Here is a 57671-nt window from a genome sequence, read left to right on the forward strand (position 1 = left end):
CCCCGGCGCGCCGACCTGACCCCACCACACGACCCCCCCCGGCCCTTGCGGGGGCGGCGGGGGTAGCAGCCAGCTGGGGTCCGCCTCCTGCCGGGCCCGGCAGTCGGCTCGCCTGTTTGACCCGCCTTTCGCCCAGAATTCGAAATCAGGAAGACAAAAGTGCCGTCAATTGAACTCAGCCCGGCAAGGAAGAACGCAGTTGGCGTCAGGATCCCGCATACGCTGACGGAGAGACTGCTCATCCTGCTGTCGCGCTATCGCGAAGCCAGCATCGCCGTCGTCGCCATCATTCTGGTGATCTATTTCCAGGTCGGCAGCGACGGCGGATTCCTGTCGCCGCAATTCATGAGCGTGGTGCTGCGCGACACCGGCCGCCTCGGCCTGATCGCCGCCGCCGAAGTGATGCTGATGATCACCGGCGAGATCGACCTGTCGCTGAGCGCCATCTTTTCGATCGCGCCCTATGTCATGGCGCTGTTGTCGGTCACATGGGGCGTGCCGCTTGCCGTCGGTGCGCTCATTGGCGTTTTGATCGGCGTGCTGGTTGGCGCCATCAACGGCATCATCACCGTACGCTTCAAGGTGCCGTCGCTGATCACCACGGTTGGCATGCTGTTCTTCCTGCAAGGCATCGTCGTTTCGATCTACAACAGCCAGCCGATCGTGGCGCCGGTCGAACAGCCGTTCAACGCGATCTTCGGCCAGAGCCTCTACCAGCCTTCGGATGGTCTGTTGTCGTTGCACGGCGTGACCGCCTTCACGCCGTTCCTGTGGACGGTGCTGATCGTGCTGGTGCTGGCGCTGGTGCTCAACCGGACCACCTTCGGTTTGCACACGATCGCCACCGGCAGCAACATCATCGGCGCCCGCGAGATCGGCGTGCGCACCGACCGGATGAAGATCTACAATTTCATGATCGCCGGCGGCTGCGCGGCCTTTGCCGGCATCATCAACACCGCCCAATTCACCTCCGCCGACCCGCAAGCCGGCAGCCCGTTTCTCACCTTGCAGGCCATCGCGGCGGCGGTCATCGGCGGAACGTCGCTGATGGGTGGCTCCGGCACCGTCATCGGCGCCTTGATCGGCGCCTTCGTGGTCGCCTCGCTCAACAACGGCCTGGTGATGATCGGCGCCCAGGCCACCGTTTCCGACATCTATCTGGGTGCCGCAATCATAGCCGCCATGGTGCTCAGCATCCAGGTCGACCGGCTGCGCACGAGGAGGCGCCTATGAACGCGCAGGCCATTCCGCCGCTGGTGCCCGACGCGCCGGTCATCCTCGAAATGTCGCACATTTCGAAAAGCTTCGGCGCCGTCACCGCGCTGGTCGACGTCTCGATCAAATTGCGCCAGGGCGAGGTTCTGGCGCTGGTCGGCGACAATGGCGCCGGCAAGTCGACGCTGATCAAGATCCTGTCCGGCTTCCATCAGCCGGATACCGGAACGATCGTCTCGCAAGGCAAGGAAGTGCGTTTCGCGTCGCCGCGCGACGCGCGCGCCCAAGGCATCGAAACCGTCTACCAGGACCTGGCGCTGGTCGGCGATCTCAGCGTCTTCCACAACATGTTCCTGGGCCGCGAATACCACAAGCGCATCCTTGGGCTGAACCTGCTCGACAACAAGAAGATGCGCGAACAGGCGCAGCTCTACCTCGACACGCTCGGCATCTCGATCCTCAGCGTCAACAGCACCGTCGACCTTCTGTCGGGCGGACAGCGCCAATGCATCGCCGTTGCCCGCTCGATCTATTCGTCGCCGAAGATCCTGGTCCTGGACGAACCGCTTGCAGCACTCGGCGTGCGCGAGAGCGCGCATGTTCTGGGGCTGATCCAGAACCTGCGCCAGCAGCGCCAGGTCTCGGTCATCCTGATCGTTCACAACTACAACCAGATTTTTGAAGTCTGCGACCGCATCAACTTCCTGCATTCGGGCGAGGTCGCGCTGGACGCCTCGACATCCGAGACGAGCGAGGAAGAACTGATCCGCATCGTCAAGTCGGGACTGGGCAGCAAGGCGATCGACGCCGCGGCAGCCGAAATCCGGCCAGGCATCCTATGACGGCCGCAAAAACCTTGCCGGCCCGACCCTCCAACCCAATTTGCCGGCCCCATACACGGAGTATTCGTTTTGACATTCTCACCTACTGAACTGACCAGATCCCTCGGCCGCGGGTTGCTGTCCTTTCCCCTCACCTTTTTTGACGATGCCGGCGCCTTCAACGAAGCGGGCTATCGCGCCCATGTCGCAAAACAAGGTGCGGCAGGTGCGGCCGGACTGTTCGCGGCCGGCGGCACCGGCGAATTTTTCTCGCTGACGCTCGATGACTACAAGCGCGTCGTGCGGGCGGCATCGGACGAAGTTCCCGACCATCTGCCGCTGCTCGCCGGTGTCGGCTACGGCACCCATATGGCGGTCGAGTTTGCCAGGGCAGCCGAGGCCAATGGTGCCGATGGGCTGCTGGTGCTGCCACCCTATCTGGTCAAGTCCGAGCAGGATGGCCTGCGCCGCCACCTGAAGGCGATCTGCCGTTCGGTCGGCATCGGCGTGATCGCCTACAACAGGGACAACGCGATCCTGACGCCTGAGACCCTCGACCAGCTCGCCGACGAGTGCCCGAACCTGATCGGACTTAAGGACGGCGTCGGCGACATCGAGCTTTTGACCGCATTGCGCTACCGCATGGCCGACCGCCTGATCTTCATCGGCGGCATGCCGACGGCCGAGGTCCATGCCAGTGCCGCCGCCGCCATCGGCATGACCACCTATTCGTCGGCGATCTACAATTTCGCGCCCGAGATGGCGCTGCGCTTCTTCGACGCCTTGCGTGCTGGGCGCATGTCTGAAGTCGGCGATCTCATCCGCAGCTTCTTCCTGCCCTACCTCGCCATCCGCAACCGTCGCGCCGGCTATGCCGTCTCGATCGTCAAGGCGGGCGCGCGCATTGCCGGGATCGACTGTGGCCCGGTCAGGTCGCCGCTTCTCGACCTGACCGCGGATGAGGAGCGGCAGCTTTCGGCGCTCATGCAGTCCTGCCGACTGCCGGTCGGAGAGCTGGTGTGACATTGGGATCGATCGGCGATCGGGTTTGAGGCCGTGCTACGATCTGGCGTCGACCATGCGGCGATAACGCTCCCGGCCGGCCTCGAGATGTTCGCGCAAGGTAAAGCGGGCGGCCTCGACGTTTTGCCGCTCGATGGCCTGGTAGATGCGCCGGTGCTCCATCTGCACTTGCTCGAGATAAAGCCGCCGCTGCTCCGGCGTTTCCGATCGCGGACGGATCGACTGCCGCGGGATGACGACGGGTCCGAGAAAATGCATGAACCGCTCGAAATAGGGATTGCCGGTCGCCGATGCGATCGCCCGGTGAAAGGCAAAGTCCGGCTCGATCGCGCTGTCGCCCGCCGCGATCGATTGATCGATGGCGTCAAGGCAATCGCGCATGCGGGCAAGGTCGTCGTCGCTGCGCTTCTCGGCGGCGATGCCCGCCGCTTCCAGTTCCACGGCGAGCCGCAGCTGCAGCACGTTCTGGACTTCCGTCAGCGAGTGAAGCTCGTCGGACACAATGCGGAACGTGGTGTTGGCCTGTTGGTCGGCGACGAACACACCAGACCCCTGACGGCTGACCACCAGCCCTTCAGAGCGCAGCGAGGCCATCGCTTCGCGTATGACCGTGCGGCTGACCCCGAACTGCGAAATCAGTTCCTGCTCGGTCGGCAGTTTCTCGCCGCTGATCAGATGGCCGGCGTGTATCTCGCGGGCAAACCAATCCGCGACTTGCGCCGTGCGGCTGATCTGAGGGGGAAGGCCAAAGGAACGTTTCATCACCACCAAGCAATAAACGAACCGCCGTTCTTCGCAACCGCTTATTTATAGGGTGATATGATGAAATTCACGACGCTGATTGCCAGCGATTGCCATGGCCCGGCTGGAACGGAGCATGGCTCACGATGATCTCTTGAGCGCGAAAGGACAAGGATTGGCTCTTTCCGACAGACCGGTGCTGTTGACCGGAGCATCAGGTACGATCGGGCGCCTGCTGGCAAGCAGGCTCGCCGCTCTCGGCTGGACGCTGCGCCTGACCGATGTCGTGCCCTTGCCGATCGCGCTTCCGCAAGACGCGACATTCGATGTCGTCGATCTTGAGAACCAAGGCGCGGTGAATGAACTCGCCAAGGGATGCGGCTTGATCCTGCATTTCGGTGGCGTCTCCACCGAACAATCCTTCGAGACGGTGCTCGGTCCCAATCTGCGCGGTAGCTTTCACATTTACGAAGCCGCGCGCAAAGAGAAAGCGCGGGTCGCATTTCCTTCCTCCGTGCATGCGGTTGGCCTCTACGAGCGGACGGAGATCCTCGACCAGGATTGCCTGCTGCGTCCGGACGGCTATTACGGTCTGTCGAAGGCCTATGGCGAGATGCTGGCGCGGCTCTACTTCGACAAGCACGCGGTGGAAAGCGTGCTGATCCGCATCGGCTCGGTGCTGCCTGAGGTGCCGGACGAACGGATCCTGTCGACCTGGATATCGCACGACGATTTCGTGCGCCTGATCGAGCGTTGTGCCGCGGCAGAGCATGTCGATTGCTCCGTCATCTGGGGTCAGTCCGACAACAGCCGCGGCTTCTGGCGAAACGATGCCCGCAAGAAGCTCGGCTGGGCGCCGCTCGACAGTTCCGACAGTCAGGCCGAGCGCGTCCGTGGCAAGGTGACGGACAACCCGGTGGTGGAGCGTTACCAGGGCGGCAAGTTCATCGTTGTCGACTACAGCCGCTCCGACTTTCCGCCGCGCTCCATGTTCCCCGAGGAGTGATCGACTTACGCCGGCAGCTTCCGCCCGGCGATCAGGTCGGCAGCCTTCTCGGCGATCATGATGACGGCGGCATTGGTGTTCGACGACACGATGCTTGGCATTACCGAACTGTCGCAAACGCGCAGACCCTGCAAGCCGTGCACGCGAAGTTCGGGGTCGACGACGCTGTCCATACCGCCGCCCATCCGGCAGGTGCCGACCGGGTGGTAGGCGCTGCGACCGTGCTCGCGCGCGAAGGCTTCCAGTCCTGCGCGCCCCTTCGTTGCTGCACCCGGAAGATGCTCGCGGCTGATGTATTTGGCGAAGGCCGGTTGCGACAGGATCTCGCGGCTGATCTCGATGCCGTCGATGGCGCGGTCGAGGTCGTAGCGCTCGGCGAAGGGGTTCGGATCGATGACCGGCGGCTCGCGCAGATCAGCCGACCGCAGCGTGACGCTGCCGCGCGAACGAGGCCGCACATGATAGGAATTCAGCGTGCAACCATTGCCGCCTGGGACCGAGCCGATGCCTTCCTCGACGCCGGCGCCGGGCAGGAAATGAAACTGGATGTCGGGGGTTTTCTCGGTGCGGTCGCCCCACCAGAAGGCGCCGGCTTCGACAATGTTCGAAGCCACCGGCCCCTTGCCGAACAGCGCATATTCGAGGCCGGCCACGGCCTGCCAGCGCTTCTTCTTGTAGCGGTCGATGCCGTGCGGTCCGTTCAGTTCGGCGACGACGTCGACATCCATGTGATCGTGCAGATTCTCACCGACGCCGCCCAAATCGTGGACCACCTTGATGCCGTGCTCCCCGAGATGGGCAGCGGGGCCGATGCCGGACAGCATCAGCAGTTTGGGCGAGCCAATGGCGCCAGCGGTGACGATCACCTCGCGCTCCGCGCGCAGCAGTTCGGGGCGGCCGTTGACGATGATCTCGACACCGATGGCGCGGCCGTTCTCGACGACGATACGGCTGACCGTGACGTTGGTGCGCAGCGTCAGGTTTTCGCGACCCATCGCGGGCTTGAGATAGGCGACCGCGGTGCTGCTACGGCGGCCGTTGCGCGTCGTCGTCTGATAGAAGCCGGCGCCTTCCTGCTCGCCGGCGTTGAAATCGGCTCTGAATGGAAGACCGGCCTGTTGCGCGGCCTTGACGAAGACACGCGTCAGCGGATGCGGCGCGCCGCTGGAAACGCCGAGCGGCCCTTCCGTGCCATGCTGCGATCCGGCGAAAGTGTCATTGCCTTCGGAGCGCCGGAAATACGGCAGCACGTCGGCATAGCTCCACCCCGTACAGCCATCGTCAGCCGCCCAGCCGTCGTAGTCCTCAGGGCAGCCGCGAGTGAACACCTGCGCATTGATCGAGGAACCGCCGCCGAGCACGCGCGCCTGCGGATAGACCATGGTGCGGCCGTCGATCGCCTTGCCGGGCGCCGTGTCGTAGCCCCAGATCAGCGGCCCGGATGTCATCTTGAAGAAGCCGACCGGCATGTGGATGTAGCGATCGGTGTCAGGCGGCCCGGCCTCGAGCAGGGCGACAGACAGGTCGGGATCCTCGCTCAGCCTGGCGGCGAGAATGCAGCCCGCAGAGCCGCCACCGACAATGATGTAATCCGGCATTCCGCCTCCCTTGCCATGGCCGAAAATCAGCACCCGGCTTTCATGTGCGCGACGATCTCAAGTCGCTTGTGTCGCGTCAAGAGAAAGGGTATGGTTATCGTGTTGAAGGGTTGTCGTACAAGTGGAGGAACTTGACGACCCTTCTATCGGAGGCTCGGCCGCGCTGCCCGCGCATGCCGCCGGGCGGGAAACAGAATTCAACTGGGAGGTTTGGTAATGAAGGACAGGAAGAGTTTGACGCTTTCCGGCACAGTCAGCCGCCGGACACTGATGCTGGGCGCGACGGCCGGAGTGGCGGCACTTGCCATGCCAAGGGTGCTGCGCGCGCAGGAAAAGCCGACGCTGGTGACATCGATCCGCTCGCTATCCAACCCCTACCATGCGGTGTGGAAGACCGGCGCCGAGGCCTATGCCAAATGGGCCGGGCTCGAGCACGTCACGCTGGTTTCGGAAGGCAACAGCGAGAAGGGCATCGCCGACATCAAGGCCATGCTCGCCAAGACCGGCGGCAACATGGTGCTCAATTCCGATCCCAACGATACGCCGGACGCGCGCCCGATCGTCGAAGCCTGCGCCAAGGCCGGCGCCTATGTCGTGACGCAGTGGAACAAGCCGCCGGACCTGCACCCGAAGGACTTCAACCCGAACTACGTCTCCCACATCGAGTTCGACGGCATCTCAAGCGGCAAGACCATCGCCGAGATCCTGTTCAAGACGATCGGCGGCAAGGGCGGCATCGTCGCGCTTGGCGGGCTGATCTCGACCACGGCGGCGATCGAGCGCAAGAAGGGCCTCGACGCGGCGCTCGCCGCCAATCCCGACATCAAGCTGCTCGACTTCCAGGTCGCCAATTGGAAATCGACCGAGGCCTTCGACCTGATGGGCAATCTGCTCACCCGCTTCGGCGACGACATCAAGGGCATCTGGGCCGCCAATGACGACATGGGCTCCGGTGCACTCGAAGCGCTGCGCGCCGAGAACCTTGCCGGCAAGGTGCCGATCGTCGGTGTCGACGGCATCAAGACGGCGGTCGATGCGGTGCGCACCGGCGAGTTCGCCTGCACCGTCACCTCGGATCCGTTCTGGCAGGGCGGCATGGGACTGGCCATCGGCTACAATGCCAAGATCGGCAAGTTCGATCCGACCAAAGAACCGCCGGAGCACCGCGAATTCTACGGCAAGGCGGTGCTGATTTCGCACGACAATGTCGAGGAGTATTACAAGACCAATGTCGACGCGAAGCCTGAGATCGACTGGAACGATCTGTGGGGTCGGGTGACCGGGGCCATCCGTACCTGACCACCCGAGCGGGCCTGCTAACTCCCTGGCGGCCCGCTCCCCTTTGCAGGCGTCGTGCATTGCATCCGCATCGGCGACTGTCATGACGCAGACGGGAAGCGGTTTCTTGACAATCAATACAGAACCCCTGAAGTCCGTTTCGGACATTGAGCGGACGACGCTTATGACACTGATCCCCGCCCGCATCGCCGGCCTGTTCGGCGGCAGGCGCTGGCGCAGCCTGGCGCCGCTCGCGGTGCTGATCGTGCTGTGCGTGCTGATCGCCATTGCCAATCCCAATTTCATCGAATTGCGCAATCTGGTGCGCCTCGCCAACTCCGCCGCCGTGCCGCTGACGCTGGCGATGGGCCTGACCTTCATCATTCTGATGGGCAGCATCGACCTTTCCGTCGAGGGCACGCTGTCGGTGGCAGCGATGGTGGTCGTGCTGCTCGCCGCCAATGACAGCAATGGCAACGACTATGGCTGGTGGGGGGTGCTGGCCGCGGTGATCGCCGGTACCGCCATGGGTTTTGTCAGCGGCCTCGTCCAGACCATGCTGCGCATCCCTTCCTTCATGGCCACGCTGGGCATGTGGTTCATCGGCCTTGGCCTGTCGGTCTATATGCTCGGCGGCTCGGCGATCCGGCTCAACGACGCCACGATCCGCGACCTGGCATTGACCCGCTTCCTTGGCCTGCCGCTGGCGGTGTGGGTCGCCACCGGGGCGTTCCTGCTCGCCACGGTGATCCAGTATCACACCAGGCTCGGGCGCCACATCCTGGCCATCGGCGGCGACGAGGATGTCGCCAAGCTCTCCGGCGTCAATGTGGTGCGTGTGCGCATCACCGCTTTCGCACTGGCCGGTTTCTTCTTCGGCATCGCTGGCGTCCTTGCCGCGGCCCAGCTCGGCCAGTCGCATGCCGTCATCGGCGACGGCAGGTTGTTTGCCGCGGTCACCGCGGTCGTCGTCGGCGGCACGGCGCTGACCGGTGGCGAAGGCGGCGTCGTCAACACGCTGATCGGCGTGCTCATCGTCACCGTGCTTGCCAACGGCATGATCCTGCTCGGCATCTCGCCCTATATCCAGCAGACGGTGCAGGGCCTGATGATTATCGCCGCGGTGGCGCTGTCGCTCGACCGCGTTCGCCTCAGAATAGTGAAGTGAGCGCCATGCTGTGCGCTGCCGGCATCACCAAGACATTTCCCGGCGTGCATGCCTTGCGCGATGTCAGCATCGAGGTCAGGCCGAACGAGGTGGTCGGGCTGATCGGCGAGAACGGCGCCGGCAAGTCGACGCTGATGCGGGTGCTGGCCGGCAGCTACCGGCCGGACGGCGGCAGCCTGACCCTCGACGGCGAGCAGCTTCGCATGCGCAATCCGCGCGACGCGGCACGGCATGGCATCGGCATGGTGTTCCAGGAACAGTCGCTGGTGCTCAATTTGACGGTCGCCGAAAACATCTATCTCGGTCAGGAAGACCGTTTTACGCGCTTCGGCATCGTCAACTGGCGCGGCTTGAATGCAGCGGCACGCCGCCAGCTCGGCAAGATCGGCATCGACATCGATGTCACCGCACGCACCTCCGAACTCACTTTCGCCGCGCGCCAGATGGTCGAACTGGCCAAGGCGCTGACGCTGGAGGAAATGGTCGAGCGGCCGCTGCTGATCCTGCTTGACGAACCGACTTCGGTGCTCAATGCCGCCGACATCGAGGTGCTGTTCGCGCGCGTCCGTTCGCTCAAATCCCGCGCCAGCTTCGTTTTCGTCTCGCACCGTCTCGACGAGGTGCTGGCGATCTCCGACCGCGTCTACACCATGAAAGACGGCGCGGTGGTCGCCGAACACCGCACGGCCGATGTCACCGCGCCGCAGCTGCACGAGATCATGGTCGGGCGGGGGCTGCAGGCCGAATACTATCGCGAGGCCCGCCAGCAGGCGCCGCGCAAAGAGACGATGGTCGAAACCAGGGGGCTCGGCGTCGCCGGCGCCTACCATGGCGTGGACCTCAGGATCAGGGCCGGCGAGATCGTCGGCATCGCCGGTGTCGTCGGTTCTGGCCGCGAGGAAGTCACCCGCACGGTCGGCGGGTTCCTTCAGCACAGCGCAGGCGAAATGAAGATCGCCGGTGACGCGGTGCATTTCGGCTCACCGGAGCCGGCCGTGCGCAAGGGCATAGGCTATGTGCCGCGCGAGCGGCGGCTCGAAGGTCTCGTCATGTTCCTGTCGATCGCCGAGAACATCTCGCTGGCCGACCTGTCGAGCGTCATGCGCCATGGCGCGATCGACTATGGCAAAGAGCGCCGGCTCGCCGCCGACTGGATCAAGCGGCTGCGCATCAAGGCGCCCGGCCCGGACGCCGCCTGCCGCAAGCTCAGCGGCGGCAACCAGCAGAAGGTGGTGCTGGCGCGCTGGATGACGGCGGGCTCGCGCATCCTCGTGCTCGACCATCCGACAAGGGGGCTTGATGTCGGCGCCAAGGAAGAGGTCTATGAACTGGTTCGTGATCTCTGCGAGCGGGGCGTGGCGATCCTTTTGATCTCCGACACTCTGGAGGAGACGATCGGCCTGTCGCATCAGGTGCTGGTGATGCGCGACGGCGAGATCACCGCGCGCTTTGATGCCAGCCCGGGAAACAAGCCGAACCAGGTCGATCTTTTGCGAGCCATGGTGTGAGCCGATGAATGAAGCTTTTTCGCTGAGGCGCATCTTCGAAGGCAAGTGGACGCAAGGCGCCATTCCGCTGGTCCTGCTTGTCGCGCTGCTTTTGATCATCGAGATCGCCGCGCCCGGCTTTCTCACCGGCGAAACCGTGGCGCTTTTGTTCGCCAACACGGCCGTGCTGTTCATCCTGGCGACCGGCGTCACCTTCGCCATCCTGCTCGGTGGCATCGACCTGTCGATCCAGGCGGTCGCTTCGCTGGCAAGCGTGATCCTGGCGCAGTCGCTGCCGTCGCTCGGGCTGGCCGCGTTTCCGGTGGCGATCCTGTCCGGTCTCGCCTTCGGGATGTTGAGCGGCATCGTCCATGTCAAGCTGCGCGTGCCGTCTTTCGTGGCGACGCTGGCCACGGGCGGCGTTGTTACCGGCATTGCGCTTTGGGTTTCCGACGGCCGCGCCATCACCATCGAGGAAGCGGGGCGCGAAAACACCGCCTGGATCAATGCGACAGTCGCCGGGGTTCCGGTGGTGGTGCTGATCTCCGCGGTGATCGGCATCGCCGGCTTTCTCGCGCTGCGCTACACGCGCTCCGGCCGCCAGGCGATCGCCGTCGGCGCCGGCGAGCCGGCCGCCTGGGCCGCCGGCATCAATGTCGACCGCACCAAGATCATCGCCTTCGCGGCGTCCGGAATGCTGGCCGCCATCGCCGGCGTGGTGCTGGCAGCTAGACTGTCGAGCGGTTCGCCGGTTCTCGCTAATCAGCTGCTGCTGCCGGCGATTGCCGCCGTCATCGTCGGCGGCACGGCCATCACCGGCGGGCTGGGAGGGGTTGCCCGCACGGCGGTCGGCGCGCTGATCATCTCGATCGTGCGCATCGGCATGACTTTCGTCGGCGTCAACATCTTCCTTGAAAACATGGTGTTCGGCGCGGTGCTCATCGCCGCCGTCGCCATCACCATCGACCGCAGCAAGATCGCGGTCATCAAGTGACAGAGCTTTCCGCACCGCCTCCCAAGCAAGCGCGGACCGGACGGGGTCGCATCAAAAGCTCGATGCGGCCCCGCCTGATCAGGTCACTGCATCGTGTCGAGGCCGATCAGCTCGATCTTGTAGCCGTCCGGGTCCTCGACGAAAGCGATATGGGTCGTGCCGTGCTGCATCGGTCCGGGCTTGCGCGGGATCTTGGCGCCCCGGTTCTCCAGTTCGGCGCAGACGGCGTAGATGTCGTTGACCCCAAGTGCGAGATGGCCGAAGCCGGTGCCGATCTCATAGGGCTCCTCGCGCCCCCAGTTCAGCGTCAGTTCGACAACGGCCTCCTTGTCCTCCGGCCCATAGCCGACAAAGGCATTGGTGAACTTGCCGCCAGAATAGTCGTCCCGGCGCAGCAATGTCATGCCGAGAACCTCGGTGTAGAAGGCAATCGACTTGTCCAGGTCGAGAACCCTGATCATGGTGTGCATATAGCGGAAGCGGCCTGCGGCGTCGCTCATGGGGAAAGTCCTCCGAATACAGCGATTTGTGTGTCTGATTATCCGCATCAAACGGTTGGCGGTCATACAACCTCGCTTGATGTTCTTAATCAGGGTTGTATGATAACACGACAAGTACGATGGTTGTCCAGTCGTTTTCCGAGGGATCGCTGAGCCAGATCATGAATGCCGTGCAGCCCACCTCCGCATCGCTGATCGCCACGCTGGCCGGCGTGCTGCCGAATGGCGGGCTGCTGACCGCCGAGGACGATCTGGCGCGCTATAGCCGCGACTGGTCGGGCGACCATTTCGGCCGCCCGCTGGCGGTAGCGCGTCCAGCTTCGGTCGAGGAGATGTCGGCGCTGATGCGGCGCTGCCACGAGGAGCGTATTCCGGTGGTGCCGCAGGGCGGTTTGACCGGCCTCGTCGGCGCGGCGGTGGCCGCAGAAAGCGGTGAAGTGGTGATCTCGCTGGAGCGCCTGAACAAGATCCGCTCCGTCAGCCCGATCGATTTCGCCATGGTGGTCGAGGCCGGCTGCATTCTCGAGGACGCCAAGCGCGCCGCCGACGAGAACGACTGCCTGCTCCCGATCACCTTCGGGGCGCAGGGAAGCTGCCGCATCGGCGGCAACGTCGCCACCAATGCCGGCGGTTTCAACGTGCTGCGCTACGGCATGACCCGCGACCTCGTGCTTGGGCTGGAGGTGGTTCTGGCCGACGGCCGCGTGTGGAACGGGCTGAAGGTGCTGCGCAAGGACAATCGCGGCTATGATTTGAAGCAGGTCTTCATCGGCTCAGAGGGCACGCTCGGCATCGTCACCGCGGCGGCGCTGAAGCTGTTTCCCAAGCCGACGCAAATCGAGACGGCGTTGGTCGGGCTGCGCTCTGTCGAGGACGCCATGGCGCTCTATGCGCGGGCGCGGCGCGACTGCAGCGACCTGCTCACCGCCTTCGAATTGATCCTGCGCCGCGGCATCGAGATCACCATGCGCGAGCGCGCGGATTTTCCCGATCCGCTGACCAAGGCATACCCGGTCTATGTGCTGATCGAGGTTTCCGCCGGCGGGCTGATCGACCTTTCCTCCATGCTTTTGGGTTTTCTCGGCGGCGTCGAGAATCTGGTCGAGGACGGCGTCGTGGCATCGACGAGGGCCCAGGCTGAACGACTTTGGCTCTACCGAGAGATCATGGTCGAGCGCCAGGGACGCGGCGGCCGCTATCTGCGCACCGACGTCTCGGTGCCGATTTCCAGGCTCGCTGATTTCGTCGCTGACGCGCTGGCGGCGCTGGAGCGGACCCGCCCGGACGCGCTCGCCGTCACCTACGGCCATGTCGGCGACGGCAATATCCATCTCAACGTGGTGCCGCCGGAAGGCATGGCACCGGAAGCGATCGAGCACCTGTTCGAAGAGACGGAAGCGCAGATCTTTGCCATTGTCGACCGCTATGGCGGGTCGATCAGCGCCGAGCACGGCATCGGCCGGGTCAAGCAGAAGGCGTTCCTCGAACGCATCGATCCCGTGGCGCTCGACCTTGCGGCAGGCATCAAGGACGCGTTCGACCAACGCCGCATCTTGAGCAACGGGCGCATCCTGGCGTCCAAATCCTCCCTCGACTATAGGTGAGCGATGGCGCTGAAGCTCGACAAGGTCAATCGTGGTCCGCATCTCTCGACTCTGGTCGCGAGCTCGATCTCGCGCGAGATCGCGCAGGGACGCCTGAAGCCCGGCGACCAGCTGCCGACCGAGCAGGCCCTCGCGACCACATTCGGGGTCAGCCGCAACGTGGTGCGCGAGGCGATCGCACGGCTGCGCTCGGAAGGCCGCATCTGGTCGCAGCAGGGACGCGGCGCCTTCGTGGTGGAGAGCAACAACCCGACGGTGCTGACCATCGACTACGAGGCGCTGCAGCGGGCCGATTCCTTCCGCAGCCTGTTCGAACTGCGCGGCATCCTCGAAGTGCAGGCCGCGGCACTCGCCGCCAGGCGGCGTACCGATGCGGATCTCGCGGCGATGGGCGAAGCACTGGCCGGAATGCGTGCGGCACCTTACGGCAGCGTTGCCTGGCTGCGCAGTGACCTCGAGTTCCACCGCACTGTCGCCGAGGCGACGCGCAACAGCTACATGGGCCAGTTCCTGGTTTTCGTCTCCGAACGCGTGCGCGAAAGCATCCTGGCCGCCGGCAACCAGCAGAAGTCCGACGACATGGCCCGCATTACGCTCGGCGAGCACGAGCGCATCTTCGCCGCCATCCGCGCCGGCGATGTGGAGGCGGCGCAAACGGCCATGCGCGACCACCTGGCGGGTGCTGCCCTGCGCGTCGGGCTGCACGACGGTGACCCCGTTGCAGAGGCAGCCCCAGCGCTGCGGCACACAAGACTGAGGAAGGCTATCCGCAAGCAAGCCGCTGGATAACAGTGGCGCCCGGCCCTATCGGCCCGGCCCCCGTCACGTCGTTGGCCGCTCAACAAGCGAGACGCCGTTGAGGCCCGCAACAATATCGGACAGCGCCGGCACGAATTTCTCGCCATGGCCGGTGGCGACAGCGATGGCGAAGCCGTTGCGCACCGCCGCGCCGATCGGGTTGGCGACGCCGGCGGCTTGCGCGAATGAAGCGAGATAGGTCATGTCCTTCAGCGCATTGACGATGGCAAACCGCTGAGCATTCTCGTTGCGGTTCAGGACGAAGTCGAAGAAGGCCTGGTAGAAGCCGCAATCCATGCGGCTGCCCGAGATGACGCTGTTGAAGACCTGCGGCTTCAGCCCGGCTTTCGCGCCGAGCGTCAGCGCTTCCGAATAGATCGCTGAATAGCCCATCGAGACAAAATTGTTAAGCAGTTTCATGGTGTGGCCGCTGCCGGTCGGCCCGGTATGCACGATGCGCGCGGCGAAGGCTTCGAGCACCGGCCGCGCCCGGGCGACGGCCTCGGCCGGACCGCCAACCATGACGTCAAGCTTACCTTCGGTGGCTTCCTTGGGGGTACGCGCCAGCGGCGCATCGATCAGCGTCAGGCCCTGAGTGGCGAGTTCGGCCGCCAGTGCCGTCGTCGATGACGGGTTGGAGGTCGAGCAATCGATGATCAGCAGCTGTTTGCCAGCGGCAGCTTGTTCGTCCGCAGCGGCGGCCAACCCATCGGGCCCCTTGATCAGCATTTCGACCTCACGCGAGCCGGTAACGCAAAGGATGATGATGTCGGAGGCGGCGGCGAGCTTGCATGGGCTCGCCGCCTCGATGCCACCGGCGGCCAGCAGCCGGTCGGCGGCATCGCGGCTGCGATGCACCCAGACCGTCAGCGGCCAGCCCTTTTCGAGCAGATTGGCGGCCATGCCGGCGCCCATGCTGCCCAACCCGATGAAACCTACGCGTTCCTTCATGCAGTCCTCCAACCAAGGTCCTGCGCCTGCAGGTCCGCATTTCGTCACCTTGCAGTGAGCATCCGTCGATGCAATCCTTTGCCAGCGAATCGGATCGGGGGCTGCCTGCCGCAATGGCGGAAAATGAGACCATGCTTTTCGACGCCATACCGCAAGCGCCCAATCTGCGGACCGGGCTCGTCAACACGCTGATCGCGCAGATCGAATCCGGCGACCTGGCGCCGGGCCAAAGGCTGCCGACCGAGCAGGAGATCGTCGCTGCCACCGGCGTCAGCCGCACCGTGGTGCGCGAGGCGCTGGCGGCACTGCGCGCCCGCGGGCTGATCACCACGCGCCAGGGCCTCGGCGCTTTCGTCGCCAAGGATCCGCTGCCCAGGACCTTTTCGATCCTGCCGGACGATCTCGAATCGATCGACGAGGTGCTGCGCGTGCTGGAACTGCGCATGGGCATCGAGGTGGAAGCGACCGGCCTCGCCGCCGAACGGCGCAGCGACACGGCGCTCGAGCAGATGAGCGCGCGGCTGGATGCGCTGGAGGCGGCGGTGCGTGCCGGCGGATCGGGTTCGGAAGAGGATTTCGGCTTCCATCGTGCCATCCTCGCGGCGACGCGCAACGCCAATTTCACCCGGCTGTTCGACACATTCGGCAGCGCCATGATCCCGCGCCAATGGACCAGGCTCGATCGCATGACGGTTCCCGAACGGGAAAAATACCTGGCCCGCATGCAGCGCGAGCATCGGGCCATTCTCGCGGCAATAGAGGCCAGGGATGTCAACGCGGCGCGGCGCGCCATGCGCAGCCACCTGACCAAAAGCTATGCCCGCTTCGAGGAGTTGCGCGACAGGGCAAGCCACGACTGAGAGCTTGCTCATGCTGTGGCTCCCGCCACACCGCCGAGGTAGAGTTCCCGCATCAGCGACATGTCGCGTAATTCGGCGATTGCGCCTGAGACGACGATGCGGCCGTTCTGCATGAGATAGCCGCGCGAGGCGACCGACAGCGCGAGACCGGCATTCTGCTCGACCAGCAGCACCGAGGCACCGAAGCGCTCGCCGATGCCGAGAATGATGGCCTTGATCTCCTTGACCAGCAGTGGCGACAGGCCGAGCGACGGTTCGTCGAGCAAAAGCACGCGCGGTCGCGCCATCAGGCCGCGCGCGATCGCCAGCATCTGCTGCTGGCCGCCGCTCAGCGAGCCGCCCTTGTCGCACCGCTTGGTGGCGAGGATCGGGAAGAATGCCAGCATGGTCGCGAAATCGGCCTCGACGGCGTCATCGTCGCGGCGCGAGTAGGCGCCGAGACGAAGATTTTCCTCGACCGTCATGTCGACGAAGATTTTTCTCCCCTCCGGCACCAGCACGACGCCACGCCTGGCCATGATATCGGCGGAAAGCCCGGTCACGTCCGCGCCATCGAAAATGACGCTTCCGGCACGCGGCCGGACCAGCCCGGCGATCGCCTTGAGTAGCGTCGACTTGCCGGCGCCGTTGGGGCCGAGGATGGTGACGATCTCGCCTTTGGCCAGGGTCAGCGAGACGTTTCGGTTGACGATCGTCGGGCCATAGCCGGTGACGATCTCTGAAACGGCGAGCAGGCTCACAGGTCGCCTCCCAGATAAACTTCCAGGACCTTGGGATCGGCGAGCACCGCACCAGTCGGCCCGTCGGCGATCTTGGAGCCAAAGTCGAGCACGGCGAGGCGCCGGCACAGCATCTGCATCAGCTTCATGTCGTGGTCGATGACGCACACGGTGATGCCATGGCTGGGAAGCTGGCGGACCAGCCCGACAAGGGCGGCTGTTTCCCGACCGTTGAGACCGGCGGCGGGCTCGTCGAGCAGCAGCAGCGCCGGCTGGGTCGCCAGTGCTAGCGCAAGGCCGAGCAGGCGCAGGCTGCCGAACGGCAGCACGCCGGCCTTCTCGCCCGCGAGCGCCGTCAGGCCGACGAAATCGAGCAGCGCCTGCGGCGTCGGCCAAGGGGTGTTGGCGTTTGCTCCGGCTCGCACATGCTCGCCGGCGATCTGCACATTCTCCAGCACGCCGAGGCCGGCAAAGACCATTGCCTGCTGGAACGTGTAGCTGATGCCTGTCCGCGATATGGCATGCGGCGCCAGACCGGTGATGTCTCGCCCCCGAAACGACACGCTGCCGCCGCCGGGCTTGTGGACGCCGGTAACGACGTTGAAAAGGGTCGTCTTCCCCGAACCGTTCGGGCCGACAACACCGAGGATTTCGCCTTCCTCGATGGCGAGATCGACGCCTGACAATGCGGTGACGCCACCGAACCGTTTGCTCAACCCGCGGATTTCGAGGATCGGGCTCATCGCCGCGCCTCCGAAGGCGTGGTGCTGGCCGTGTCGAGCTCTTCCCGTTCCTGCTTCGGCCGCTCGCTTGCCAACAGCCTGCGAAAGGCCTGCCCGACGCCAGCGATCAACCCCTCCGGAAGAAGCAGGATGACGGCGATCAGGCAGACGCCGTAGACGATGCGCGACTGCACCGGATCGAGATTGAGCACCTCGGGCAGGAAGGCGACAAGAATGCCGCCTGCGAGCGGACCTGCGATCAGCCGGGCACCGCCGATCATCACCATCAGCGCCAGGTAGATGCTGGGGAATGAGGCGAACTGGGTCGGCGAGATGTGGCCGAGGAAATGGGCGAGCAGCACGCCGGAGATCCCGGCGAAGATGCCGCTGACGACAAAGGCGCCGATCTTGTGCCGGCCGACATTGATGCCGAGCGAGGCGGCAAGTTTCTCGTTCTCCCTGATGGCGCGCAGCGTGCGGCCATAGGGCGAATTGATGATCGCCCAGCTTGCCACCGCCGCCGCTGCCACGAAAGCCACCACCATCAGGTAGTAGCGCGTCAGGTCGCTCATATCGGCGCCGAACAGGGTGACCGGACCAACCAGGTCGAGGCCGGTCGCGGCGCCTGTATAGTCGCCGCCATTGGTGAGCACGATGGCCAGCAGCTGACCGAAGGCGAAAGTCATGATGACGAAATGATGGCCGCCGACCCGTAGCGACGGAATGCCGACGATCATCGCGAACAGGGCGCTCGCCAGCGCTGCCGCCGGCAGGGCCAGCCAGAAGCCGATGCCAAAGTCACGCGCCAGGATCCCCGCCGTATAGGCACCGACGCCGACAAGTGCCGCATGGCCCATCGACAGGATGCCGGTTTGGCCGAACAGCGCCGAAAGCCCGTAGAGCGCAATGACGTTGATGCCGGCCGAGATCGCCAGTGACAGGAAGCGATTGCTGGGCGAAAGCAGCGGCACCAGGGCGATCAGCACAAGGACCGTCAGCACCGGCAGCAGGGACCGCAAGGCGGAAATTGCGGAGCCGTTTGGCTGTCTGCTTGCAATCATGAGGCCATCCTGGGTCCGCTGGTGCCGCCGAAAAGGCCGTGCGGACGGAAGAGAAGCACAAGGATCATGAGGACGAAGGAGTAGGCATCGGTCCATTGCGAGAAGCCGTAGCCGGCGCTGAAGCCTTCGACGATGCCGAGGATAAGACCGGCGGCGACGGCGCCGTAGATGTTGCCGAGCCCGCCGATCAGCGCGACGGCAAAACCCTTCATGACCATGGTGCCGCCGGTGAAAGGCGTGATCGGAAACAGCGCGATGAGCAGCGCACCGCCAAGCCCGGCCAGCGCGCTGCCGAGCACGAAAACGCCGGTGATGTAACGGCGCACCGGAATGCCCATCAAAGCCGCGGTATCACGGTCCTCGACGCTTGCCCGCAGCGCCCGGCCGTAGCGGCTTGCCGTGATCATCCTGAAGCTCAGCGCCACGACGGCGATGGTGATCAGGATGACCATGACGCGAACGGAAGCGATCCGCACGCCGCCGACTTCCCAGACAGTGGTCAGCGGGCGCGGGATGCTCTTCTGGTTGGGGTTCCAGAATAGCACGACGACATGCTGCAGAACGACGATGAGGCCGAGCGAGACGATGAAGCCATTGGTCGGCCGCTCCAGCGTGAAGCGGAAAATGCCGCGCTCGAGCACAAAGCCCATGAGCCCGACCGCCAGTATCGCCAGCACGGCCGCCAGTGGGAAGCCGAGGCCGGCGCTGACGGCCAGCCAGGTGACGATGCCGCCGATCATCAGGAATTCGCCATGGGCGAAGTTGATGATGCCGGTCAGCCCGAAGATCAGCGTCACGCCAACGGCGATCAGCGTGATGACGCTGGCGATCGAAAGCCCGTTGAGGATCTGCTGTATGAAAATGTCCACGGCATGCATCCGCTGTTGACGTGGCGGCCGGCGATCCGGCCTTGTGCTGGACGGGGTGTTGGCGACGCGACCGGCGCCGCCAACACAAACGTGGGTCCAGGAGCTCAGCTCTTCGGCGCGTCCGCCGGCGGCTGCTGCATGGAGCAGGAAATGTCGCCGCCGGGGGCCGCGGCGCAGACCTCGGTGGCGTGGGTGACCTGATGCGTCGGGTTGAACGTCAAATCATCCGAGACCACGCCTTGGTGGTGGATCGACAGCAATGCTTCGACCGTCTTGTCCGGGTCGAAGCTGCCGGCCTTCTCCCACGCCTCGGCCAGGAAGTGGACATAGTCGTGGTAGAGCAGCGACACCGACGAGGTCACGCCGTGCGGAGCGCCGGCCGCGAAATAGGCGTCGAAATAGGCCTTGGCTTTCGGGTTGGACGACTCGCCCCAGCAGACGGGCACGCAGCTCATTGCCACCGGCACATCGGCCGAAAGCGCCTTCTCCTTCCAGATGCCGGGGTCGACACCGAACAGGAAGTAGCTCTTGGCAGCACCCAGTTCGAGCGCCTGCGGCAACGCGGTCAGCGTTGAATCCCCATTGTACCAAAAGTGGATGATATCCGGATTAAGGCTCTTGGCGCGGGTCAGGAAAGGCGAGAAATCGGTCGTGTCCGGTGGGTAGAATATGATGTCGGGAACGTCCTGCCCTTCCGCCTTGAGCGCCTTGAAATAGTAGGACGACAGGAACTGGCCGGTCGCGTCATTGCCGACGATCATGACCGACTTCTTCGGCTTGTAGCCGAGCAGCGGCTCGAGCAGCGTGAGCACGCCGCGCGCCGTCGATCCGGACCGCTGGAATTCCTGCGGCTCGGACTGGAAGAGATAGTGATCCTCACCGCTCGACTTGACCGAGTCCGGGTTGAGGATTTTCGCCAGCGTCGAATTGCCAGCGAAATGGATCACCTTCGCCGGCTGCGTGATCTTGGCCATCGCTAGCGTGAAATCATGGGTCTCCGATCCGAAGATCGCCTTGACCTTCACATCACGCACCAGTTCTTGGGTCGCCGCAATGGCGGTCGCAATGTCGGTGCGATCGTCGCGTTTGACCATTTCCAGCTTGTAGACCTTGCCGCCGACCTTGATGCCGCCGGCGTCGTTGATCTGCTTCACGGCAAGCCCGACGCCCGCCGGCAAGGTGTGACCGGCGGAGACGAACGAGCCTGATTCCGCCGCGACGACGCCGATCTTGACGATGTTGTCCGCGTCATCGGCGAACGTGGGATGCGCAAGCGCGCCAAGGCAGAATGCTGCCGACACGCCTGTTTTCAGAACGGTTTTCAACTTGAGATCCTCCCGACTCCAAATCATTGCAGTCTTACCGGGTTGTCATACAACACTGTTATCTGGTAAATCCAACGGCCGCGGATGTCAATCGCGTCATGATTTTGATTAAGTGCCGCGGGCAGGATGCGAATCGGCACACGGGCCGGAGCGAGGAACAGGACATGCAGTCACGGAAATTCGGCCGCACCGGCCGCGACGTCAGCGAGATCGGCTTTGGCTCATGGGCGATCGGCGCTGCCTGGGGCGAGGTCAATGACGACGATGCCGTGGCCGCCCTGTATGCTGCACTCGATGCCGGCGTCACCTTCATCGATACCGCCGACGTCTATGGTGACGGCCATTCCGAAAAACTTATTGCAAGGGTGATGAAGGAGCGCGGCGGCGAGCGGCCGTTCATCGCCACCAAGGCCGGAAAACGTCTGCCGGCGCAGACTGTCGAGGGTTTCAGCCAGAAGAACCTGACCGACTGGATCGATCGCAGCCTGAAATATCTCGAGGCCGATACGCTCGATCTGGTGCAGCTGCATTGCCCGCCGACCGACCTCTACTACCACCCGGAAGTGTTCGAGCGGCTCGACCGTCTCGTCGAGCAAGGCAAGATCCGCAACTACGGCGTCAGCGTCGAGCGCGTCGAAGAGGCGCTGAAGGCGATGGAATATCCCGGCGTCGTCAGCGTGCAGATCATCTTCAACGCCTTCCGGCAGCGGCCCTCGGAATTGTTCTTCGACCTGGCCAAGAAGAACGATGTGGCGATCATCGCCCGCGTGCCGCTGGCGAGCGGGCTGCTGTCAGGCAAATTCAAGGCCGACACCACATTCGAGGACAATGACCACCGCAAATTCAACCGCAAAGGCGAGGCCTTCGACGTTGGCGAGACCTTCTCCGGCGTGCCCTATGAAGTCGGGCTGGCGGCGGTCGAGCGCATCCGGCCGCTTGTTTCGGGCGACACGACGATGGCAAAATTTGCCCTGCGCTGGATCCTGATGTTCGACGCGGTCACGGTGGTCATCCCAGGCGCGCGCAATCCGGCGCAGGCCCGCTCCAATGCCGAAGCCGCAAATCTTGCGCCCTTGTCCGCCGACATCATGGGCAAGATCCGGGATATCTACGACCAGGACATCAAGCCCTACGTGCATCAGCGCTGGTGATTAAACGCCATGACGCTATCGATTGAGCAAGAGTACCGGCAACGGCGACGCAGATTTCTCCGCTGCTCTGCGAGGCTGACGGAATTCTGTTGCTGACAGCGCCACCGGACGGCGGCGCATTCGATCCAGCCGCATTGGCCAGGTTGGAGCACTTGCCCAGGGGCGTTTGTCGACGGCCGCATCGTGCAAGATCATCGGGTTGGTTGATGATCCAAATTCCCTAATCCCGTCCATGTACACACGCGAGTCGCTAAAAAATCCATTCGACGGCTGTACCTCTGTTTCATAAAAATGACACGCAGAGCCCTGTGCGATAATTTGCGAATGCCCAAAAAAATCTACCGGTAACCCCGATATCTGAGTGACCGAGAGGTACATCTTACTGATCTTCGGGATCGGCATTTTTACCCTCTATTCGCTGATGGCGGTCGTAGTAATGTCTATCAATCGTCCATTTTCGATATGTACTTCGATGTAGTGATACGCTGGCGGCATAAGCCAGTAGTAAACCCCCTAGGAACCCAAAGACCTTCATCTCCGCGGCGCGGTATGAAAGTTGCATGAATATTCGTTGTCGCGCCGAGGCCTGGACTAACGCGTACATCAAAACTCTGACACGATAGCCACTTTGTGAACCCTTCCGCGCCAAGGGCCAGGAATTTACGTCTGGCAAATTCTGTCGCCTCGTCATTGGAGGCGAATTTCCCCCAGATTTCTTTGTCATCTATCAATTGGTTAGTCGGGCAGCTTTCTGCCCGTTGCCGAGAGGCCTGCTCTGCCGTGGCCGCAGTGCAAAGCAACAGCGACACTGCGAAGAATAAATACCTGATCCATCTTCTGTAATGGTAGTTCGGTTGCCATAGAGCAATCTGATGTACCGTCATTGCGCTATCAAGCATCTACCGTGACGTTTGGTATGGCTACGATGCTTTGCGGCGGCGACATTGGTGGATTCCGTGACACGAACGATACCGCGAGGCAAAGGCGCGCGAACATCGCCCCCATACCAACCCTTGGCCCGACAGGCGCAAACCTGCAGGCACGCACAGCCAAAGGTGGCGCCCGACACCATCAAATTCTCGCCGCTTTGTGGGCTGTGGCGATAATCACCGATGCCCCCGCAACAGATACAGAAGCCAGAGCCCCGTGGCAGGACAGCATGAAATAGTGATTGATGAAAAATGCTCGATTACAGAAACCACCGATGCCGACATTCGCTCGATTTCACAATTTGGTGACTTGCCAGCGAGTGGATCGGTTGCTCCATCGGGGCCCATCATAAATCAATGAATTCAATGGGATCCACGGAGGTTAGCCAGTTTTGGTTTGGCTAACCGAGCCATTAAACACCTCCAAGTTATTGAAAAATAACGATAATGGTAGGCCCGGAGCGACGTCGACTTTTCGACAAAAACAATCAGTTAGCGGGTGGTTCGTGCAAGAATCGCTGAGCGACCTTTTGACACCAGAATTCCTGTATTAGGTGGCGACGTGTGTCTCCGATGAGAAGGAGATTTGTAGCGCAAAGGCCCAAAATGTTTTCTTTCGAAGGCCGGGAGCTTAGCCGAGAAAAATGAATTCGCCCGTCAGGCCTTCGAATAAGCCTTTGATGTTCCTTTTGATATTTTTGAGTATGGTGGGCCGGAGGATATACAATGTCACGTCTGCCAATCGCTACCTTCAGATCGGCACGCCATCGAGGTCTCCCCTGCTCTACCGGTTGACTGGTAGCCCTAACGGGGCATTCGGGCGGCATAAGCCTCTGTGAAAGCTGGGGCACAGCTTACTCGCCTATTAGCTCCTGGAACTGCGCGAAGCTCGTATCGTCGATATCCACTTCGTGCTTGCGCTCAGGATACCGAAGTTGAGCCACGTCATCCGCGAACGCCCTGAACGCATCCACGCGCAGTCGCTGGACCGCTTCGAGTGCGGCCGGAATGTCCGCGTATTTTTTTGAGTGACGAGGATAGTGGCCTTTGTTGGTGCCTAGGACATCCGACGAAAAGAGGTATTGGGTATCGCAGACGTCGCCACAGCCCATGCCCTCGGTGATCATATGGGTGTTGCGCGTCAGGAAATCGGCAAGCTTGACCGGCACGACCTCGACCTCCACAGCCCAGGCCCCGGCGCTCTCAAGCGCCTTCATCTTGTGGTAAACGGCTGCCGCCTCCTCCGGCGTCTTGCCGATCGCCCGATAATTTGTCCATGTCGACCAACGGGGCACCAACCCGATGTGGCCCGTCACAGGGATTCCTTCCTTGGCCATGGCTTCGACGATTGGCAGGCTGCCAGCGAAATAGACCGCGTCCGCCCCCATCTCCAAGGCCTTAAAACCCTCTCGGATTCCGTCGGAAGGACCGCAGATCGACCCCTGAACCGAACCCGCCTGGATGAATACCCCCGGTGCTGCAGCCCTGATCCGGGACAGCATGTCGCCGACCTCACAGGTGAAGATGTCGATGCCAGCCTCTTCCGCGGCCGCTGCCTCGAGTTCGTCGTCGATATGCATTTCGAGGAACTTGCGCGTGCCCTTTTGCTGCAGCAGATCGTAGACCGATGGACGCTTCACCACTCTTCTCCCGAATATGCGAGAAATATCTGAGGGTGCGGCGCTTCCGCCGTACCCTAACTGCTCAGCTCTCGCCGAGGATCCGATGCAGGTCTTCGACCGTGACCTCGTCTTTGGCCATCTCAGCAATCTTATGGCCGCGCGCCATCGCGACGATGCGGTCCGACATGGCATGCACGTGATGCATGTTGTGCGAAATGAACACGGCCGAGATATTTTGCTCCTTAAGGCGGGCGGTCTGGTCCAGAACCTTGTTGGTCTCCTTGACTGACAGGTGGTTGGTCGGCTCGTCCAGGATCAGCACCTTGGACTTGAAGTGCATCGCTCGGGCGATAACCACAGCCTGCCGCTGGCCACCTGAGAGGTCGCTCACCGGGGTATCAGCGTCACGCAGGCCAAGATCCAGCGTTTCAACGGATTTCATCGCCTCCCGGCTCATCCGGTCGAAATCCATGATCCGCAATGGGCCAAGGCTGAAACGGATTGGCTCACGGCCGATAAAGATGTTCCGCGCAATGCTCATCTGCGGAATCATCGCGTTGTATTGATAGATGGTCTCGATCCCGAGTCGCATGGCATCCCGGGTCGAGTTCAAGACAACGGGCTTACCGTCGACCTCAATATGACCCTCGGTAGGCTTGTGTGCGCCCGCTAAGATCTTGATAAGGGTCGATTTGCCGGCACCGTTGTCTCCAACCAGGCCAACAATCTCGTTTCGCCCGACGTGAAAGTCGGTTGGCTTAAGGGCATTGACGGCACCGTACCATTTGGAAATGCCGCGCGCGGCGATGAGTGGAGTGCCGCGAGCGGCGACAGCCGCGGCGGCCGTCGAAAGTACGTTGACGCTCATTACCGCCTCCTGCTGAAGAATTGCCCTGCTTTGACGTTGAGCACCACCGACACAACAATCAGGACACCCAGGGCGGTTCGGAACCACTCGGCATTGACGCGCGACATGACCAGCCCGTTGTCGATCGATCGGATCAGGATCGCGCCAATGATCGCCCCGATAATCGAGCCAACGCCGCCAGTGAGGGCTGTGCCGCCAATCACCGCACCAGCGATGACTTCAAGCTCGAGGCCTGTGCCCATCGAAGGCAGCGGAGCCTTGGTGCGGAGCATCTGAATGATGCCGGCCAGTCCAGCAAGCAGCGAGCAGAGCATGAAAGCGGTGATCTTCACGCGGCGCGTGTTGATGCCGAGATCCTTCGCCGCTTGGGCTTGGCCACCGGTCGCGAAAATCCAGTTGCCGAAATCGCTGGCATGGAGCCAGACGCCAAGAACCACCGCCAGCCCTACGTACCAGATGAGCGAAGCGCGAATGTATCCGAAATTAACGACGAGCACGTCGCCGAATGGATAATCTGCCAACGCAAGGGGGTTTCCACCAACCGCCACAATCGACATGGAACGGGCAACGAACAGCATGCCAAGCGTGGTGATGAAAGAGGGGATGCCTAGTGACAGCGTCACCGCCCCGTTGATATAGCCGACCAGCAGCGCCAGCCCGAGGACCAGGACGAGGGCCAAATACGGATCAACGCCATACCGCGCCGTCAGCGCATGCAGGGTCATCGGCACCAGGGCGAAAACGGAGCCGACCGACAGATCGAATTCGCCTGCAATCATCAAGATCGTTACGCCAAGCACCACGATGCCCAGCTCGGGAAGGATCGTCAGCAAAAGCCGAGTGTTCGCATAGGACAGGAAAAACCCGGTGTAGAGCTGAAAGGCTGCGAACACCGCGACCAGCATCAAAAAGGCGCTAAACTCGGGCTTTGAGATCGCCTTTGACCAAAGCGACTTCCGAGAAGTGGGCTTCAAACCCGATGAAAGCTGCGATGCATGAAGAATGCTGGCGGCCTGGCCGCCAGCGTCTTTCCTGCGTCCGGGGACGCCCGGCGCGGTGTTCACCGGATGCCTTCCTTGGAGAGGGCCTCAATGGCGTCGATATTGTCCTTGGTCACCATCGCTTTGCCTGTGTTCACATCCCACGGACCGAGATTGTATTTTTTCATCATGAAAAGCTGGACGATCGGCAGATAGCCCTGCAGATAGGGCTGCTGGTCAACGGCCACCTGCTGATAACCGGACTTGATGGCGTCCATGACCGGCGGAACCAGGTCGAAGCCACCTACTTTCACCTTTCCTGCCGCGTAACCAAGGTCCTGCATGGCCAGAGCCGCCGGGAAGGCATTGGCAACATCGATGACCGCCGTAAGGTTCGGATTGGACTGAGCATATGCCGAAATTCGGCTCTGCTCGGTCGGCGTGTCGTAGGTCGCCTCGATCACTTCCCAAGTCACATTGCCCTTATGGATCTTCTTGTAGTCCTGGAGAAAGCGCTCAATACCATGAGTACGCTGGGCGGCCCAGGCTTGGGCTAGATCGACGCCGTTTACCACGACTTGGACATCGTCATCCGGAAAGGACTTCGCCATCTCGGCGGCGAGGTCGTAGCCGGCCTGTTCGAGGTCCTGGCCGATGAACGAGAGCCGCGCATTGCCTGCGCCGTGTTTGCTGTCGTCGACGTTGGCGGCGATAACCGGAATGCCCTGCTTGATCGCATCAGCGACCGACTCGTCCATGACGTCGTCGTTGATGATGGTCGTGACAATGCCGTCGACGTGCTGGGCGATTGAGGCGTCGAGGTTGGTTTTTTCTTGGGCGATGTCGCCGTCCTTGTCGAGGAAGAGCATCTGGCAGTCGACGTTCAGCTGCTTGCAGGCGTCCTGCATGCCGCGATTGACCGCGCCCCAGAACGGCTGCCCGGTGTTGGAATGCATAACGTAATTGAAGCGATACTCGCTGGCAGCGGCCGGCAATGCGATTGCGATGAATGCCGCCGACAGAGCGGTTACGGCTGCCGTGCGAGGCTTGAAAGCGCCAGGCCGGCGCGCTTGCTTATTAAATGACATATTGAACTTCCTCCCCTGTTGGGTTGTGCCGACGCTAATGGAGCCGACGGTCACCGCCCCAAGCCTCCCTGGACCGGCGTTGAATCAGGAGGGGTATCAATATCCTCCGCGCACGCCGCGGATTGACTGCGAGTCTCCTCCAGGTCGCTTCGGGCGCGTCGCCGATGCATTTCCGTGCATCTCCTCTGTGGCGCGCTATGGGCATTACCCGCGCAATGATGAACGGGCGGCCGGGCAGCGGCAACTTAGATCTTGATTAGATTTGATCAAAACCGGCGAATTGCCGTTGCCAAGGCAATTTAGTGGGCCACTCCGACGAGACGTCACTGTCTTCGACGTTTTCTGGTTAGTCCAGGGGGCGAGCCTCACCGACACGGCAGTCGAAGGCGCCGGAAGCTTCGGCATTGGTCGAAGCGGCGTGCGCCCTCCTGCTCGATCATCGAGGCTGCAGTCCATCCTCCAACGAAGATCTTTGGCCTTCCTGGAGCCCTATACGATACGGGAGCGGTTTAACCACCAGAGGCGACTCAGCCCTTCCCTGTGGCGGCTGCGTTTGCGCGCGCCTTCATCTTCTCGTAGCGGGCCTGCATGCGGGCCTCGCCTTCCTTGCTGCCGTCGTGGAAAGTGCCCAACCATCGGTCGAACGGGATGAGGCCGTCGCCGTAGTTCACCTCGAAATATTTGTGATGGAGGTAATGGATGTAGGCGTGGCTATCGATGCTGGTGTCCTCGCCGAGTTCGACCTTGTCGAAGCCGACATGACCGGGAATGGCGCCGAAGCCGGCGTAGTGGAGCTGGTAGAGCGCAAGGATGGGGTTGGACGGGATGACCAGGTGCCAGAGTGCAACGCCGAGATAGCCGAGCTGCTCGACCGGATGCATCGACAGTGACGACCACGGCGACGGGTTCACCGAATTGTGGTGCACCGAATGCACCCATTTGTAGAGCGGCGGCCAGTGGATTGCCCGGTGCAGCAGGAAGAAATGCGTCTCGTGGATGATTGGCACCACCAGCGCCAGGCAAAACAGGTAGACGGGGTGCTCGGCGACTGTCAGCCACGGCACGTAGCCATTGGCATAGGCGTAGAGGATCGCGACCTCGATCGCCGTCCAGATCGGCATGCCGGTGCCGAAGGTACGCAGCATGTTGTCGAGGTTCTGGTTCTCGAAGAAGAAAGCCTTGCTCTTCTGCTCCGAGGGCCATTTGCCGTTGTATTTGAAGCGATTGCCCTGGGCTCTCAAAATGTAGAGCCGGAGCTCGAAGACGCCGAAGAAGACAAGCAGCGCCGCGCAGTTGACGAGGAAGAGCCTGAGGATCCATCCGACGCTCAGCGTCTTCATGACCTCGACGTCGGGCAGCACGTAGTGCCACCACGCGACCGCCGAGAGCGCGAACAGCAGATTGTAGGGCAGGAAATAGTGCGGCAGCCATTTCAGCAGCGCCAGCGGACGCGGCGGAAAGGCGAACAGCGGCGCGGTGCCTGCCGGTTCGCTCGGAGCCCAGTCGCCCCTCTTGTTGCGCGTGCCGTATTTGAGATCGTCCATGGCGGGGCCTCGCAGGTAGGAAATCACCTCTGTCACCGGGCATCCCTGTTTACAATCTCGGCCATATCCTTCCCACGGCCAGAACTAAATGCCCTTGTTCATTCAGAGTAACATCGCTCCGAAAGGAAGGCCGTCAGTTCTTTGATCAGATCAGATCAAATGTTCTCGGCGGTGAAGGTTATGAATCGAATCGGCGGGTTCTCGATCGGAAGGTCGTGAATCCCAAGCCTGGACAGAACAAGGTCGATAGAGCGCCGAGCCTGTGCCTCCGGCGCCTGGTCAAACACCACGTCCATAGTTCCGTCGCGAAGGGCTTGAGAGCTCTTTTCGGTGAGCTCGTGCCCGACAAAAAAGATGTCGCGATCACGGGCATGGCGGCGCAACACGTCGTTGAGAGCGCCATTGGCGCCGCCCGCATTGTAAAGGCCGACAAGATCCGGACGCTGCTGCAAGGTTTCCCGGAGCATCATCGCGCTGCGCGTGTCTTCATCGCCACCGAACAGCACTTCAGCGAACAGAAAATCTCCCCGCGGGTGTTCTCCAAGATAATCGGAGAAGCCGCGAATACGGTCGCGATGAACCTGGTAAATGTGGCTGTGGCAGACACCCACGACAGTGCCGCCGCGTCTCTGCATGTGGCTCAGAAGATGCGCCGCCATGCGTCCCGCAGCATAATTATCGATGCCGATATACTCTGCCCTGGAGCCCGCTATGCGCGTGACAATCTGCACTGCAGGCATTCCGCGCGATTCGACCTGCGCCAGCGCTTCGCCAATGGACGGATGGTCCGGGACCGCCAGGATGAGACCAGATCGCCGAATACCGGGCTCGAGGATCCGCTGCGCGATAGCCTCGGGCCGGTCTTCCGGCAAAAACGTCCGCTGAACCATGATGGATTTGTCGAGCGATGCCGCAATCCGTTCGAATGCTGCCGACAGACGGGCAAAGAAGGTGGTCTCAGGTCGGACCAGCAGCACCTCAATGCGCAAGATGCCGCGGTGGGCTTCGGGCAGCCGGCGCTGGTAGTCGAGAGCTCGCGCCGCGGCGACCACCTTTTCGACTGTTTCGGGCCGAACCCCTCCCCTGCCGTTCAGCACGCGTTCAACTGTAGCGGTGCCGACGCCGGCCCGGCTGGCGATATCGAAAAAGGTCGGGTTGGAGATGAAACCCTCCGGTGATCTGAGCTCGACTAGCCTAGAGCCAAGTCTCCTCCATTCCAAAAGTCGCAGACTCTATGGAGCGGCGCTGCGGGGAAGCCAGGTCAAGCCGGACCTGATCCCCTTGGCTTGGCCAAAGACTGAATCAATCGATGGGTCCCTTTCTCTAGGGGCCGGAAAGCTTGAGCTGCATTACGCAGCCGGTCTGTCAGATATATGATTACGCAAAAACCGTTGCTTACACCATTATCATCCATTCCATTTCCAACGAGGGCCACGAATTTTGTGTCAGCTTGCCTGCCCTCGGCGCGAAATGATATGCGCGACAAACACAGTGCGCAGGTCGGCCGTACGCGCAAATCCGAAGGCTTTGGCAAGGCGCGACACTGCCGAAGCGCTCATGCCTGCGGCCGACGCAAGTTTTCGGCCATTCCTAAACGCCAGCAGGTCAGGATTCTCAAATGCCAGCCGCGCCAGATCATGAAGTTTGCCAGGGAGTTTGACATCCCTCGGGCAATACCGATTCTTATAGCCACGAAATCAGATGACCTATCAGGCGGCAGCGCTGACCGGGCAGGCAGATGTTCGAAAGGCGTCATCGGTTCCAATCCACGTCTATCGCATTTGGTGGTCGGGTTGGTTTCCGTTCGCTATGACCAGCGGCTCGGACCGCGATTTCGGCACGTCGCGCACTAGGCAAATACGACGGTCTTGTGCCCGCTCAGCATTACGCGGCGCTCCAGATGCATCTTCACGGCGCGGGCGAGCACGCGCGACTCGATGTCACGACCTGCCGCCACAAAGTCGTCGGCCGTCATAGAGTGCGTGACCCGCTCGGTTTCCTGCTCGATGATCGGTCCTTCGTCGAGATCCGGGGTCACATAGTGGGCGGTCGCGCCGATCAATTTCACGCCGCGGTCATGCGCTTGGTGGTAGGGTCTGGCACCTTTAAAGCTGGGTAAGAATGAGTGGTGAATGTTGATCGCCCTGCCAAAGAGGCGGCCTGAAAGCTCATTTGAAAAGACCTGCATGTATCGAGCCAATACCACCAACTCTGCACCGGTCTCATTTGTCAGCTGGAGCAGTTTTGCCTCTTGGTCCGGTTTGTTCTCCTTGGTCACTTTCCACAGATGAAACGGGATGTTTTCGATCTCCGCTGTACGACGCGCATTTTCATGATTTGAGACTATCCCAACGACCTCGGCGTCGAGCCAACCGACCCGGATCTGGTAGAGCAGGTGCAGCATTGCGTGGTCGAATTTCGATACCATAAGGATCACCTTAGGACGCCTGTCGATATCAGATATCGACATAGTCATGGCGAAGCGATCCGAGGCCGGGCGCAACACACGCTTGATGTCCTCGTTGCCGACGCGGTCAGTCACCGTGAACGCTATTCTCAGGAAGAAACGATTGGTCTGACGATCCCAGAACTGGGCGGACTCGGCGATGTTCGCACCGATCAACGCCAGCTCGCGGGTGACCTCCGCCACGATGCCAGGCCTGTCCTCGCAAGTGAGCGTCAGGATGAAGTTCTTGTCTGCCATATCGTCCTTTCTTGGGCTCGCGGAGCCACGTGCAATCGATCAGCCATTTGAGGAGGGTCTTCAAACCAAAATTTGGGTCCGTGAGCAGGTTCACGTCGGGCGCTATGTCCCTCTCGATCATCATCTTGGCCAGCCTAATGTCCTTGGCGACAGCATTGCCGGTTCCGATCCCGGATTGCCGGCCGGATCGTGGCGGTTACCGGGCTACCTCTCGCTGGCCGTTCGAGGATGCGCCTATGTCAAAGGCTTCGATCGGATCTGATGCCAGGAGCATACACGATTGCCGCTTGCAATATCAGCTATCTGAAATACTTTCTTTCAAATGCTTCAAATTCACTGGCTTGCGATTTGAAAGATTCTGGCAAATTCTCTACGCGGCGTCCAACCATTGCCGATCTGGCACGGCAGGCCGGGGTCAGCATCTCGACCGTCGATCGCGTGCTCAACGGCCGCGATCCTGTGCGCCGTGACAAGGCCGAGCGCGTACTTAGTGCTGCCGAAGAGATTGGCTTTCATGCAGCCGGCCTGATCCGCAAACGAATCGGGCCGGAGCGCCCTGCCAAGACCCTCGGCTTCCTGCTACAGCAGCCTTGGCGGCTGTTTTATCAGGATCTCGGCCACGCGTTGGCTGAGGAGACCAGAGCCAACCCACTCATCCAGGGAACGCCGCGCGTCGTCTTTGTCGACAACCTTGATCCTGCCGCGATCGCCGAGCAGATGAACCAGTTGGCCAAAAGCGTCGATGCGCTCGCGGTGGTTACCGCCGACCATCCGCATGTCTCACGGGCGGTCGACGGCTTCGCTGAACGCGGTGTCCCGGTCTTTGCCCTGATCTCGGAACTGTCCGCGCAAAACCGGCTTGGCTATGTCGGCCTCGACAATTTCAAGGTCGGCAGGACTGCCGCTTGGGCTATTTCGGGATTGTGCAACAAGCCCGGCAAGGTCGGCATCCTGGTCGGCAGCCATCGCTATCGCTGCCAGGAGCAGAACGAGATGGGCTTTCGCTCGTATTTCCGCGAGCACGCATCAGATTTCTCGTTGATCGAGCCACTCGCCAGCCTTGAGGATTCGCGCTACTCGGCAGAAATCACTCGCGAGCTGTTTGCGAGGAACCCTGATCTCGTCGGCCTCTACGTCGCTGGCGGTGGCATTCGCGGCGTCATGCAGGCTTTGCGGGAACAGCCGGATTTCCAGCGCATCATCACCGTCGGTCACGACCTGACGGCAGAGACGCGAACGGGATTAATCGATGGCGTGCTCAAGCTGGTAATCTCTCATCCGATACAAAACCTGTCGCAGACGGTCGTTGCCGCGATGGCGCTAGCGGCAACTCAATCTCGTCAGGAGGCATCTGTCCCGGTAGTGCTACCTTTCGATCTGCATGTCTCGGAAAACGTATGATATTCCCACCACGCACGCGTTTCTGTCCGGGAACAGGCCCGGTTGTTCGCATCGTCTTCTAAGGCCTGTTGAGATTCATCGAGAGAAAAAGGCCGGCAGGTCACGCCACGGGCTTCCCGCGCGCGCGATCCATAGAACCGCCTCAATGAAGCGCCGGTTGTCGCCTCCACTTCGTCCGGGGTCTACCGGCTTACCCAGACAATGCGGTTCCATCTTCGCCCATTGGGCGTGCGATGAGCTCGGAGGCCCGTACAGTAAGACCGCCAAGCCGTCGCGAGATGATCAAATGGTATCGACGACGCCGCCGTCGACACGAAGCGCCGCGCCTGTTGTCGCAGATGCCTGCGTCGGACAAACATACACGACCATGTTTGCGACTTCCTCGACGGTCGCTGCGCGCTGGATCACGGAGCTCGGACGATGCTGCCACACAAACTCGGTTGCGACCTCCTCAAGGGATTTGCCTTGCGCGGATGCTGTCTCCTTGAGCATCGATGCGACCCCGTCCGACAAGGTAGGTCCCGGCAGGACGGAATTGACGGTCACGCCAGTGCCGGCCATCCGTTTGGCAAGGCCGCGCGAAATGGCTAGCTGCGCGGTTTTGGTGAAGCCGTAGTGGATCATTTCCGGCGGAATGTTCAAGGCCGACTCGGACGAGATGAAGACCACTCTTCCCCAACCCTTTGCCACCATTCTCGGCAAATACCCACGCGCCAACCGCACGCCGGACATGACATTCGACTGGAAGAAGCGCTCCCATTCCGTGTCGTCGATGTCGAAGAAATCTTGAAGAGCGTAGATGCCAAGGCAGTTCACAAGGATATCGCAGTTTGGATGTTCGGCCAGCATTTTCTCGCACGTCTGCGGTATTGCTAGATCTCCAGCAAAGCCCGTCACCTTCGCATTCGCGTAGCTCCGTCGGATATCATTCAGCGCCCGGTCAACGCTCTCCCGGGTTCTGCCGTTGAGAACAACTTCGGCTTCACTCGCCGCCAACCCCTTCGCTATCGCCAAACCGATACCGGCGGTCGATGCGCTGACCACGGCCTTCTTTCCCGATAGGTTAATTATCACTGTTCATCCTTCCATTGCGCCGAGGCATTTCGGAGTTTCAGTCCACGCCGGAGCCGCAACGGACAGGAGAAGAAATACGCTGCCCCAATCTGTGATGCATCGGAGAGCAGCGCGGAAATCGCCAAACCCATCGGCTCGCGTCAAACTTGCGGGAGATGGTAGACCCAAATGGGCTTTGGCGTCACTGCGCCATACGGCCAGCAGATGTTTCAATCCCGCCAAACAGTTCAGGATCACCGGTCGAAGCGCCCGGCATTGATCTAAAATTATGGTCATCCCTACGTGCCACGAGGTTGAAACCCTATGGCTACTCGCAGACTGGTTCAGACCTGCTTCTGCTGCTCGAGCAGGTAGCGACCCGGAGGCTTGCCGAGCACCTTACGAAACATCACGACAAAGCTGCTCGCGCTTTCGTAGCCCAGATCGTGAGCAACAGTTTGCACGCTCTCGCCGGCCGTCAGGCGCTGGAGGGCAAGGATCACATGCAGTTGCCGACGCCAGCGGCCAAAACTCATGCCGATCTCCTCCATCAACAGGCGGCTGAGGCTACGTTCACTAAGCGCGACGCGCGCGGCCCATACGCCAAGCGTCGCGCGATCCGCTGGGTTAGCCAGCAATAGCTCCGCGAGCTTCTTCAGTCGCGGATCCTCGGGGATCGGAAGTCGGAGATTCTCGATCGGTGCAGCTGCGAGCTCGTCGAGGGCGACGGAGACGAGGCGGCCGTCATGACCCTCAACCTCATAGAGTTCCGGGAGGTCCACTACCCGGACCAGCAATTGTCGCAGAAGACTCGATACGGCGATCGTGCAGCATTCAAGCGGAAGGTTCGCGGTCGCCCTGGGCTCGACAAAGATGCAGAAGCACTCGATATCGCCCACGCCGAAGGCGGTATGCGGCAACCCCCCGGGAATCCATACCGCGCACCGCGGTGGCACAATCCAGATGCCGTCGTCGACTTCGCAATTGATGATCCCGCGGACCGTGTAGAGCAGTTGTGCCTTCTGATGGCTATGCCGTCGGGATCGCTCCCATCTCTCCATGTTGCCGGCAAAGCTGACCGCGATGAGATCACGGGGAACAGTATCGACATGCGCAGCCAAATCGATGCCGACGTCGAGATGCATGCAAAGCCTCTTTCGGGTACGCGAACGTGGCCGGATTGATACATATTGTGGCTAACTTGCGCAATGACGCCGCAGCCCTCGGTATCTACTCTGTCCAGCAAATGGCCTGGGCTCGAGCCACAATTTTCCATCGAGCTCGTCTTTTCTATTGGAGTTGCGTCATGGTCTTGGACACATCCGAATTTCCACTGGTGTGGATGCGCAATGTAGCTGCTACGGGTCCGTCCGACGCCGACGCGGTGTTCACTGTCTTCGAAGAACTGTTGCGTCGCGGTGAAACCTTCATTCTGATGAGCGAGCCGAGCGACCATTCGCCTGCTCACGAGCACACTCAAGAAGAAAAGAAACGCACATCGCTCTGGATGAAGAAGCACCGGCGCGAGCTAAAACTCGTCAAGGCGATGGTGATGATCGAGCCGAGCATCGCGAAGCGGCTTGCGATGAAGCCCTTTTCCATGATGTTTGAGAAGTTCTGGGGTTACCCGATGTTGATGGCCAATAATCGGGACGAGGCGCTGGCGATTGCACGAAAACTGCTCAACGACAACGCATCGGTGTCGCGGCCGGCGGCCGGCTGAGGCCGAGGAGCAGAACGGGGTGAGGAATCCGGTGCCCGCAGCATATGCCGCGGGCTCCGAGTACAATCTGTCAGAAGGAACGAATCCCTCCGATCGCGTCGTTGCCTATGTCGAAGTTGCGGTAATCGACCTCGGCCGTAACCTTGAGGCCCGGAACAACAGTGTAGGCGACATTTGCCGCCAGCCCGAAGGTCTTGCCCTCATCATAGGACAGCTGGACGTTGAAATCCGTCTTCTCATTGATGTTGTAGGTGCCGCCGCCCTAGACAGCCCAGTTGCCATTCCATAGCCTGCTACGACAAAATATCGAAGGGCATATGGCGAGCCGATCAATACTGACATCGCAGTCAGCTCCGCGGCCGAACAAATTGTCGGCAATAGTGCACTTTCGGCAGGTCAGCTTCAGCGCGTGGAGAAGCCTCGTGCAGCTGAAATGACATCCGCGACCAAGTCCTGCCTGAGCATTTCGACGGGAACGCGACCATCGAGAAGGGGCGAAGGGCGGATCAACCAAAGCCATGCCACCCTGGGACAGGTGATCAAGGAAAGCACGTCCCGTATTCCTGGAACAGGTCTGCCATCGACGAATTGAGCCATCGGGAAGACATGCTTCCGGGAGCCCTTTCGCAGTGCAACAACGTCGTTGCGACGTTGCTACCAATGCAATGTCGATCGCGGTATGCGGAGGGTTTTTCCAGATAGGTCGATCCGACCACCCGGCCCGCCCAGTTTTCGATACCCGCAGATCCGAGATCGCTAAAGCCATCGCGCGCTTCGACAACATGGGTCTCGCGCGCGCTCTCGATTTGTGCCCCGGGAGAGGCCCCTGATCGCTATCGACACTGGTTCCGAAACGACGCGCAGCCTCAACTGCGAGCACGTGAACAAATTCCGAGGCCAGGCCGGCGAGGTCATTGTGGATGGCAACGTTGCCAGCCGAAATCAAACCATGCGTTTTTATGACCTCATTGTACTGAGCCAGCACGCGTTCGACTTCCTTTGCAATGAAGCTTTCAAACTCATCCCTGTGAATTCCATTTGCAAAGTCCACAGACTTAGCCATTTCGTGGCCCCCAAGTCCTGAAATGCATTGGCAACGGTGCATGCCCCCACCACCCGCGTGCTCTGTTGATCTCGTCCTCCGGTGTGTGTTCTTGTTGACCAGGCGTCCTTGCAGCTAACGCCTCGCCGTCGTTCCAGTGGCTTCGTGTTCCCGAATCTCCATCGCCGTCGGGACACGCCCGGCGGTGGCGGCGACGTCGAATACCTGGTCCTGGGTCCGCTCGAAGAAATCGGCGGAAGCTGAAGGGCTCGACGGCAATTGTGAATTCTGAAATGAGCCGAAGGCGCCGCGGTCAGCCCAAGCGGTGAATGTGGTGAGCAACAACGGCTCCTCCGGATTTTCCATCCGGAAGCGAAACAGGAATCCAGGCGCACACGCTGCCGCCGTCCCTACGCCATCTATGTGCCTGCGACCGTTTTCGATGTGCTCTGGTTTGCACCAATGATGTACGATGCGAACGAACAATTGACCTCTCCAATTCAGTGATTGTTGCGCGGCACGTTCCCGGACTGGGCAACCCTCTGGTACTTGACCGCCGGCTTCAAAATCATGCCGCTGCCGAGCTGATCCACCATCTCGCGCTGGATCTCCTGCCATGGCGTCTGGCTTGCAGCAATCTTGAAGCCACCGGACTCAACGAGCTTGGAGCGCCTCAGTGCGAACTCTTCATCCGAGATCAAGATGTTCGCCGTCCCCTGCTTGAGGTCGATGCGTACCCGGTCGTTCGTCTCAAGCAGGGCGAGCCCGCCACCCGCGGCCGCTTCCGGAGAGGCATTGAGGATGGAGGGCGAGCCCGAAGTACCCGACTGGCGGCCATCGCCGATGCAAGGCAGCGACAGTATGCCCTTTTTTATGAGTAGCGCCGGCGGCTGCATGTTCACCACCTCCGCCGCACCCGGATAGCCGATCGGTCCCGTTCCCCGCATGAACAAGATGCAGTTTTCGTCGATCTTCAGCTCTGGATCGTCGATACGGTGGTGGTAGTCTTCCGGACCCTCGAAGACGATGGCGCGGCCTTCGAACGCTTCGGGGTCCTTCGAGTTCGAGAGATAACGTGACCGAAATTCGTCCGAAATTCCGCTCGTCTTCATCACCGCATTTTCGAACAAATTGCCCTTCAGCACTGCGAAGCCGGCTTCCTTGCGCATCGGCTTGGTCACCGGGAAAATCACCCTGTGATCCAGGACGCTGGCGTTCGCGCAATTCTCGCCTATCGTGCGCCCGTTGACGGTCAGCGCGTCCTCGTGAACCAGCTTTCCCTTCATCAGTTCGTTGACCACAGCAGGAACCCCACCGGCGCGATGGTATTCTTCGCTGAGATATTCCCCCGCTGGCTTCACATTCACGATCAACGGTACCTTGCGGCCGACCTTTTCCCAGTCCTCGATGCTCAGCTCGACGCCGATATGGCGGGCGATGGCATTGATGTGGATGGGTGCATTGGTTGATCCGCCGATAGCGGAGTTGACAACGATGGCGTTTTCGAACGCCTTCCGAGACAGGATGTCGCTGGGCTTCAGGTCCGCCCACACCATCTCGACCGCCCGCCTCCCCGTCTCGTAGGCGATCTGCCCGCGCTCGCGATAGGGTGCGGGAATTGCAGCGCAACCCGGGAGGCTCATGCCGAGCGCCTCGGCAAGTGAGTTCATGGTGGTGGCAGTGCCCATCGTGTTGCAGTGGCCCACCGAGGGAGCGGATGAGGCAACGATATCCATGAACTCGTCATAGCCGATCTCGCCTGCAGCGAACCGCTCGCGGCTTTTCCAGATGATGGTGCCGGAGCCGGTGCGCTCGCCTTTCCACCAGCCGTTCAGCATCGGTCCGCCGGAAAGGACGATGGCGGGAATATTCACGGTGGCTGCCGCCATGATGCAGGCCGGAGTGGTCTTGTCGCATCCCGTGGTCAGCACAACGCCATCCAGCGGATAGCCGTAGAGCACTTCGACGAGGCCGAGATAGGCGAGGTTTCGGTCCAGCGACGCTGTCGGGCGCTTGCCCGTTTCCTGGATCGGGTGAACCGGAAATTCGAGGCACAGCCCACCCGCGGCCGTAATGCCGTCGCGGACACGCTTGGCGAGTTCGAGATGATGACGATTGCACGGCGACAGATCGGATCCGGTCTGCGCGATGCCGATGATCGGCTTGCCCGACTGCAATTCCTCCCGCGTGAGGCCGAAGTTCAAATAGCGCTCCAGATAGAGCGCCGTCATGCCGGGGTTGTCGGGATTGTCGAACCAGAGCTTGGAACGCAGGTTGGCCTTCTTTCGTTCGGCACTCTGCACTGCGGATGCAACGCTTTCGCCTGGCCTCGCCGTGGCACCGTTGGCATGAGGTCTGCTCTTGTTGTTGTCGGCCATTTCCGGATTCCTGTGTCAGTCCGTTTTGTTTCCCGATCCCCGTTCAGAGGGACGAGGAAACCATTCAACCTTCGAATTTTCCGCCGAGTTCGTCCTCGATGTGGGCGAGGATGATCTCGTCGAAGTGGTTCTCCACGGTGAAGCCCAGTTCCCGCGCTCGCTTGGCCTCGACGCGCGGCTTGACGCCGACGATGCGTTGGATGCGTTCGTCGGGTTCGTACCGGATGCGTGCAGCGACCCTCGCGCCGGCAATCCGCTTGAGCGCCGCGATCTGCTCGCCGACGGTGCAGTTGATGCCGGGCACGGTAAGACTGACGTTCGAGCCGAGTTGCTCGCGGTTAAGGCTGGCGGCATGAATCAGGAAGCCCACTGCCGAGCGCGGCGATGCATGAGTGTGCGTGACGGTCTCGGGCACGGGCAGGATCGCTTCCTGCCCGGCCAGAGGCTCACGAATGATGCCGGAAAAAAAGCCGGAGGCTGCGGCATTTGGCTTGCCTGGCCGCACGCAGATGGTCGGCAGCCGGATGCCGACAGCGTCGACAAAGCCCCTGCGTGTATAGTCCGCGAGCAGCAGTTCGCAGATCGCCTTCTGCGTCCCGTAGGATGTCCGCGGCGTCAGGTGGAAATCATCCGCAATGGTAGCGCCGAATGGAGCGCCGAAGACCGCGCCGGACGAAGCGAAGATCAGCTTTGGATGATAGTCGCGATCAGCCTTGCGTATCGATTCCAGCAGATTGTGTGTGCCGCCGAGATTGATCCGATAGCCCTTTTCGAAATCGGCTTCCGCCTCGCCGGACACGACGGCTGCGAGATGGAAGATAATATCGGGACGCTCGCGGATGGCCCTGTCGCTCTCGCCCGGCGCCGAAATGTCCGCTGCGACGGCTTCGACGCTGCCGCCAAATCCGACAGGTGCCGGAGGAGCCACGATATCGATGAGGGTCATCTTGCCGATCGGCTTGCCGTTCAGCCCGCCGTCATTCAGGAGCCGCTCGGTGAGTTTGCGACCGATCATGCCGGCCGCGCCGATTATGAGAATATGCATTTGGTGCTCTACCTCACGCTGATTTCGTCGCCCAAATTGTCCCGATCGCTGAACCGACCGTTGGCGCTCACATGACCAATTCCACGAGGTAAGGCCCGGGCGTTGCCAGTCCGCGACCGAGTTGGTCGGCCAACTCTTCAAGTGTCGTCGCCCGACCTGCCTCCACGCCCATGGAACGAGCAAGGCCAACCCAATCGAGGTCCGGACGCCCGATGTTGAGCAAGTCCAGGGCTTTCGGTCCCGGACTTGGCACACCGACATTCGCAAGTTCCTGCTTGAGGATCGCGTATTCGCGATTGGCGAAAATCACGGTGGTAATGTCGAGGCCCTCGCGCGCTTGCGACCAGAGCGACTGAAGGGTGAACATCCCGCAACCATCCGCCTCGAGACAAAGCACCTTGCGATCAGGACACGCAATTGCCGCCCCGGTGGCCGCTGGCATGCCAAAGCCGATAGAGCCGCCGACGTTCTGAAGCCAGTCATGCGGTCGGGAATTTCTTGTTGCCGGGAACAGCCCGCGGCCGGAGGTCACCGATTCATCGACGACGATGCCCTGGTCTGGAATAAGCGCACCGATTACAGCCGCCAAGCCGGGTAGTGTGATTGCTCCGTGGGGTAAAGCCGGGGGTTCAAGGGCTTCGACTTTTCTATCGGTGCGGGCGCCGATGAGATCCGCGAGGGCCGCCAGCGCCTGAACGATGTCTTCGTCCGGAGTCGCAAGCGTCGCAACTTCGCAGCTTTGCGGCAGCAACACACTCGGCTTTCCAGGATGGGCGAAAAACGCTACCGGCACTTTCGCACCCGCCAGCACGATGGTGCTCAGTTCCCCCAGTGTGTCGAGAGCGTGACTAATTGAATACTGGAGACGTTCGACAGCCAGCCGTCCCGCCCCGCGCTCGAATCTCGGATTGAAGGTTTCCGCGAGAAGGTGCGCACCAGTTGCCTCAGCGATACGGGCCGCATATTTCAGCCCGTCCCCAAGCAGTGCGGCGTTACCCAGAAACAGCAGCTTCGGTCCAGGACCGCGCAGCGCTTCGGCTGCGAGCGTGATTACCTTGTCATCGACGATCGCACGCGCGGGCGGCGGCGGCACTTCAGTCGGTCCGACAGCCTCGCCCCAGGCAGTATCTGCGGGAAGGATCAGCGTCGCCACACCAGCCGTCGGGCTTCGGGCGGCAACGATGGCATCGGCGCCATCTCGCGACACTGCATTCGCATCGCGCGACGTGCGCACCCATTTGGAGAATGGCCGAGCGGTTCCCTCGACGTCGGAAGTGAGAGGTGCGTCGTGCTGGCGATGGTAGCTCGTATGATCCCCGACGATATTGACGACAGGTGTCCGCGCACGCCCGGCATTGTGCAGGTTTGCATTCCCATTCGCGAGCCCCGGCCCGAGATGCAGCAATGTCGCAGCCGGTTTTCCGGTCATGCGGGCGTAGCCGTCAGCTGCTCCTGTTACGACGCCCTCAAACAGCCCCAGGACGCAGCGCATCCCGTCGATGCGATCAAGCGCCGAAACGAAATGCATCTCGGAGGTACCAGGATTCGTAAAGCATACATCCACTCCGCCATCCAGCAGAGTATGCACCAAGCTCTCGGCCCCATTCATTGAATGGGATCCTTCTGAACTTCGATTCTTAATTTTAGGGCTGTCCAGCATTTCTAATAGCTCTTCAAAAGAAGGGGTCTATTTTCACTTTCCATCGCGCTTAGTTCTTCCGAGGCGCGCGCAGCAAGGTATCTGCTGTCGCTCGCGAGGGTCACGAATTGCCAGCCCTTGGCCGCCATCTTCAGTGCGTAACTGCTGCTCGCGTTATGAAGACCTGGGATCACCTTGTGCCGCTTGCACGCCGCCAGGATGGTTTCGAGCGCCTTGACGACCGGCTCCTCGGTCTGATCGACCTGGGGGGTGCATCCCAATGTAAGCGACAGATCCGCCGGGCCAACGTAGGCTCCATCAACGCCGGGCGTGCCCAGGATTTCGTCAATATTCTCCAGCGCCTCCTTCGTTTCGATCATCGGCATCACGATGACCGTATCGTTGGCGTGCTGGGCGTAGTCTGAACCGGCATACAGGGAGGCCCTTATCGGACCGAAGCTGCGATTGCCTTTCGGGGCATACTTGCAAGAGCGCACGAGTTGCTCTGCTTCCTGGCGCGAATTGATCATTGGACAGATGATCCCATAGGCCCCGGCATCCAGCATTTTCATGATCGATGCCGGCTCGTTCCAAGGCACGCGGACCAGCGGAATTGTGGTCGTCGTCGAGATTGCTTGAAGCATCGTGACAGCGATCTGGTAGTCGATGAGGCCATGCTGCATGTCGATGACCAGAGAATCGAAGCCCTGATGCGCCATGATCTCTGCAGAGAAGCTCGAAGGTATCTGCAGCCAGCCATTGACGACCATGCCGCCACCGGACAACTTCGATCTCACGGTATTCTCGCGCATCTTGAGACTCCTTCCTGGGTAGCCGCCGGCAACTTTCATCACCCTCTTCACGAGGCAGGGTGCTTCGGTTTCGGGGGCTGCTTGTCTCTTATCGTGGCCAAAACAGCTGCGACCTGACGCACCCATCGGGTACCCCGGTCAGCATCAGCTGGTCTCGCGCTATTGCACTAGGCCAAGCAGACTGGTTGGGATGCTGCGCTCACGCGCCGCTCCCCTTGCCAGTCTTCCGGAGAGCTGCGGTTGCCACAGGATCATGCTCGAAGGTAACGGGATCAACGACAACGCCGTAAATGTTACGAGCGGCAGCGGGACTCACCAGACCTTCCTCGACGTCGAAAACGACACGTTCGGGATCGCGGGCATGAGGATCGCCATACCCGCCGGCACCGGATGTTCTCCAGCTGAGCACGTCCCCTTCGTCCAGCGTATAGGTGCCTTTCGAATTGAGCTCGCGCTCGCCGCTTTGGCCGGCATTGAGCAGCGTGACGCCTTTCGTTCCGCTATGGCCTCCGAACAGGCCAAAGGGCGCGAATTTCACGCGATCGCCGAGGTTGAACATCTTCACATTGCCGACTGTCAGCTGCAAATCGCGCCGCACACCGAAGCCGCCACGGAACGTGCCGGCGCCAGCCGAGTCGGGGATCAGGCCGAAATGTTCGAACAACACCGGCCTGCGGCTCTCCTGCACCTCGATGGGCACGTTGCTTGCGTTCGCGGGAAAGGAGGTGGCCTCGAGGCCATCCTTGTTCGACCGCGCACCGACACCACCCATGGTCAGCTCCCAGCAGACGAAAGGCTGGCCCGTCTTCGGATCGAGACCACCAAGGATCGGGTTGAACATATGCGAGCCAGCCGCCAGGCTTCGGCCAGGAACCGCCTGCGAAAGGGCTGCCATCACCACCTCATAGATGCGCGGCGAGTTCACGGCACGGCCGCCGCAGGGTGCCGGCCGGCGCGGATTGAGAAAACAGCCTTCCGGAGCCGTGACCGTGATAGCGCCGATGATCCCCTGATTTTGCGGCAGGTTCGGCAGGGTCACGCTCTTGACCGCCGCAATGGAGTAAGCGGTCGTGTAAGTGAGATAGCTGTTCATGCCGGCGTCGCGCTGTGGGCCGCTCCCGGTCCAGTCGACGTTGATGCTGTCTCCGGAGACCGTTACCGTCACCTTGAAAACAACCGGGTCCGTGCCCGGCCCGACATCGTCCATGCAATCTTCGTAGGAGTAGGTCCCTGGTTTGAGTTCGCGCAATGCATTGCCCATCGCTTCCTTGCTGCGCGACAGGATTTCGGACATGCAACCACGCAGCGTCGGCGCCCCGTAGCGTTGACCGAGTTCACGCAACCGCCGCGACGCACCCATGTTCGAGGCGTATTGCGCGCGGATGTCGCCGAGCACATCGGAGACCCGGACGTTTGCTTCGATCATCCTGAAGATGTCGGCATTTGGCTCGCCCGCCGTGTAAAGGCGGGTCGGCATGATGCGCAACCCTTCCTGGTAGTTGTCGAACAGCCCCGCAACGCTTTGCGATCCGCTGGCCGCCCCACCGATGTCGATCTGGTGCGCGATGTTCACGGCATACCCCAGAAGCTGGTCGTCCAGGAAGGCGGGAGAAACCATGTAGATGTCCGGCAGATGCCCAGACCCGATCGCCGGATCGTTGCAGATGATCGCGTCACCTTCGCGAAGCGACTCAACAGGAAAGTTTGCAAGCATTCTGCGAACCGCGAAGGCCATGGAGCCCAGGTGGCCAGGGCTGTAATCGCCCTGTGCGATAAGGTTGCCGTCGGGATCGAAGACAGCCGTCGAGAAGTCCGTGCCCTCCCGAACCGCAACGGAGTAGGCCGTACGGCTCAGCGTGACGCCCATCTCAGCAGCGATGGTAAGCAGTCCTCCCCAGACGACGGAGAAGGTTACCGGGTCGATTCTTTCCGGTGTGCCCATTTGATTTCCCTCGTAGAAGAAAGTTTCCGGGTCGATCTTTGCCGGTTTGCCCATTTGATTTCCCTCAAACTCCGCGTCTGCTTTTAGTGAAGGTCAACGATGATGTTGCCGGATCTATCGACCTGCGCGAGGCTGTTCGGCAGGATGACGATCGTGGATTCATGTTCCTCGACGAGTGCAGGGCCCTTGAAGCGTTCCCCTGACTTGAGCAGATACCGGTCGTACACCGGGCACTCGGCAAAGCCGTTCGTCTCCGGGAAGTAGACGCTGCGGTGGTTTTTCAACGCCTTGTCGGCACTGCCCCCCAGTGCGGGCGTGTCCGGGAACGTTAACTTGGGCAGTTCCACACGCGCGCTCAGGTGCAGTTTGACAAACTCGACGCTGTCGTCACGCGAGAATGTGCGCTCTCCATAGGTCTTGCCGTAAACCTTGAAGAAGGCATCACGAACTTCGGATGCAGCCGCATCGTCGGAGGGAAGCTCGACGTTGATTTCATAACCCTGACCGACGAAGCGCATGTCGGCGCTGAAGGTGAAATGAACGTCACGACCGTCGAAAGATCCGGCTGCAATCTGGCGGCGCGCTTCCTCCACCAGAAGCTCGAACGTGTCCGTGACCTGATCCACGTTGGCGTCATTCGTCTCGACGATCAGCGTTCGGGCAAGGTCGAAGCGGACATCGCCCATCAGAAGGCCGACAGCCGACTGCACGCCCGCACCACTTGGAAAGACGATGCGCGTGCAGCCCAGCATGCGGGCGATGCGCCCGCCGTGAACAGGGCCGGCTCCGCCAAACGGGATGAAGGAGAAGTCCCGCGGATCCTTGCCGCGGCCGACCGAGACGACGCGTGCAGCCTCTGCCATCTGAGCAGTAACGACCTCGAAAATCCCCCATGCCGCGGCAGCTGTGTCGATTCCGAGGATGTCGCCGACGTGCGTCTGAATGCCCTTGCTTGCCGCGTCGCGATCAAGCGACATCTTGCCGCCGAGGAAGTAGTCCGGGTTGATGTAGCCCAGGATTACGTCCGCGTCGGTCACTGTTGGGCGCGTCCCACCGCGGCCATAGCAGATCGGCCCAGGAACACTGCTGGCACTTTCAGGCCCGACCTTGATCGAGCCCATCTCGATCCGAGCGATACTGCCGCCTCCGGATCCGATCTCGACCAGATCGATCGCCGGGATATCGATGGGCAGACCGCTGTTGGGCTTTAGGTTGACCATGTCGACCTCGAACTGGCCGGCAAGGAAGGGCTTGCCATCCTCGATCATGCACACTTTGGCGGTGGTTCCGCCCATGTCGAAGGAGATGATGTCATTGCCCGCAGCCTTGGTGTAGCGCGCGGCGGTCAGCACACCCGCTGCGGGGCCTGATTCAACGATTCGTATCGGGAATTTCTTGACGATCTCGGGGGTCGCGATGCCGCCGTTCGATTGCATGATCAGCAGCTCGCCCTTGTATCCGCGCTCTCGCAGACCATCGACCAACCGCTTGACGTAACGCTGAACGGGCGGGACCACATAGGCATTCAGCGTCGTCGTGCTGCCGCGCTCATACTCGCGAAGAACCGGCGAGATTTCGGATGAAAGCGTAACCGCGATCGACGGCGCGACCTCACCCAGGATCTCCGCAACGCGCTGCTCATGGGCAGGATTGGCATAGCTGTGGAGGAAGCAGACACCCACCGACTCGATGTCTGCGCTCAGCATTTCGGCAGCAACGCGCCGGACGGCATCCTCGTCCAGCACCTTGTGCACCGTGCCATCAAACAGCATCCGTTCCGGCACTTCCCAGGTGTATTTGCGCCGAACCACCGGAACCGGCCGATCAACGCTCGTGTCGTAGATCTCGGCGCGCCGCTGACGTCCAATGATCTGAACATCGCGAAAGCCTTGGGTTGTGATCAGAGCCGTCTTTGGTCCGTTTCTCTGGATGATTGTGTTCGTGGCAATTGTTGTCGCGTGACGCACATCCGAAACATCGGCCACCGAAATCCCCATCACCGCCGTTATTTGTTCAATGCCGTCGAGAACAGCCAGCGATGGATCTGCCGGCGTTGTCAAAAGTTTCAGAAACTCAATTCCGTGATCCAGATCGTTGAACAGCGCGAAGTCTGTGAACGTGCCGCCAACATCTACGCCTATTCGATAGCTCATCTCACCCTCAGCAAAACCAAAATTGCCCGCCAATCAATCGTTGGGCTTAGCGGAAATTATTTCCGCATATTTCGAACCAAAGCGCAAGACCCTTTCGCGCGAAAATTAAGGCGAATGCGTTTGTGCGACGTTTTCTGCGATTTGCTCGGTGATACGGCCCATGCGCTTGGGCCCTCTGGCCGACCCGTTCACAGCCGCCGCGAGTGGCGGTGCGGCATCGAATTCCGTTGGGAAATTGATGCCCTCCGAGAATCCACCAAGGCTCCGAATCGCTCAGTTCCGGAAACGGCGCGGTTTGGTTGTGCTCCGGCGACCGGCAAATCCGACAACAGGGATCAGCCACGCCCTACGAATGGCATGTTGGTAGCCATCACGGTCATGGTCAGAATGTTTGCCGACAATGGCAATGAGGCCATGTGCAACACGGCGGCGACAACATTGGCTACATCCATCACAGGTTCAGGGATGAGGCGACCGTCTGCCTGTCGCGCGCCAGTTGTCATTCTGGATGTCATCTCGCTTGCGGCATTGCCGATGTCGATTTGGCCGCAAGCGATGTTATGAGGGCGCCCGTCGAGGGCGCATGCTTTGGTAAGGCCGGTGATCGCGTGCTTGGTGGCTGAATAAGGTGCCGACATAGGCCGCGGCGTATGAGCCGAGATGGAGCCATTGTTGATGATCCGCCCGCCCTTGGGAGATTGTTGTTTCATGACTCGGAAAGCCTGGCGAGCACACAGGAACGGCCCCGTGAGGTTGGTGTTGACGATTGCTGTCCAGGCCTCCAGCGGAAGTTGGTCAATGTCGACAGCAGGAGCCGAGATTCCGGCGTTGTTGAAGACGACGTCGACGCGACCAAACCGCTGGACGGCGTGGTCGAACAAAGCTTCCACTGCCGCAGCGTCCGTCACGTCGGCGCGGTGCGACAGTGCCCTCTCCCCGGTTGCGCCGGCCGCAGCAATTGTCTCGGCCAGTCGGTCGGCGCGACGCGCGGTGACGATGACATTGTACCCGGCTTCGAGAAAGGCGATCGCGGTCGCCCGGCCGATACCGGATGATGCCCCGGTGATCAACGCCACTCGTCCCTCATTCATATTGGGTCTTTCCTGCTGACTGCTTGTCATGACTTTGTGCCTCTGTGCAGGGTGCCAGCCGCGCCAAGCAACCGCTCAGGCTCGGAAGCCCGCAAGTCTTCGCGCGCCCTCAAGCAGGCGCGAGCTGCGTATTGCATCCGGGATATGAGCGCCGATGCGCGGTTCAGCTATCAAGCAATGCCGGGATGATTGATCGACTTGTGGATTGGCCCGATCCAGCCAACAGCAGCTTGCGCCACTGCCTCTCTCATCGGACCGTCGATCCATCAGCCGTAGGGTTTATCTGGCCCTGTACCGGCACTGACATCTTGATATCACTCCTCGGTTTTTGATGGGGGCGATTGCGCTTCCAGGATGTTCTCGACCTTGCGAACAAGGTCCGCAAGCCGAGGTCCAACTTCATTCATCAAGAAGCCAGGATCGAGATAGTCGGCAATTCCGCCGCAGTTGAAAGCAACGACATTGCCGGTATCGCGCATTCGCAGGGGCACGGCCACCGCTCGAATATGCGACAGCCACATCCTGTCGGCGATGCAAAATCCCTTCTCGCGAAACAAGGCAACGTTGTCGTCGATCTGTCTGCGAAAACTATCCAGGTCGGGAATCCTGGACTTCAGCAAGTCCAACACCTCCTGCCGTTCGGCATCATCGAGGCCGGCCAGATAGGCATGGCCCATCGCAGTGCGCTCGATCGGAACACGCGAGCCAACTTCAAACTTCAATGAGAACTGGTCCTCCACGCTCTCCCTCGCGGTGTAGAGCATCTTGTCTTCGTAGCGACGCGCAATGCACACCGGAACATGCGAAAATCCCGCAAGCTCTTTCATGAGTGGACGTGCAACGTGGCTTACCAGGTCGTTGGCCATGTAAAGGTAACCCAGCGCAAGACAGGCGTCGCCCAGCCGATATTTGCCGACCTCGGGCAAATATTCGACGTAGTTCAGATTTCCCAAGGTGTAGCAAAGCCGCGAAACCGTGGCGTTCGAAAGACCTGAAAGTCGAGCCAGATCTGTTGTACCCAGCACCTCCCCTTTACCCAGGAAGCGAAGCAGCGCGAGTCCTCTCGAAAGCGCCGTCACAAACTGCCTATCGCCCGAATCTTCTTCGAAATCAGCTATCGGCAATGTCTGCGCTCTTTTTCTCATTCGGGTCCTCTTAGATCGCGCCAGGGATTGGAGGCCACCTTTCGGTGATAACCAGCCTCCATTCTCTCATAGCCTTCCAACGTTGCGAAGCAAGCTGGCCACGATGGATCATAAAGTCGGCGCCAGGACATCGGCCCTGCTCCTCTGATTGCTCTTATACGCTGCCAGCGTACCGCCTCGTATGATCTTGCCAGGAAGGGGATGCCCGACGAGCTGTTCGACGCGAAGTGACACCTCGCGGAGTCGGTCCAGATCGATGCCCGTCGAGATATCCATCTCCTCACAAACATAGGCTAGGTCTTCCGTGCAAATATTACCGGCGGCGCCCTTGTGGCCGGCAAAGGGGCAGCCGCCCAACCCGCCGACTGAGGAATCGAATTCCGCCACGCCAAGTTCCATCGCCGCCACCGCATTCGCCATCGCAGCGCCGCGCGTGTCGTGCAAGTGAAGCTTGATGGCGATGTCCGGCCAGCGCTCCCGCACCGCCGAGATTGTCCGCTTGACCTGCAGCGGATTGGCCCAACCCATCGTGTCGGCCAGTGTCACATGCTTCAGCTTGGCGCCGTTGTCGTCGAGGATCCGGCTCGCCCGGTCAATGAGGCCGATCACCTTCTCCAGCGGCACGTAGCCTTCGAAATTGCAGCCGAAGGCCGCCATAAGGGCGATCATCGTCACGTCGATTCCGGCCGCCCGGAACAGTTCGATCCACTGCGGAAATTCCTCAAAAGTCTGGTCGATGCTGCGGTTGGTATTGCGCTTGACGAAGGTCTCGCTGGCGGTGATGGAGATCTGGCCGTAAACATCCGCCCGCCCCGTGGCCAGCGCATCCTTGAGCCCGCGCGGATTGAGCAGGACCACACGATAGGCAACATCCGGGCGCCGGCCCAGCTTTTCCAACACTTTGTCGGTGTTCGCCATCTGCGGAACCGCTTTCGGATTGACGAAGGATCCGACCTCGATGTCATGAAACCCGCAAGCCAGAAGATCGTCGATCATCGTCACCCTTTCGTCGACCGAAAGGATTTTCGGTTCGATCTGCAGGCCGTCCCGCGGGCCGACTTCGACGATGTTCACTGATTTCGGCAGGTCATACATGATGTCCTCATCATTCTTTACGCCCGGTCGGCGGACGGCGGTCACCGCTGGGCTATCAGCGTCGATAGCGACGCTGCATCCAGAAATTGGTAATGGCGGTCAGGATCAGCGTCGTCGCCATCAGGACGAAAGCGACGGCCGCGCCGAACGGCCAGTTGTTGAGCTGGAACTGCTCGTAAACCAAGGGCGCCATCATCATGAACTTCGGCCCACCCAGCAACACCGGCGTCGCATAGGCGTTCACGGCCAGGATGAAGGTGAGGATCGTGCCGGCAAGGATGCCGGGAAGCGCCATCGGCCAAAGCACCCGCCGAAACATGGTCCAGGGGCCGGCGCCGAGGCTCAGGGCAGCCTCTTCCAACGAGTGGTCGATCCCTTCGATCACGCTTTGCAGGGTCAGGACCATGACCGGCAGGTTGATGGCGACGAGGCCGATGATCACCGCGGTCTCGGTATACATCATCTCGATCGGCTGGGTGATGATCCCAAATGACATCAGTCCGGTGTTGATCATGCCCTTGCTGCCAAAAAGCGTCATCCAGCCAGCCGCCCTGACTGCATTGTTGACGAACATCGGCAGCACGATCAGCATGATCATAAGGTTCTTGAAGCGCGACCGGGTGCGCGCCAGCACATAGGCGAGTGGGAAGCCGAGAACCAGACAGGCGACCGTACAGATGAACGCGACCCGCACGGTGGTGTAGAGAACGGTCCGATAGTACGGGTCGACGAAGAATTTGACGTAGTTCTCGGCGGTGACCGCGTCGATCATCAGACCGCGCGCCGAGTACTGGTTTAGGCTGTAGCGAAACAGGATGAGGATCGGGATCAGAAGCCCGAGCGCGACGATGGCCGTCGCCGGCCCCATAAGGGCGCTCGCGGACAGGCGCGTGACATTGCGCCCTTCGTCCGTCCCACTTGCCGTGATCGTCGTCGCTACGGCCATGCCGTTTCCCCTGTTCCTGTCTGGCCGGAGCCCCTCCCGTCGGATGGAAGGGAGGGGCCGGTTCGGATCAGCCCTTGAAGCTCTTGTTCCACCAGTCACGCAGGGCGATGTCGTTCTCGCTCAGATAGGCGTAGTCGAGATCGACGAGCGCTGCGAGTTGCTCCTTCGAAAAGCCCATGCGCTCGTTGAGCTCAGGGGCAATTTCGGCGTTGGTCACAGTCGGTGGATAGCCCAGCTTGGTGGCAAAGCCCTCCTGCGCCGGCTTTTCGAGCATTGCGTCGAGGAAGGCGTAGGCACCGTCCGCGTTGGGCGCGTTTTTCGGCACTGACCAGCCCAGGACAAACTTGAGAGCACCCTCGCTCGGCACCGCCCCGGCCACATTGATCCCGGCATCCTTCCACTGCACGGCGCGCGCTTTCCACATGATGCCAAGCGAGCACTCCTCGGTCTTCAGCCCCTGCGCAAAGGCCTCGTTGGTCGGGTAGATGCGCACACCCGCCTTGCGCAATTCGAGCAGCAGTGCCTTGCCTGGTTCGACGTCATGCACCGTGCCCCCCATCGCCAGCGATGCCGCCGTCATCACATACTGGTACTGGATGTCGATGAGACCGAGCTTGTCGCCGTGCTTGGGATCGAGGATCTCCTTGTAGCTCTTCGGCGCCTCGATAAGTTTCGGGTTGTAAAGACCGACAGCGGCCGTATAGCCGGAACCGACACCATAGGGATACTTCATCGACGGCAGAAGATTTGCCGCGTTCTTCAGGCGGCTGTAGTCGATCTCTGCGAGGACACCGGCCTGGCCCATCTGGAACCAGGCAAGCGCCGACAGGCCCTGCACGTCGGTGGTGCCACGCGGCAGCCGGGCTTCGGCGATCATCTTGTTGCGGCGGTCGAGGTCGTTTGCCACGGCGTCGACCACATCCCATCCCGCGGGCTTGAGAACCCCGTCCACGATGAACTGGTCGACGAGATGCTGGTAGTCGCCCCCCGAGGTCCCCACCACAATCCGGCCCTTGGAATCGGCCCGCGCCGCGAAAGGCAGGCCGGCGGCGATGCCCGCGGCGGCCACTCCCTGCAAGACCTGGCGACGGGACGGGTTAAAGCTCAAAAATGTCTTCTCCACTGTTCCACTCCGTTTGTTTATTGGTTGCTTCAATAATCCAAGGTGTTGAGCGGGCCGCCCGCGACGCCCCTAGTCGTCGCCTGCCGTGAAGACGTTGGCAGAGGCCGCCGGCCAGCTGACGAAGACCTCGTCGCCGATCTGCGGCAGATTGTTTTCCGCACGATTGGGAATCTGGACGATCACCCGCTCCTCTGACGCGAGGCGAACATGAACGTCGAGGAGGCCGCCCAGGTAGGAGACGAACTCCGTCGTCCCGGGCAGGCAGTTTTCCGCATTGACAGGTGCAGTCGGCGCAACGGTGATGCGCTCCGGCCGCAGGGCGATCACGGCCTGGCCGGTGACACCCGAGGCCCCGTTGGCGCAACGGATCTCGAGACCGCCGGACGTCCGGAACCGCCCCGGCGCCTCGATCATCCCCTCCAAAAAAGTGCTGCGACCGACGAAGCCGGCAACAAAGCGATCGGCGGGCCGCTCGTAAAGATCGCGTTGGGTGCCGACCTGGCGCACCCGTCCTTCGCTCATCACCACAAGGCGATCCGCCATCGTCAGCGCCTCTTCCTGATCGTGCGTGACCATGACGGTGGTAATGCCGAGGGCACGCTGCAGTTCGCGGATCTCGACCCGCACCTCGTGACGCAGCTTCGCGTCAAGATTAGAAAGCGGCTCGTCGAGGAGGAGGACGTCGGGCCGAAACACGAGGGCCCGGGCCAACGCCACCCGCTGTTGCTGCCCGCCTGAGAGTTGGCTCGGCAGCCGCTCGCCGAAGCCGGCAAGGCGCACCAGCCGCAGCGCCTCTTCGACTCTGGGCGCGATCTCGGCCGGGCTCACCTTGCGCATCTCAAGCCCGAAGGCGACATTCTGGGCGACCGTCAGATGCGGGAACAGCGCGTAGCTCTGGAACACCAATCCGGTATCGCGCTTCCACGGCGGCAGCCCGGTAATGTCGCGGCCGCCGAGATGTATCGCCCCCGAAGTCGGCTCGACGAACCCGGCGATCATCCGCAGCGTCGTCGTCTTTCCGCAACCGGAGGGTCCAAGGAGAGCGACGAACTCGCCCTCGGCAACCGAAAGGGTGATGTCGCGGGCCGCCTGGAACTCGCCATAACGTTTGGAAAGGCCGTTCAATTCGAGCTGTGCCATCGTTAACCTCAAACTACCCGGCTGATCTTGACGAAGCGGTCGGTGATCAGCATTGCGACGCCGACCAGAAGGATCTGCAGAACCGAGACCGCGGCGATCGTGGGATCGATCTTCCATTCAAGGTACTGCAGGATCGTGATCGGTAAGGTCGTGCTACCGGGCCCGACCAGAAATAGGCTCATTTCGAGGTTGCTGAACGATGCAACGAAGCCGAACATGGCCGAGGCGACGATGCCCGGCAGCATCGAGGGCAAGGTCACGCGGCGGAACGTCGTCCAGCGATTGGCCCCGAGATTCTGCGCCGCTTCCTCCAACCGGAGGTCGAAATTGGCAAGCGTCGCAACGATCAGGCGCACCACCCATGGGATCACCAGAAGCGTGTGGCCGGCGACAAGGCCCGTCAGCGACCCGAGGACCGGCATGTTGCCGTTGGTTTTGATCTCGATCTCGACTTCGAAAACATAGAAGGCCGTACCGAGCACGACGCCGGGGACCATCAGCGGAAACAGCAGCAGGCTGTTGACGAACTCACGCCCGAAGAAGCGAAAGCGCGAGATGCACAAGGCTGCCGGTATGCCCACCACCATTCCGATCGCCGTGGCAACGACGCCGACCTGCAAACTGAACCAGAAGCCGTCTAGGAACTGCTGGTTGTTGGCAATCTCGGCATACCAGCGCAGTGAATATCCGTCTGGCGGGAAGGAGGGGATTTCCTGGCGGTAAAAAGAGAACCACGTCACGAAGATGAGCGGCGTCAGGATGAAGAGCAGGCATAGACCCGCAGCTGCCTTCAGCAGCCAGCGCCCCAGCTTTCGCCGGTCGAAAGCTCGGACCTGTGTCGATCCCAAGTCTCTTGCGGCCCCGTTCAGCCCTTGGCCCTGGTCAGTTGCGCTGGCGGCAGAGAGTCCGCTCATGGCAAGATTCTCGCACGATCGAACCCGTTGTCGCGAAATTGACCACACATCATCGCAACAAACGCTCGCCTCGAAGGCTCCCGACAAGATCTGGAAACGCCGAAAATCATAGTGTTGTGTTCTTCCTCCTGCCCGGCACCCCAATCGGGCCAACCGGCTTCCAAAGTCCCCTGTCGAGCTGCCGGGATTCTCCTCATTACGCTCAACGGAAATAATTTCCGCATATTTTGAATCAAAGCACAAGCCCCTTTGCGTAAATAAATGGCAGCGCTGGGAAGGTCGTGCGCCAAGCCTATTGTGCTTCTCAAAAAAATATGCAGAAATAATTTCCGCAAAACGTGAACCGCCGATCGGAACGTTGCAAGACGCGCCCATTGGACGCTTGAGGCCAGACGGATGGCAGCTTCGAACGTCCTTGATGGAGGATCACCCAGGCTCGCAATTTCTGGCCGCAAGCGACAAAATCGCGCTGACCGGCTCTCGGACGACGCGACCTTGAGTGTTGAATATTTGGGGAAACGAAAGGACAGCGAGTGATGTCTTCGGAGTATGACTATTCGAGATATGTTGGGCTAACAGCGCCTCCGACAACGGCCGCGCTCCCCCTCGAACAGGACACGCTGCGCCGGTTCGTCCAGGCGATCATGGACGACGACCCGATATATTACAACGAAGAGGCGGCAAGGGCCTCGAAATACGGCGAAATTGTCGCTCCGCCGTTCTATCCGCTGCATGCATTTCGTCGGGCTTCGGGAACGCCGGATCCATTGGAAGTGATCATTGAGCGCCCTGACGCCGATGGCGCGGGTGACGGTGCTGACGCCTACTATGGCCTGGAACATATCAAGGTGCCGTTCAACCGCATCCTGAACGGCGGCATCGAGGTTGAAACGTATCGCTGCTTAAGGAAGGGAGAAAAGGCTGTGGCCACCCCGCGCTACTCCAGCGTGACACCCAAGAAAGGAGCGAGCGGAGATTTTCTGCTCGTCACGATCGAAACACGATTCACAACAGAGGCAGGCGAATTGCTGATGATCAGCAGGCATACGATGGTGTGGCGGTAATGGGCGGCTCTCTCTATTTCGACGACGTCGAGGTCGATCAGACCTTGCTGCGGGTCAAGAAGGGGCCGATGACCACGACGCACATCATGCGCTGGTCTTCCGCAATCGAGAACTGGCATCGCATCCACTACGACCAGCGATTTGCCATCGACCACGACAAGCTGCCCGACGTGCTCGTGAACGGTTCGTGGAAGCAGCACATTCTGGCGCAGGTGATGAAGGATGGTCTTGGGCCAAATGGATGGCTGTGGAAGATAAAGTTCCGCTACGACAAGATGAATGTCGCGGGCGACACGATCTACGCAGAAGCCAAGGTTGCCGAAAAGCAGGTTCTTGGCGGGCTGGGTTTTGTGACGTGCCGGCTCTTCCTGACGGATCAGAACGATACCGTGAACACAAACGGGTGGGCTATCGGCGTATTACCCCTGCGCGGCGGCCGTGAGGTCCCCTACCCCTTCGTTGTCGATCCCGCCTACGCCGATCTCAATCTCCCGAACTATCGATGAGGGCGCAACGATGGGCCTGACACTACCGGATGTGCTGCACCACAATGTTCGTCATTTCGCGCAGAAATGTGCGGTTACGATGGACGATCATGAACTGAGTTTCCTGGCTCTCGCACGCCTGGTCGCCGAAGCGCGGAATTGTCTCGGTCCGCATGTCTCGGCTGGAGATCGGGTTGCGATATGGATGCCGAATTCCTTCGCCTGGATCGCCAGTTTCCTTGCAGTCCAGGAGTTGAACGCAATCGCCGTACCCATTAGCACGCGGCTTACCGCGGCCGAAGTTAGTGGGCTGCTTGACGATAGTGGCGCCAAGGTGATTGCCGTTGTTCCCAAATACCGTGGACGCAACTATCTCGAGGAAGCCGCATCCATCGACGCGCAGCTTGCATCGGTGATTGTCGAAGGCCCCGGCGATGGTTTGGCGGGAGATTGGAAGGCGCGTCTCCGATACCAGATTGCGAACGAAAATTCCTCGGAACTGCCCGATGGCGTCTTCAGCATCCTCTACACATCAGGGACGACTTCGAAACCCAAGGGTGTGATGATCACAGCCGAGAGCTATCTGCGAACAGCGCAGTATGCTGCATTCTGTCAGCGCCTGACACCGTCCAGTCATTTCATCAGCCCTGCCCCCTTCTTCCATTGCAGCGGCAGCATGCATGCGATCACCACGTGTCTGATTGCAGGGTGCACCCTGCACTCGATGTCAAGCTGGGACCCCGAACGCCTGCTCGATCTGGCCGAGCGGCACCGGGCCGACGTGTCCCACGGCGTTTTCTTCCGCGATGTGCTCGCCCTTGGCGTCGAGAAGGTCCGCACCAAACTCGCAACGGTCAAGGTGGGCTATGATCACGCCGGAGCCCAGATGCGACAGCTTCATGATGAGATCGGAATCTCTGGAATCTCCAACCTGTACGGCATGACCGAAACGTCGGGGATGTTCACTATGTGGTTCCCGGACGATCCGCTGATCAAGCGAATGTCCGCGAATGGCCGACCGCAGCCAGGCAACGAGATTCGGATCGTCGACGCCGAAAGCGGCGTGCCGCTGGCCAACGACTGCTTGGGAGAACTTCAGCTCCGCGGACCAACCATCACACCAGGCTACTTCGCCCAGCCCGAGGCCAACCGTCAGGCATTCACGCAGGACGGATGGTTCCGCACCGGCGACCTCGGCTCCATCTCACCGGACGGTGAATTGCGCTACGTGGCGCGCCTGAAGGAAATCATTCGCGTCGGCGGCGAGAACTTTGCGCCCGCCGAAGTGGAGGATGTGCTGCGCGGCGAGTCCGGCCAGAAAAATCTCTGCGTGCTCGGCTTGCCCGACGAGAGATTGCAGGAGATTCCGGTTGCAGTCGTCGTGGCCAACGGCCCGGTGGTCTGGGACGAGGTACTGGCCGGTATGCGCAGGCGCCTGGCCAAGTTCAAAATCCCGCAGCAGATCTTTGTCATCGATGAGCTGCCGACGACACCGGCCGGCAAGATCCAGCGCAACGTGCTGGCAAGCCGGATTGCTGAAGGCAAGCTGACCCGGGTCGCGTGACAGGCGCGTGGAACCACGTGTTCCTCAACCGCACAGGTGAAGAAATACGTTCACATCGCATTCGCAGCCTGACGCGCTTTGTCGTGTCCGGTAGCCGCATACTGAAGGGATTATTCGCATGAAACTGGTGTATTTCGATGACTTCAGGTTGGGTATCCTGAAGGATGGGGCTGTCTTTGATATTTCCTCCATTGCCGACGAAATGCCGAAGACAGCGCCTCAAGACTTGATGGCGGGCCTGATTGCCCGGTTCGACCATTTTCGCGCGCGACTAGAAGGCGCGACAACGA

The 57671-nt window shown here is 61.2% G+C and carries 54 protein-coding genes and 1 pseudogene (1 of these 55 running past the window's edge); 19 read left to right on the plus strand and 36 right to left on the minus strand.

Annotated elements, in window-relative coordinates:
• The first annotated feature begins 159 nt into the window (after positions 1-159).
• The 3 genes from NKJ08_RS18440 to kdgD all read left to right on the plus strand — a co-directional run bounded on the left by NKJ08_RS18440 (position 160) and on the right by kdgD (position 3059).
• Positions 160-1233 (plus strand): ABC transporter permease, encoded by a 1074-nt coding sequence (locus tag NKJ08_RS18440; RefSeq protein ID WP_352527264.1) that lies wholly within the window; start codon positions 160-162, stop codon positions 1231-1233.
• The gene (locus NKJ08_RS18445; RefSeq protein ID WP_352782557.1) at positions 1230-2057 is read left to right on the plus strand and encodes an ATP-binding cassette domain-containing protein; all 828 of its coding nucleotides are present in this window, start codon (positions 1230-1232) and stop codon (positions 2055-2057) included. Before NKJ08_RS18440 ends, NKJ08_RS18445 begins: the two co-directional genes overlap by 4 nt.
• 69 nt (positions 2058-2126) lie before the next feature.
• Positions 2127-3059 (plus strand): 5-dehydro-4-deoxyglucarate dehydratase, encoded by a 933-nt coding sequence (gene kdgD / locus NKJ08_RS18450; RefSeq protein WP_352782559.1) that lies wholly within the window; start codon positions 2127-2129, stop codon positions 3057-3059.
• A 36-nt stretch (positions 3060-3095) separates the two neighbouring features.
• On the opposite strand, the gene NKJ08_RS18455 is transcribed toward kdgD, so the two are convergent.
• Positions 3096-3821, minus strand: coding sequence for a FadR/GntR family transcriptional regulator (locus NKJ08_RS18455; RefSeq protein ID WP_352778823.1), 726 nt, complete (start codon positions 3819-3821; stop codon positions 3096-3098).
• Between the two features lie 115 nt (positions 3822-3936).
• Between NKJ08_RS18455 and NKJ08_RS18460 the strand changes: the two genes are divergently transcribed.
• Positions 3937-4806, plus strand: coding sequence for an NAD-dependent epimerase/dehydratase family protein (locus NKJ08_RS18460; protein ID WP_352782561.1), 870 nt, complete (start codon positions 3937-3939; stop codon positions 4804-4806).
• Positions 4807-4811: 5 nt separating this feature from the next.
• Here the strand turns inward: NKJ08_RS18460 and NKJ08_RS18465 are convergent, their stop codons facing one another.
• Positions 4812-6404 carry a GMC family oxidoreductase gene (locus tag NKJ08_RS18465; RefSeq protein ID WP_352782563.1) on the minus strand — a complete coding sequence of 531 codons (1593 nt, stop codon included), beginning with the start codon at positions 6402-6404 and terminating at the stop codon, positions 4812-4814.
• Positions 6405-6620: 216 nt separating this feature from the next.
• Here NKJ08_RS18465 and NKJ08_RS18470 point away from each other — a divergent pair, with 216 nt between their 5' ends.
• The 4 genes from NKJ08_RS18470 (at position 6621) to NKJ08_RS18485 (ending at position 11331) form a co-directional block, all read left to right on the plus strand.
• Entirely contained in the window at positions 6621-7703 is a 1083-nt protein-coding gene (locus NKJ08_RS18470) for a sugar ABC transporter substrate-binding protein (RefSeq protein WP_352778827.1), read from the plus strand.
• A 163-nt stretch (positions 7704-7866) separates the two neighbouring features.
• Positions 7867-8850: an ABC transporter permease gene (locus NKJ08_RS18475; protein WP_352782565.1), complete on the plus strand. Its 984-nt coding sequence runs from the start codon at positions 7867-7869 to the stop codon at positions 8848-8850.
• Between the two features lie 5 nt (positions 8851-8855).
• Entirely contained in the window at positions 8856-10358 is a 1503-nt protein-coding gene (locus NKJ08_RS18480) for a sugar ABC transporter ATP-binding protein (protein ID WP_352782612.1), read from the plus strand.
• 4 nt (positions 10359-10362) lie between these two features.
• On the plus strand, positions 10363-11331 hold the full coding sequence (locus NKJ08_RS18485) for an ABC transporter permease (protein WP_352782567.1): 969 nt from the start codon (positions 10363-10365) through the stop codon (positions 11329-11331).
• Positions 11332-11414: 83 nt separating this feature from the next.
• Here the strand turns inward: NKJ08_RS18485 and gloA are convergent, their stop codons facing one another.
• Entirely contained in the window at positions 11415-11831 is a 417-nt protein-coding gene (gene gloA / locus NKJ08_RS18490) for a lactoylglutathione lyase (RefSeq protein ID WP_352527255.1), read from the minus strand.
• 119 nt (positions 11832-11950) lie between these two features.
• Between gloA and NKJ08_RS18495 the strand changes: the two genes are divergently transcribed.
• Both NKJ08_RS18495 and NKJ08_RS18500 read left to right on the plus strand, forming a co-directional pair.
• Complete coding sequence (locus NKJ08_RS18495; protein WP_352527254.1) at positions 11951-13435, plus strand: FAD-binding oxidoreductase; 1485 nt, start codon at positions 11951-11953, stop codon at positions 13433-13435.
• A 3-nt stretch (positions 13436-13438) separates the two neighbouring features.
• A complete protein-coding gene (locus tag NKJ08_RS18500; protein WP_352527253.1) occupies positions 13439-14224 on the plus strand; it encodes a FadR/GntR family transcriptional regulator in 786 nt (261 codons plus the stop codon).
• Between the two features lie 33 nt (positions 14225-14257).
• On the opposite strand, the gene NKJ08_RS18505 is transcribed toward NKJ08_RS18500, so the two are convergent.
• Positions 14258-15184, minus strand: coding sequence for an NAD(P)-dependent oxidoreductase (locus NKJ08_RS18505; RefSeq protein WP_352782570.1), 927 nt, complete (start codon positions 15182-15184; stop codon positions 14258-14260).
• Positions 15185-15297: 113 nt separating this feature from the next.
• On the opposite strand from NKJ08_RS18505, the gene NKJ08_RS18510 reads away from it, so the two are divergent.
• Positions 15298-16044 (plus strand): FadR/GntR family transcriptional regulator, encoded by a 747-nt coding sequence (locus NKJ08_RS18510; RefSeq protein WP_352527251.1) that lies wholly within the window; start codon positions 15298-15300, stop codon positions 16042-16044.
• 8 nt (positions 16045-16052) lie between these two features.
• Here the strand turns inward: NKJ08_RS18510 and NKJ08_RS18515 are convergent, their stop codons facing one another.
• From NKJ08_RS18515 to NKJ08_RS18535, 5 genes are all read right to left on the minus strand, one after another.
• Positions 16053-16784: an ABC transporter ATP-binding protein gene (locus NKJ08_RS18515; protein WP_352527250.1), complete on the minus strand. Its 732-nt coding sequence runs from the start codon at positions 16782-16784 to the stop codon at positions 16053-16055.
• On the minus strand, positions 16781-17506 hold the full coding sequence (locus tag NKJ08_RS18520; protein WP_352527249.1) for an ABC transporter ATP-binding protein: 726 nt from the start codon (positions 17504-17506) through the stop codon (positions 16781-16783). Before NKJ08_RS18520 ends, NKJ08_RS18515 begins: the two co-directional genes overlap by 4 nt.
• Complete coding sequence (locus NKJ08_RS18525; RefSeq protein ID WP_352527248.1) at positions 17503-18546, minus strand: branched-chain amino acid ABC transporter permease; 1044 nt, start codon at positions 18544-18546, stop codon at positions 17503-17505. The genes NKJ08_RS18520 and NKJ08_RS18525 overlap by 4 nt, the downstream gene beginning before the upstream one ends.
• The gene (locus NKJ08_RS18530; RefSeq protein ID WP_352527247.1) at positions 18543-19424 is read right to left on the minus strand and encodes a branched-chain amino acid ABC transporter permease; all 882 of its coding nucleotides are present in this window, start codon (positions 19422-19424) and stop codon (positions 18543-18545) included. The genes NKJ08_RS18525 and NKJ08_RS18530 overlap by 4 nt, the downstream gene beginning before the upstream one ends.
• Before the next feature lie 95 nt (positions 19425-19519).
• Entirely contained in the window at positions 19520-20740 is a 1221-nt protein-coding gene (locus NKJ08_RS18535) for an ABC transporter substrate-binding protein (protein WP_352782573.1), read from the minus strand.
• Positions 20741-20904: 164 nt separating this feature from the next.
• On the opposite strand from NKJ08_RS18535, the gene NKJ08_RS18540 reads away from it, so the two are divergent.
• On the plus strand, positions 20905-21891 hold the full coding sequence (locus NKJ08_RS18540) for an aldo/keto reductase (RefSeq protein WP_352527245.1): 987 nt from the start codon (positions 20905-20907) through the stop codon (positions 21889-21891).
• A 15-nt stretch (positions 21892-21906) separates the two neighbouring features.
• Here NKJ08_RS18540 and NKJ08_RS18545 read toward each other — a convergent pair whose 3' ends face one another.
• The 8 genes from NKJ08_RS18545 to purU form a co-directional block, all read right to left on the minus strand.
• Positions 21907-22293 carry a hypothetical protein gene (locus tag NKJ08_RS18545; RefSeq protein ID WP_352782575.1) on the minus strand — a complete coding sequence of 129 codons (387 nt, stop codon included), beginning with the start codon at positions 22291-22293 and terminating at the stop codon, positions 21907-21909.
• Positions 22294-23674: 1381 nt separating this feature from the next.
• The gene (locus tag NKJ08_RS18550) at positions 23675-24460 is read right to left on the minus strand and encodes a 3-methyl-2-oxobutanoate hydroxymethyltransferase (RefSeq protein WP_352527244.1); all 786 of its coding nucleotides are present in this window, start codon (positions 24458-24460) and stop codon (positions 23675-23677) included.
• 64 nt (positions 24461-24524) lie between these two features.
• Positions 24525-25310: an ATP-binding cassette domain-containing protein gene (locus NKJ08_RS18555; RefSeq protein WP_352527243.1), complete on the minus strand. Its 786-nt coding sequence runs from the start codon at positions 25308-25310 to the stop codon at positions 24525-24527.
• Entirely contained in the window at positions 25310-26215 is a 906-nt protein-coding gene (locus tag NKJ08_RS18560) for an ABC transporter permease (RefSeq protein WP_502896109.1), read from the minus strand. The genes NKJ08_RS18555 and NKJ08_RS18560 overlap by 1 nt, the downstream gene beginning before the upstream one ends.
• A gap of 155 nt (positions 26216-26370) precedes the next feature.
• Positions 26371-27432: a substrate-binding domain-containing protein gene (locus tag NKJ08_RS18565; protein WP_352527241.1), complete on the minus strand. Its 1062-nt coding sequence runs from the start codon at positions 27430-27432 to the stop codon at positions 26371-26373.
• Positions 27433-27905: 473 nt separating this feature from the next.
• Positions 27906-28922 carry a sterol desaturase family protein gene (locus NKJ08_RS18570; protein ID WP_352778880.1) on the minus strand — a complete coding sequence of 339 codons (1017 nt, stop codon included), beginning with the start codon at positions 28920-28922 and terminating at the stop codon, positions 27906-27908.
• A 155-nt stretch (positions 28923-29077) separates the two neighbouring features.
• Positions 29078-30085: a LacI family DNA-binding transcriptional regulator gene (locus tag NKJ08_RS18575; RefSeq protein WP_352527304.1), complete on the minus strand. Its 1008-nt coding sequence runs from the start codon at positions 30083-30085 to the stop codon at positions 29078-29080.
• Positions 30086-30771: 686 nt separating this feature from the next.
• The gene (gene purU, locus NKJ08_RS18580) at positions 30772-31626 is read right to left on the minus strand and encodes a formyltetrahydrofolate deformylase (RefSeq protein WP_352527240.1); all 855 of its coding nucleotides are present in this window, start codon (positions 31624-31626) and stop codon (positions 30772-30774) included.
• On the opposite strand from purU, the gene NKJ08_RS18585 reads away from it, so the two are divergent.
• Entirely contained in the window at positions 31616-31888 is a 273-nt protein-coding gene (locus NKJ08_RS18585) for a hypothetical protein (RefSeq protein ID WP_352527239.1), read from the plus strand. The genes purU and NKJ08_RS18585 overlap by 11 nt on opposite strands.
• Positions 31889-31974: 86 nt before the next feature.
• Positions 31975-33027 (plus strand): LacI family DNA-binding transcriptional regulator, encoded by a 1053-nt coding sequence (locus NKJ08_RS18590; protein ID WP_352782579.1) that lies wholly within the window; start codon positions 31975-31977, stop codon positions 33025-33027.
• A 75-nt stretch (positions 33028-33102) separates the two neighbouring features.
• On the opposite strand, the gene NKJ08_RS18595 is transcribed toward NKJ08_RS18590, so the two are convergent.
• From NKJ08_RS18595 to NKJ08_RS18605, 3 genes are all read right to left on the minus strand, one after another.
• Positions 33103-33294, minus strand: a complete 192-nt coding sequence (locus NKJ08_RS18595) for a transposase (protein WP_502896108.1) — start codon at positions 33292-33294, stop codon at positions 33103-33105.
• Between the two features lie 15 nt (positions 33295-33309).
• Complete coding sequence (locus NKJ08_RS18600) at positions 33310-34101, minus strand: SDR family NAD(P)-dependent oxidoreductase (protein WP_352782581.1); 792 nt, start codon at positions 34099-34101, stop codon at positions 33310-33312.
• Positions 34102-34424: 323 nt separating this feature from the next.
• Positions 34425-35225 (minus strand): AraC family transcriptional regulator, encoded by an 801-nt coding sequence (locus NKJ08_RS18605; RefSeq protein WP_352782583.1) that lies wholly within the window; start codon positions 35223-35225, stop codon positions 34425-34427.
• Positions 35226-35386: 161 nt separating this feature from the next.
• Between NKJ08_RS18605 and NKJ08_RS18610 the strand changes: the two genes are divergently transcribed.
• Positions 35387-35803, plus strand: a complete 417-nt coding sequence (locus tag NKJ08_RS18610) for a hypothetical protein (protein WP_352527303.1) — start codon at positions 35387-35389, stop codon at positions 35801-35803.
• 70 nt (positions 35804-35873) lie between these two features.
• Here NKJ08_RS18610 and NKJ08_RS18615 read toward each other — a convergent pair.
• The 16 genes and pseudogenes from NKJ08_RS18615 to NKJ08_RS18685 all read right to left on the minus strand — a co-directional run.
• Positions 35874-36089 (minus strand): annotated as a pseudogene (locus NKJ08_RS18615) (porin); the annotation flags it as partial.
• Positions 36090-36205: 116 nt separating this feature from the next.
• Positions 36206-36433, minus strand: a complete 228-nt coding sequence (locus tag NKJ08_RS39035; protein WP_502896110.1) for an antitoxin Xre/MbcA/ParS-like domain-containing protein — start codon at positions 36431-36433, stop codon at positions 36206-36208.
• 547 nt (positions 36434-36980) lie between these two features.
• Positions 36981-37331 carry a hypothetical protein gene (locus tag NKJ08_RS18620; protein WP_352527235.1) on the minus strand — a complete coding sequence of 117 codons (351 nt, stop codon included), beginning with the start codon at positions 37329-37331 and terminating at the stop codon, positions 36981-36983.
• Between the two features lie 14 nt (positions 37332-37345).
• Positions 37346-39223, minus strand: a complete 1878-nt coding sequence (locus NKJ08_RS18625) for an IlvD/Edd family dehydratase (protein WP_352527234.1) — start codon at positions 39221-39223, stop codon at positions 37346-37348.
• A 64-nt stretch (positions 39224-39287) separates the two neighbouring features.
• Complete coding sequence (gene denD, locus NKJ08_RS18630) at positions 39288-40268, minus strand: D-erythronate dehydrogenase (protein ID WP_352782585.1); 981 nt, start codon at positions 40266-40268, stop codon at positions 39288-39290.
• A 67-nt stretch (positions 40269-40335) separates the two neighbouring features.
• On the minus strand, positions 40336-41877 hold the full coding sequence (locus NKJ08_RS18635) for an acetolactate synthase large subunit (protein WP_352527232.1): 1542 nt from the start codon (positions 41875-41877) through the stop codon (positions 40336-40338).
• A 53-nt stretch (positions 41878-41930) separates the two neighbouring features.
• Entirely contained in the window at positions 41931-42719 is a 789-nt protein-coding gene (locus tag NKJ08_RS18640; RefSeq protein WP_352782587.1) for an HpcH/HpaI aldolase family protein, read from the minus strand.
• Between the two features lie 199 nt (positions 42720-42918).
• Positions 42919-44715 (minus strand): hydantoinase B/oxoprolinase family protein, encoded by a 1797-nt coding sequence (locus NKJ08_RS18645; protein ID WP_352782589.1) that lies wholly within the window; start codon positions 44713-44715, stop codon positions 42919-42921.
• Positions 44716-44744: 29 nt separating this feature from the next.
• Complete coding sequence (locus NKJ08_RS18650) at positions 44745-46814, minus strand: hydantoinase/oxoprolinase family protein (protein ID WP_352782591.1); 2070 nt, start codon at positions 46812-46814, stop codon at positions 44745-44747.
• A 335-nt stretch (positions 46815-47149) separates the two neighbouring features.
• Positions 47150-47905, minus strand: coding sequence for an SDR family oxidoreductase (locus NKJ08_RS18655; RefSeq protein WP_352782615.1), 756 nt, complete (start codon positions 47903-47905; stop codon positions 47150-47152).
• Positions 47906-48219: 314 nt separating this feature from the next.
• Complete coding sequence (locus tag NKJ08_RS18660) at positions 48220-49050, minus strand: IclR family transcriptional regulator (RefSeq protein WP_352782593.1); 831 nt, start codon at positions 49048-49050, stop codon at positions 48220-48222.
• 108 nt (positions 49051-49158) lie between these two features.
• A complete protein-coding gene (locus tag NKJ08_RS18665; protein ID WP_352782595.1) occupies positions 49159-50145 on the minus strand; it encodes a hydroxymethylglutaryl-CoA lyase in 987 nt (328 codons plus the stop codon).
• 55 nt (positions 50146-50200) lie between these two features.
• On the minus strand, positions 50201-51091 hold the full coding sequence (locus NKJ08_RS18670) for an ABC transporter permease (protein WP_352782597.1): 891 nt from the start codon (positions 51089-51091) through the stop codon (positions 50201-50203).
• Positions 51092-51158: 67 nt separating this feature from the next.
• Positions 51159-52214, minus strand: coding sequence for an extracellular solute-binding protein (locus tag NKJ08_RS18675; RefSeq protein ID WP_352527225.1), 1056 nt, complete (start codon positions 52212-52214; stop codon positions 51159-51161).
• A 69-nt stretch (positions 52215-52283) separates the two neighbouring features.
• On the minus strand, positions 52284-53354 hold the full coding sequence (locus NKJ08_RS18680; protein WP_352782599.1) for an ABC transporter ATP-binding protein: 1071 nt from the start codon (positions 53352-53354) through the stop codon (positions 52284-52286).
• An 8-nt stretch (positions 53355-53362) separates the two neighbouring features.
• On the minus strand, positions 53363-54643 hold the full coding sequence (locus NKJ08_RS18685) for an ABC transporter permease (RefSeq protein ID WP_352782601.1): 1281 nt from the start codon (positions 54641-54643) through the stop codon (positions 53363-53365).
• A 161-nt stretch (positions 54644-54804) separates the two neighbouring features.
• Here NKJ08_RS18685 and NKJ08_RS18690 point away from each other — a divergent pair, with 161 nt between their 5' ends.
• The 4 genes from NKJ08_RS18690 to NKJ08_RS18705 all read left to right on the plus strand — a co-directional run.
• Complete coding sequence (locus NKJ08_RS18690; RefSeq protein WP_352527222.1) at positions 54805-55332, plus strand: FAS1-like dehydratase domain-containing protein; 528 nt, start codon at positions 54805-54807, stop codon at positions 55330-55332.
• Positions 55332-55838: a MaoC family dehydratase gene (locus tag NKJ08_RS18695; RefSeq protein WP_352782603.1), complete on the plus strand. Its 507-nt coding sequence runs from the start codon at positions 55332-55334 to the stop codon at positions 55836-55838. The genes NKJ08_RS18690 and NKJ08_RS18695 overlap by 1 nt, the downstream gene beginning before the upstream one ends.
• 10 nt (positions 55839-55848) lie before the next feature.
• On the plus strand, positions 55849-57381 hold the full coding sequence (locus NKJ08_RS18700; protein ID WP_352527220.1) for a class I adenylate-forming enzyme family protein: 1533 nt from the start codon (positions 55849-55851) through the stop codon (positions 57379-57381).
• Positions 57382-57499: 118 nt separating this feature from the next.
• Positions 57500-57671: the beginning of a fumarylacetoacetate hydrolase family protein gene (locus NKJ08_RS18705; protein WP_352527219.1), read on the plus strand. The gene runs 764 nt beyond the window's last position; the window shows 172 of its 936 coding nt (coding positions 1-172); the start codon lies at positions 57500-57502; its stop codon lies off the right edge, out of view.

Source organism: Mesorhizobium sp. M0244, from assembly GCF_040321795.1.
In the GTDB taxonomy this organism is placed as follows: Bacteria; Pseudomonadota; Alphaproteobacteria; order Rhizobiales; family Rhizobiaceae; genus Mesorhizobium.

Excerpts from the sequence above, each read along its gene's own strand:
- NKJ08_RS18445 (WP_352782557.1), top strand. The coding sequence starts at position 1,230 with ATGAACGCGCAGGCCATTCCGCCGCTGGTGCCCGACGCGCCGGTCATC.
- NKJ08_RS18455 (WP_352778823.1), bottom strand. The coding sequence starts at position 3,821 with ATGAAACGTTCCTTTGGCCTTCCCCCTCAGATCAGCCGCACGGCGCAA.
- NKJ08_RS18460 (WP_352782561.1), top strand. The coding sequence starts at position 3,937 with ATGGCTCACGATGATCTCTTGAGCGCGAAAGGACAAGGATTGGCTCTT.
- NKJ08_RS18465 (WP_352782563.1), bottom strand. The coding sequence starts at position 6,404 with ATGCCGGATTACATCATTGTCGGTGGCGGCTCTGCGGGCTGCATTCTC.
- NKJ08_RS18470 (WP_352778827.1), top strand. The coding sequence starts at position 6,621 with ATGAAGGACAGGAAGAGTTTGACGCTTTCCGGCACAGTCAGCCGCCGG.
- NKJ08_RS18475 (WP_352782565.1), top strand. The coding sequence starts at position 7,867 with ATGACACTGATCCCCGCCCGCATCGCCGGCCTGTTCGGCGGCAGGCGC.
- NKJ08_RS18480 (WP_352782612.1), top strand. The coding sequence starts at position 8,856 with ATGCTGTGCGCTGCCGGCATCACCAAGACATTTCCCGGCGTGCATGCC.
- NKJ08_RS18485 (WP_352782567.1), top strand. The coding sequence starts at position 10,363 with ATGAATGAAGCTTTTTCGCTGAGGCGCATCTTCGAAGGCAAGTGGACG.
- gloA (WP_352527255.1), bottom strand. The coding sequence starts at position 11,831 with ATGAGCGACGCCGCAGGCCGCTTCCGCTATATGCACACCATGATCAGG.
- NKJ08_RS18495 (WP_352527254.1), top strand. The coding sequence starts at position 11,951 with ATGGTTGTCCAGTCGTTTTCCGAGGGATCGCTGAGCCAGATCATGAAT.
- NKJ08_RS18500 (WP_352527253.1), top strand. The coding sequence starts at position 13,439 with ATGGCGCTGAAGCTCGACAAGGTCAATCGTGGTCCGCATCTCTCGACT.
- NKJ08_RS18505 (WP_352782570.1), bottom strand. The coding sequence starts at position 15,184 with ATGAAGGAACGCGTAGGTTTCATCGGGTTGGGCAGCATGGGCGCCGGC.
- NKJ08_RS18510 (WP_352527251.1), top strand. The coding sequence starts at position 15,298 with ATGGCGGAAAATGAGACCATGCTTTTCGACGCCATACCGCAAGCGCCC.
- NKJ08_RS18520 (WP_352527249.1), bottom strand. The coding sequence starts at position 17,506 with ATGAGCCCGATCCTCGAAATCCGCGGGTTGAGCAAACGGTTCGGTGGC.
- NKJ08_RS18525 (WP_352527248.1), bottom strand. The coding sequence starts at position 18,546 with ATGATTGCAAGCAGACAGCCAAACGGCTCCGCAATTTCCGCCTTGCGG.
- NKJ08_RS18530 (WP_352527247.1), bottom strand. The coding sequence starts at position 19,424 with ATGCATGCCGTGGACATTTTCATACAGCAGATCCTCAACGGGCTTTCG.
- NKJ08_RS18540 (WP_352527245.1), top strand. The coding sequence starts at position 20,905 with ATGCAGTCACGGAAATTCGGCCGCACCGGCCGCGACGTCAGCGAGATC.
- NKJ08_RS18545 (WP_352782575.1), bottom strand. The coding sequence starts at position 22,293 with ATGCCGATCCCGAAGATCAGTAAGATGTACCTCTCGGTCACTCAGATA.
- NKJ08_RS18555 (WP_352527243.1), bottom strand. The coding sequence starts at position 25,310 with ATGAGCGTCAACGTACTTTCGACGGCCGCCGCGGCTGTCGCCGCTCGC.
- NKJ08_RS18560 (WP_502896109.1), bottom strand. The coding sequence starts at position 26,215 with ATGCTGGTCGCGGTGTTCGCAGCCTTTCAGCTCTACACCGGGTTTTTC.
- NKJ08_RS18570 (WP_352778880.1), bottom strand. The coding sequence starts at position 28,922 with ATGGACGATCTCAAATACGGCACGCGCAACAAGAGGGGCGACTGGGCT.
- purU (WP_352527240.1), bottom strand. The coding sequence starts at position 31,626 with ATGGCAGACAAGAACTTCATCCTGACGCTCACTTGCGAGGACAGGCCT.
- NKJ08_RS18605 (WP_352782583.1), bottom strand. The coding sequence starts at position 35,225 with ATGCATCTCGACGTCGGCATCGATTTGGCTGCGCATGTCGATACTGTT.
- NKJ08_RS18610 (WP_352527303.1), top strand. The coding sequence starts at position 35,387 with ATGGTCTTGGACACATCCGAATTTCCACTGGTGTGGATGCGCAATGTA.
- NKJ08_RS18625 (WP_352527234.1), bottom strand. The coding sequence starts at position 39,223 with ATGGCCGACAACAACAAGAGCAGACCTCATGCCAACGGTGCCACGGCG.
- denD (WP_352782585.1), bottom strand. The coding sequence starts at position 40,268 with ATGCATATTCTCATAATCGGCGCGGCCGGCATGATCGGTCGCAAACTC.
- NKJ08_RS18635 (WP_352527232.1), bottom strand. The coding sequence starts at position 41,877 with ATGAATGGGGCCGAGAGCTTGGTGCATACTCTGCTGGATGGCGGAGTG.
- NKJ08_RS18640 (WP_352782587.1), bottom strand. The coding sequence starts at position 42,719 with ATGCGCGAGAATACCGTGAGATCGAAGTTGTCCGGTGGCGGCATGGTC.
- NKJ08_RS18645 (WP_352782589.1), bottom strand. The coding sequence starts at position 44,715 with ATGGGCAAACCGGCAAAGATCGACCCGGAAACTTTCTTCTACGAGGGA.
- NKJ08_RS18650 (WP_352782591.1), bottom strand. The coding sequence starts at position 46,814 with ATGAGCTATCGAATAGGCGTAGATGTTGGCGGCACGTTCACAGACTTC.
- NKJ08_RS18655 (WP_352782615.1), bottom strand. The coding sequence starts at position 47,905 with ATGAATGAGGGACGAGTGGCGTTGATCACCGGGGCATCATCCGGTATC.
- NKJ08_RS18660 (WP_352782593.1), bottom strand. The coding sequence starts at position 49,050 with ATGAGAAAAAGAGCGCAGACATTGCCGATAGCTGATTTCGAAGAAGAT.
- NKJ08_RS18665 (WP_352782595.1), bottom strand. The coding sequence starts at position 50,145 with ATGTATGACCTGCCGAAATCAGTGAACATCGTCGAAGTCGGCCCGCGG.
- NKJ08_RS18670 (WP_352782597.1), bottom strand. The coding sequence starts at position 51,091 with ATGGCCGTAGCGACGACGATCACGGCAAGTGGGACGGACGAAGGGCGC.
- NKJ08_RS18680 (WP_352782599.1), bottom strand. The coding sequence starts at position 53,354 with ATGGCACAGCTCGAATTGAACGGCCTTTCCAAACGTTATGGCGAGTTC.
- NKJ08_RS18685 (WP_352782601.1), bottom strand. The coding sequence starts at position 54,643 with ATGGGCGCGTCTTGCAACGTTCCGATCGGCGGTTCACGTTTTGCGGAA.
- NKJ08_RS18690 (WP_352527222.1), top strand. The coding sequence starts at position 54,805 with ATGTCTTCGGAGTATGACTATTCGAGATATGTTGGGCTAACAGCGCCT.
- NKJ08_RS18695 (WP_352782603.1), top strand. The coding sequence starts at position 55,332 with ATGGGCGGCTCTCTCTATTTCGACGACGTCGAGGTCGATCAGACCTTG.
- NKJ08_RS18700 (WP_352527220.1), top strand. The coding sequence starts at position 55,849 with ATGGGCCTGACACTACCGGATGTGCTGCACCACAATGTTCGTCATTTC.